56 protein-coding genes and 1 pseudogene (1 of these 57 running past the window's edge) are annotated in these 57,671 nt (G+C 35.4%); 24 read left to right on the forward strand and 33 right to left on the reverse strand.

Features of this window, described 5'->3' with window-relative positions; genetic code table 11:
• Nucleotides 1–2: 2 nt before the first annotated feature.
• Nucleotides 3–776 carry an SDR family NAD(P)-dependent oxidoreductase gene (locus AB4865_RS05440; RefSeq protein ID WP_372474705.1) on the forward strand — a complete coding sequence of 258 codons (774 nt, stop codon included), beginning with the start codon at nt 3–5 and terminating at the stop codon, nt 774–776.
• A gap of 303 nt (nt 777–1,079) precedes the next feature.
• Here AB4865_RS05440 and AB4865_RS05445 read toward each other — a convergent pair whose 3' ends face one another.
• The 7 genes from AB4865_RS05445 to AB4865_RS05475 form a co-directional block, all read right to left on the reverse strand.
• Nucleotides 1,080–1,490 (reverse strand): DoxX family protein, encoded by a 411-nt coding sequence (locus tag AB4865_RS05445; protein WP_372474706.1) that lies wholly within the window; start codon nt 1,488–1,490, stop codon nt 1,080–1,082.
• A 13-nt stretch (nt 1,491–1,503) separates the two neighbouring features.
• Entirely contained in the window at nt 1,504–2,220 is a 717-nt protein-coding gene (locus AB4865_RS05450) for a pirin family protein (protein WP_372474707.1), read from the reverse strand.
• Between the two features lie 419 nt (nt 2,221–2,639).
• A complete protein-coding gene (locus AB4865_RS05455; protein ID WP_372474708.1) occupies nt 2,640–3,122 on the reverse strand; it encodes a hypothetical protein in 483 nt (160 codons plus the stop codon).
• 6 nt (nt 3,123–3,128) lie between these two features.
• Complete coding sequence (locus AB4865_RS05460; protein ID WP_372474709.1) at nt 3,129–3,986, reverse strand: GyrI-like domain-containing protein; 858 nt, start codon at nt 3,984–3,986, stop codon at nt 3,129–3,131.
• Nucleotides 3,987–4,298: 312 nt separating this feature from the next.
• Complete coding sequence (locus tag AB4865_RS05465; protein WP_372474710.1) at nt 4,299–4,712, reverse strand: VOC family protein; 414 nt, start codon at nt 4,710–4,712, stop codon at nt 4,299–4,301.
• Between the two features lie 87 nt (nt 4,713–4,799).
• The gene (locus tag AB4865_RS05470; protein ID WP_372474711.1) at nt 4,800–5,282 is read right to left on the reverse strand and encodes a DinB family protein; all 483 of its coding nucleotides are present in this window, start codon (nt 5,280–5,282) and stop codon (nt 4,800–4,802) included.
• Between the two features lie 70 nt (nt 5,283–5,352).
• On the reverse strand, nt 5,353–6,069 hold the full coding sequence (locus AB4865_RS05475) for a helix-turn-helix domain-containing protein (RefSeq protein WP_372474712.1): 717 nt from the start codon (nt 6,067–6,069) through the stop codon (nt 5,353–5,355).
• 457 nt (nt 6,070–6,526) lie between these two features.
• On the opposite strand from AB4865_RS05475, the gene AB4865_RS05480 reads away from it, so the two are divergent.
• Nucleotides 6,527–6,949, forward strand: coding sequence for a hypothetical protein (locus AB4865_RS05480; RefSeq protein WP_372474713.1), 423 nt, complete (start codon nt 6,527–6,529; stop codon nt 6,947–6,949).
• 462 nt (nt 6,950–7,411) lie between these two features.
• On the opposite strand, the gene AB4865_RS05485 is transcribed toward AB4865_RS05480, so the two are convergent.
• Genes AB4865_RS05485 through AB4865_RS05495 form a run of 3 tightly spaced genes read right to left on the reverse strand, consistent with a single transcriptional unit; the run spans nt 7,412 to nt 10,177 of the window.
• Nucleotides 7,412–8,764, reverse strand: coding sequence for an aconitase family protein (locus AB4865_RS05485; RefSeq protein ID WP_372474715.1), 1,353 nt, complete (start codon nt 8,762–8,764; stop codon nt 7,412–7,414).
• A complete protein-coding gene (locus AB4865_RS05490) occupies nt 8,710–9,903 on the reverse strand; it encodes a hypothetical protein (RefSeq protein ID WP_372474716.1) in 1,194 nt (397 codons plus the stop codon). The genes AB4865_RS05485 and AB4865_RS05490 overlap by 55 nt, the downstream gene beginning before the upstream one ends.
• Nucleotides 9,904–9,940: 37 nt before the next feature.
• Nucleotides 9,941–10,177, reverse strand: coding sequence for a hypothetical protein (locus AB4865_RS05495; RefSeq protein ID WP_372474717.1), 237 nt, complete (start codon nt 10,175–10,177; stop codon nt 9,941–9,943).
• Between the two features lie 298 nt (nt 10,178–10,475).
• Here AB4865_RS05495 and AB4865_RS05500 point away from each other — a divergent pair, with 298 nt between their 5' ends.
• On the forward strand, nt 10,476–10,916 hold the full coding sequence (locus AB4865_RS05500) for a heme-binding domain-containing protein (RefSeq protein ID WP_372474718.1): 441 nt from the start codon (nt 10,476–10,478) through the stop codon (nt 10,914–10,916).
• Entirely contained in the window at nt 10,913–12,229 is a 1,317-nt protein-coding gene (locus AB4865_RS05505; protein WP_372474719.1) for a serine hydrolase domain-containing protein, read from the forward strand. The genes AB4865_RS05500 and AB4865_RS05505 overlap by 4 nt, the downstream gene beginning before the upstream one ends.
• A gap of 55 nt (nt 12,230–12,284) precedes the next feature.
• Here the strand turns inward: AB4865_RS05505 and accD are convergent, their stop codons facing one another.
• From accD to AB4865_RS05525, 4 genes are all read right to left on the reverse strand, one after another.
• Nucleotides 12,285–13,139: an acetyl-CoA carboxylase, carboxyltransferase subunit beta gene (accD, locus tag AB4865_RS05510; protein WP_372474720.1), complete on the reverse strand. Its 855-nt coding sequence runs from the start codon at nt 13,137–13,139 to the stop codon at nt 12,285–12,287.
• 244 nt (nt 13,140–13,383) lie between these two features.
• Nucleotides 13,384–14,451 carry a class II fructose-bisphosphate aldolase gene (fbaA, locus tag AB4865_RS05515; protein WP_372474721.1) on the reverse strand — a complete coding sequence of 356 codons (1,068 nt, stop codon included), beginning with the start codon at nt 14,449–14,451 and terminating at the stop codon, nt 13,384–13,386.
• A 73-nt stretch (nt 14,452–14,524) separates the two neighbouring features.
• Nucleotides 14,525–15,211: an NAD-dependent deacylase gene (locus AB4865_RS05520; RefSeq protein ID WP_372474722.1), complete on the reverse strand. Its 687-nt coding sequence runs from the start codon at nt 15,209–15,211 to the stop codon at nt 14,525–14,527.
• Nucleotides 15,212–15,221: 10 nt separating this feature from the next.
• The gene (locus AB4865_RS05525) at nt 15,222–17,777 is read right to left on the reverse strand and encodes a BamA/TamA family outer membrane protein (RefSeq protein ID WP_372474724.1); all 2,556 of its coding nucleotides are present in this window, start codon (nt 17,775–17,777) and stop codon (nt 15,222–15,224) included.
• A 151-nt stretch (nt 17,778–17,928) separates the two neighbouring features.
• On the opposite strand from AB4865_RS05525, the gene AB4865_RS05530 reads away from it, so the two are divergent.
• Together AB4865_RS05530 and AB4865_RS05535 are read left to right on the forward strand one after the other, a co-directional pair.
• Entirely contained in the window at nt 17,929–18,660 is a 732-nt protein-coding gene (locus AB4865_RS05530) for an RNA methyltransferase (RefSeq protein WP_372474725.1), read from the forward strand.
• A gap of 71 nt (nt 18,661–18,731) precedes the next feature.
• Entirely contained in the window at nt 18,732–20,777 is a 2,046-nt protein-coding gene (locus tag AB4865_RS05535) for a M13 family metallopeptidase (protein ID WP_372474726.1), read from the forward strand.
• 46 nt (nt 20,778–20,823) lie between these two features.
• On the opposite strand, the gene AB4865_RS05540 is transcribed toward AB4865_RS05535, so the two are convergent.
• From AB4865_RS05540 to AB4865_RS05550, 3 genes are all read right to left on the reverse strand, one after another.
• Nucleotides 20,824–21,528: a hypothetical protein gene (locus AB4865_RS05540; protein WP_372474727.1), complete on the reverse strand. Its 705-nt coding sequence runs from the start codon at nt 21,526–21,528 to the stop codon at nt 20,824–20,826.
• A gap of 23 nt (nt 21,529–21,551) precedes the next feature.
• The gene (locus tag AB4865_RS05545; RefSeq protein WP_372474728.1) at nt 21,552–21,755 is read right to left on the reverse strand and encodes a hypothetical protein; all 204 of its coding nucleotides are present in this window, start codon (nt 21,753–21,755) and stop codon (nt 21,552–21,554) included.
• Nucleotides 21,756–22,141: 386 nt separating this feature from the next.
• Complete coding sequence (locus AB4865_RS05550) at nt 22,142–22,630, reverse strand: hypothetical protein (protein ID WP_372474729.1); 489 nt, start codon at nt 22,628–22,630, stop codon at nt 22,142–22,144.
• A gap of 336 nt (nt 22,631–22,966) precedes the next feature.
• Here AB4865_RS05550 and clpB point away from each other — a divergent pair, with 336 nt between their 5' ends.
• Nucleotides 22,967–25,552, forward strand: coding sequence for an ATP-dependent chaperone ClpB (gene clpB / locus AB4865_RS05555; RefSeq protein WP_372474730.1), 2,586 nt, complete (start codon nt 22,967–22,969; stop codon nt 25,550–25,552).
• Between the two features lie 35 nt (nt 25,553–25,587).
• On the opposite strand, the gene AB4865_RS05560 is transcribed toward clpB, so the two are convergent.
• The gene (locus AB4865_RS05560) at nt 25,588–26,292 is read right to left on the reverse strand and encodes a class I SAM-dependent methyltransferase (protein WP_372474731.1); all 705 of its coding nucleotides are present in this window, start codon (nt 26,290–26,292) and stop codon (nt 25,588–25,590) included.
• 64 nt (nt 26,293–26,356) lie between these two features.
• Here AB4865_RS05560 and AB4865_RS05565 point away from each other — a divergent pair, with 64 nt between their 5' ends.
• A complete protein-coding gene (locus AB4865_RS05565; protein WP_372474735.1) occupies nt 26,357–26,851 on the forward strand; it encodes a YkgJ family cysteine cluster protein in 495 nt (164 codons plus the stop codon).
• Nucleotides 26,852–26,907: 56 nt separating this feature from the next.
• Here AB4865_RS05565 and AB4865_RS05570 read toward each other — a convergent pair whose 3' ends face one another.
• From AB4865_RS05570 to AB4865_RS05610, 9 genes are all read right to left on the reverse strand, one after another.
• Nucleotides 26,908–27,120, reverse strand: coding sequence for a putative signal transducing protein (locus AB4865_RS05570; RefSeq protein ID WP_372474737.1), 213 nt, complete (start codon nt 27,118–27,120; stop codon nt 26,908–26,910).
• Nucleotides 27,121–27,152: 32 nt separating this feature from the next.
• Nucleotides 27,153–27,878: a GIN domain-containing protein gene (locus tag AB4865_RS05575; protein ID WP_372474738.1), complete on the reverse strand. Its 726-nt coding sequence runs from the start codon at nt 27,876–27,878 to the stop codon at nt 27,153–27,155.
• A gap of 1 nt (nt 27,879) precedes the next feature.
• Nucleotides 27,880–28,950, reverse strand: coding sequence for an acyloxyacyl hydrolase (locus tag AB4865_RS05580; protein WP_372474739.1), 1,071 nt, complete (start codon nt 28,948–28,950; stop codon nt 27,880–27,882).
• Nucleotides 28,951–28,984: 34 nt separating this feature from the next.
• Nucleotides 28,985–29,599 (reverse strand): deoxynucleoside kinase, encoded by a 615-nt coding sequence (locus tag AB4865_RS05585; protein ID WP_372474740.1) that lies wholly within the window; start codon nt 29,597–29,599, stop codon nt 28,985–28,987.
• 103 nt (nt 29,600–29,702) lie between these two features.
• Nucleotides 29,703–30,470 (reverse strand): hypothetical protein, encoded by a 768-nt coding sequence (locus tag AB4865_RS05590; RefSeq protein WP_372474741.1) that lies wholly within the window; start codon nt 30,468–30,470, stop codon nt 29,703–29,705.
• Nucleotides 30,467–30,961 carry a dihydrofolate reductase gene (locus AB4865_RS05595; RefSeq protein ID WP_372474742.1) on the reverse strand — a complete coding sequence of 165 codons (495 nt, stop codon included), beginning with the start codon at nt 30,959–30,961 and terminating at the stop codon, nt 30,467–30,469. The genes AB4865_RS05590 and AB4865_RS05595 overlap by 4 nt, the downstream gene beginning before the upstream one ends.
• A 91-nt stretch (nt 30,962–31,052) precedes the next feature.
• Entirely contained in the window at nt 31,053–31,862 is an 810-nt protein-coding gene (locus AB4865_RS05600; RefSeq protein ID WP_372474743.1) for an ABC transporter substrate-binding protein, read from the reverse strand.
• A gap of 35 nt (nt 31,863–31,897) precedes the next feature.
• The gene (gene yaaA, locus AB4865_RS05605; RefSeq protein ID WP_372474744.1) at nt 31,898–32,656 is read right to left on the reverse strand and encodes a peroxide stress protein YaaA; all 759 of its coding nucleotides are present in this window, start codon (nt 32,654–32,656) and stop codon (nt 31,898–31,900) included.
• Between the two features lie 138 nt (nt 32,657–32,794).
• Complete coding sequence (locus tag AB4865_RS05610) at nt 32,795–33,484, reverse strand: Crp/Fnr family transcriptional regulator (RefSeq protein ID WP_372474745.1); 690 nt, start codon at nt 33,482–33,484, stop codon at nt 32,795–32,797.
• Between the two features lie 101 nt (nt 33,485–33,585).
• On the opposite strand from AB4865_RS05610, the gene AB4865_RS05615 reads away from it, so the two are divergent.
• The 11 genes and pseudogenes from AB4865_RS05615 to AB4865_RS05665 all read left to right on the forward strand — a co-directional run bounded on the left by AB4865_RS05615 (nt 33,586) and on the right by AB4865_RS05665 (nt 45,281).
• Nucleotides 33,586–35,958 carry a heavy metal translocating P-type ATPase gene (locus tag AB4865_RS05615; protein ID WP_372474747.1) on the forward strand — a complete coding sequence of 791 codons (2,373 nt, stop codon included), beginning with the start codon at nt 33,586–33,588 and terminating at the stop codon, nt 35,956–35,958.
• 142 nt (nt 35,959–36,100) lie between these two features.
• Nucleotides 36,101–36,736, forward strand: a complete 636-nt coding sequence (locus tag AB4865_RS05620; protein WP_372474748.1) for a bacteriocin fulvocin C-related protein — start codon at nt 36,101–36,103, stop codon at nt 36,734–36,736.
• Between the two features lie 75 nt (nt 36,737–36,811).
• Nucleotides 36,812–37,633 (forward strand): TlpA family protein disulfide reductase, encoded by an 822-nt coding sequence (locus AB4865_RS05625; protein WP_372474749.1) that lies wholly within the window; start codon nt 36,812–36,814, stop codon nt 37,631–37,633.
• Between the two features lie 130 nt (nt 37,634–37,763).
• A complete protein-coding gene (gene ccoS / locus AB4865_RS05630; RefSeq protein ID WP_372474750.1) occupies nt 37,764–37,946 on the forward strand; it encodes a cbb3-type cytochrome oxidase assembly protein CcoS in 183 nt (60 codons plus the stop codon).
• A 2-nt stretch (nt 37,947–37,948) separates the two neighbouring features.
• A pseudogene (gene ccoN / locus AB4865_RS05635) lies at nt 37,949–40,136 on the forward strand (cytochrome-c oxidase, cbb3-type subunit I).
• Between the two features lies 1 nt (nt 40,137).
• Complete coding sequence (locus tag AB4865_RS05640) at nt 40,138–40,329, forward strand: CcoQ/FixQ family Cbb3-type cytochrome c oxidase assembly chaperone (RefSeq protein WP_372474751.1); 192 nt, start codon at nt 40,138–40,140, stop codon at nt 40,327–40,329.
• Between the two features lie 5 nt (nt 40,330–40,334).
• Complete coding sequence (locus tag AB4865_RS05645; RefSeq protein ID WP_372474752.1) at nt 40,335–41,279, forward strand: cbb3-type cytochrome c oxidase N-terminal domain-containing protein; 945 nt, start codon at nt 40,335–40,337, stop codon at nt 41,277–41,279.
• Nucleotides 41,280–42,164: 885 nt separating this feature from the next.
• Nucleotides 42,165–42,590 (forward strand): hypothetical protein, encoded by a 426-nt coding sequence (locus tag AB4865_RS05650; RefSeq protein ID WP_372474753.1) that lies wholly within the window; start codon nt 42,165–42,167, stop codon nt 42,588–42,590.
• Nucleotides 42,591–42,705: 115 nt separating this feature from the next.
• The gene (gene ccoG / locus AB4865_RS05655) at nt 42,706–44,127 is read left to right on the forward strand and encodes a cytochrome c oxidase accessory protein CcoG (RefSeq protein ID WP_372474754.1); all 1,422 of its coding nucleotides are present in this window, start codon (nt 42,706–42,708) and stop codon (nt 44,125–44,127) included.
• A 12-nt stretch (nt 44,128–44,139) separates the two neighbouring features.
• Nucleotides 44,140–44,589, forward strand: a complete 450-nt coding sequence (locus tag AB4865_RS05660) for a FixH family protein (protein WP_372474755.1) — start codon at nt 44,140–44,142, stop codon at nt 44,587–44,589.
• Nucleotides 44,586–45,281, forward strand: a complete 696-nt coding sequence (locus AB4865_RS05665; RefSeq protein WP_372474756.1) for a sulfite exporter TauE/SafE family protein — start codon at nt 44,586–44,588, stop codon at nt 45,279–45,281. The genes AB4865_RS05660 and AB4865_RS05665 overlap by 4 nt, the downstream gene beginning before the upstream one ends.
• Nucleotides 45,282–45,345: 64 nt before the next feature.
• On the opposite strand, the gene asnS is transcribed toward AB4865_RS05665, so the two are convergent.
• Both asnS and AB4865_RS05675 read right to left on the reverse strand, forming a co-directional pair.
• Nucleotides 45,346–46,782, reverse strand: coding sequence for an asparagine--tRNA ligase (gene asnS / locus AB4865_RS05670; RefSeq protein ID WP_372474757.1), 1,437 nt, complete (start codon nt 46,780–46,782; stop codon nt 45,346–45,348).
• A 70-nt stretch (nt 46,783–46,852) separates the two neighbouring features.
• Nucleotides 46,853–48,052, reverse strand: coding sequence for an MFS transporter (locus AB4865_RS05675; protein ID WP_372474759.1), 1,200 nt, complete (start codon nt 48,050–48,052; stop codon nt 46,853–46,855).
• Nucleotides 48,053–48,395: 343 nt separating this feature from the next.
• Here AB4865_RS05675 and AB4865_RS05680 point away from each other — a divergent pair, with 343 nt between their 5' ends.
• The 4 genes from AB4865_RS05680 to AB4865_RS05695 all read left to right on the forward strand — a co-directional run bounded on the left by AB4865_RS05680 (nt 48,396) and on the right by AB4865_RS05695 (nt 55,790).
• Nucleotides 48,396–48,818 (forward strand): hypothetical protein, encoded by a 423-nt coding sequence (locus tag AB4865_RS05680; protein ID WP_372474760.1) that lies wholly within the window; start codon nt 48,396–48,398, stop codon nt 48,816–48,818.
• Nucleotides 48,819–48,825: 7 nt separating this feature from the next.
• Nucleotides 48,826–54,600 (forward strand): T9SS type B sorting domain-containing protein, encoded by a 5,775-nt coding sequence (locus AB4865_RS05685; protein ID WP_372474761.1) that lies wholly within the window; start codon nt 48,826–48,828, stop codon nt 54,598–54,600.
• 131 nt (nt 54,601–54,731) lie between these two features.
• The gene (locus AB4865_RS05690; RefSeq protein WP_372474887.1) at nt 54,732–55,295 is read left to right on the forward strand and encodes a YeeE/YedE family protein; all 564 of its coding nucleotides are present in this window, start codon (nt 54,732–54,734) and stop codon (nt 55,293–55,295) included.
• Between the two features lie 12 nt (nt 55,296–55,307).
• A complete protein-coding gene (locus AB4865_RS05695) occupies nt 55,308–55,790 on the forward strand; it encodes a DUF6691 family protein (RefSeq protein WP_372474762.1) in 483 nt (160 codons plus the stop codon).
• Between the two features lie 68 nt (nt 55,791–55,858).
• On the opposite strand, the gene AB4865_RS05700 is transcribed toward AB4865_RS05695, so the two are convergent.
• From AB4865_RS05700 to AB4865_RS05715, 4 genes are all read right to left on the reverse strand, one after another.
• Nucleotides 55,859–56,062, reverse strand: a complete 204-nt coding sequence (locus tag AB4865_RS05700) for a hypothetical protein (protein WP_372474763.1) — start codon at nt 56,060–56,062, stop codon at nt 55,859–55,861.
• Between the two features lie 18 nt (nt 56,063–56,080).
• A complete protein-coding gene (locus AB4865_RS05705; RefSeq protein WP_372474764.1) occupies nt 56,081–56,257 on the reverse strand; it encodes a hypothetical protein in 177 nt (58 codons plus the stop codon).
• Between the two features lie 92 nt (nt 56,258–56,349).
• On the reverse strand, nt 56,350–56,718 hold the full coding sequence (locus AB4865_RS05710; RefSeq protein ID WP_372474765.1) for a two-component regulator propeller domain-containing protein: 369 nt from the start codon (nt 56,716–56,718) through the stop codon (nt 56,350–56,352).
• Between the two features lie 159 nt (nt 56,719–56,877).
• On the reverse strand, nt 56,878–57,276 hold the full coding sequence (locus AB4865_RS05715; protein WP_372474766.1) for a hypothetical protein: 399 nt from the start codon (nt 57,274–57,276) through the stop codon (nt 56,878–56,880).
• 390 nt (nt 57,277–57,666) lie between these two features.
• On the opposite strand from AB4865_RS05715, the gene dnaX reads away from it, so the two are divergent.
• Nucleotides 57,667–57,671: the 5' end (the start) of a DNA polymerase III subunit gamma/tau gene (dnaX, locus tag AB4865_RS05720; protein ID WP_372474888.1), read on the forward strand. The gene runs 1,084 nt beyond the window's last position; the window shows 5 of its 1,089 coding nt (coding positions 1–5); its start codon is at nt 57,667–57,669; its stop codon lies beyond the right edge, outside the window.

The raw sequence follows: 57,671 nt of genomic DNA on the forward strand, positions 1-57,671 counted from the left end.
CAATGAACTTATTGCAAAATAAAAACGCCGTCATCACAGGCGGAAGTGATGGCATTGGCTTGGGTATTTCGGAGGCTTTTGCTCAAAATGGAGCAAACTTAATTTTAATAGGTAGAAACACAGATAAACTGGAAAAAGCGAAACTACAATTAGCAAAATATCCTGTTGTAATTCATTTAATATCAGTTGATTTGAGTGATACGAATCAAATTGATTGGATTTCAGAAGAAATTACAAAATATTGCCCCAAAATAGATATTTTGGTCAATAACGCAGGAATCGGGAAGTTTGTCCCTTTTTCTGAAACCGATGAAACGATTTTAGATTTACATCTGAACCTCAATGTAAAAACACCTTATCTGCTGACACAAAAACTCTTGCCTCAACTTGTTGAAAGCAAAGGAAATGTAATTAATATTTCGTCTTATTTCGCTCACAGAATGTTGGTGGGGAGAACTACTACGGCATATTCTATAACCAAAGGAGCAATAAATGCTTTCACGAAATCATTAGCTTTTGAAGTTGGAAATCTAGGCGTTCGGGTCAATGCCATTGCTCCAGGAAGCATTTCTACACCACAGTTTGACCGCAATTTGGCAAGTTTACCCACCGAAAAGCAAGTCGCTTTTCACGAAATGGTAAAAAACATTTATCCTCTTGGGAAAATCGGAAATGTGGAAGACATTGGTAAAATGGCGGTTTTCCTTGCCTCAGATAATGCCAATTGGATTACAGGAGCAATATTTGCCGTAGATGGCGGACTTACAACAAATTAAAAAAACAATTCACAATGAAAGAATTTAAAAAGACACTTGTATTTGTGTTTTTCATAGCTACACCACTTTGCTTGGTGAATAGTCTGATTTTCAACGGAAACAGTTGGTGGTCAGCTTTTTGTTTGAGTTATATAGTATCTGTCCCTCAGGCGATTGTATATGTTACTATTATTAAGTGGATTACAAAAAGAAATAGTAAAAATAATACAATTTTGAAATGAATAAATGAAATAATTAAAAAACATTATTAAACAACGAAAAACGCCCCAATTAAGGGGCGTTGTAATTCTGATTTTATTTGTTTTAATCCCACTGATTATTCGTAGATACAGCGTATTTCCCACCGCCTGTAAAGGCTAATGCCAAAGCTCCGAAGAGGAACAATCCTACAAGTTCTGCCACCCAACCGCCGTGCTGTGTGAGGGCAAAAAGGTTGTCGTATCCTAAGAACAGAATCATTAAACCTGTGGCTGCCAATACCAATGCCGAGATACGTGTACGGAAACCAATTACGATGAGGAGCGGTGCAATAATTTCTCCCACAAAAACACCATAGCTGATAAACGTTGGTAATCCTTTGGCTTCCAAGAGCGACTGAATGTACCCCAACGCTCCTGAATTTAGTAATTTATGGATTCCGTGTGGAATCATTAATAATCCTACGGAAAGACGAAGAATTAAAAGTCCTAAATCTTTGTTTTGAAATATACTCATCGTAATTTAATTTTTATGGTAACTGCATTGGTACTTCCATCAATAGAATTTGTGAATCCTCAAGTGCTTCTAAATCAAATTCTGAAGTATCGTAAATTCCGTAACCATCTCTTTGATCTAATACTTGGTCGCCTATTTTTGCTTTTCCTTTGATAACGAATACATACACCCCATTACCTTCTTTATTTAGCTTGTATGTTTTTGAGTTTCCTGCGGTAAAGTTTGCCATATTGAACCACGCATCTTGGTGAATCCATACGCCTGCATCATCAGGGTTAGGGGATAGGATTTGTTGGAAATCGTTGATTTTCTTATCTTTTTCGATGTCAATTTGGTCATAGCGAGGGGTAACTCCCATTTTACGAGGTAAAATCCAAATTTGCAAGAATTTCACGGTTTCACCTTGGTTGCCATTCATTTCGCTGTGCATAATTCCTGTTCCGGCACTCATCACTTGGATTTCTCCTTTGCGGATAATCCCTTCGTTGCCCATACTATCACCGTGTTTCAGGTCGCCCTCCAAAGGAATACTGATGATTTCCATATCGCGGTGGGGGTGTGTTCCGAAGCCCATTCCACCTTTTACGGTATCGTCATTCAATACACGAAGAACACCGAAGTTCATTCTCTGTGGGTTGTAATATTCTGCAAAGCTAAAAGTGTGGTAACTATTTAACCATCCGTGATTTGCGTGTCCTCTGCTGTCTGCTTTATGATAAACTGCTTTCATTTGATTGTTATTTTTATTGTTTGAATTTGTTTTTTGTCCGAAACTGCAACTGCTCAAAAGTGCTGCACTTAAAAATAGTAAAATTTTTCGCATCGATTTAATTTTTTAATACTTCGTTATTGATCATGCAAAGATACTACGGACATCCACGGTCAAACATTGATGTAAATCAAGAAAGGATACTCTTTGAAACAACTTATCTTTTTTGTGTTCTAATTTATTGAAATATAAAGAATTAATTATTCGTTTTAAAAGAACAGAATTTATATAAACAAGGCAAATGTAGAGGTTTTATTGATTATATACAAGGGGAGATGCTTTATTATCACATGGCAGATTCCACTAGTAAGTCAATTTTATTTTACAAAAATATTTACAGAACATTAGCAATAGACGATTTTTTAAAAGCAAATCCCTAATTACCCATTGATCTGTAATAGCTTAGAAACATCTTCGGCGTGGATTCGGCAATAGTACATCACATAAGCGATATAAGGAACAAAAAGCAAAATACTCCATAGTAATCCTTTGGCAAACGCCTGATAATTTGCGTTTTTCACAAAAAGATAAATCACCCATACAATGTTCAAAGTCATCACGATATGCGACATTTGAGCAAAAATATTGGCTCCGCTCCAACCAAAAGTAAACATTCCCATCGTTCCGAAATAATACATCGGCAAGAGGGCAAGAGGCAACAAAACTGCTTTTTTCTTCCATATAAACAGCAAAAAACAAAGCAAATAGACCAAACTTGAAGGCGAACAAGCGTTGAAGATTGCCCATTGTAACAGACTTACTTTCAGTTCTGTAAAGAAATACCACGAGCCACTGAGTGTCAGCAATAACAGCAAAAAAGCCAACACCATTCCGATTGTTTTTTCTTTTTTTGTAAGTGTCATAGCTAATTATTTTATAGGTAAATAAATTTCTGTTTTAAGTTTTTCAGGCGGTGTTTTTCGGGCATCGTTCAAATATTTTTCAAACGGAACAATACTGCGAAGTTCGTAACCGCTTTCGGGCAACCATTTTCCAAAAATTGTGTCGTACACTTTCCCTAAATTGTCGTACGCACCCTGATAGTGAAAAACGGCGTATTTGCCTCCCTCAATTTCTTTCACCCCAACCTCGCCCTGAGGCTTGGCAGGTTTGTGAATCGCCAAACAGATGTCTGACCGCTGTTTGTCTCCCTCCGTAATTTTGGGGTCATCGTGCGAGATGCAAATATGTTCAATACCTGCCGTAAAGAGCTTATTTTCCTTAACGAAAGCCCAAAGTTTGACGTAAGTATCGCCGTAATTGAGTGTTCCGTAAGTTCCTGTAAGGGCAATATAAATGACTTTTTTCGGCTCTAAATCAATGATTTTTGGAGCTTTTAGTTTGATTTCAGTGATAAATTCTTCTTTTCTCATAATATATAATGTTTTATTGTTTCTGTATTCGGTAGGACTTACATCATAAAACTTTTTAAAGGATTTGGACAAGGACGAAACCATCTCATAACCAACTCTTTCCGAAATCTGCTCAACCGATAGATTAGAATATCGGAGCAAAATCGCCGAAGCCTCTACCCGCAGACGCGTAATATAAGCACCAACAGATTCATTTACAAAGGCTTTGAAAATACGATGGAAATGAAACTCCGAAAAATTGGCAATTTCGGCAAGGGTTTTCAGTTCTATTTTTTCATCTAAATGATTGCCGATATATTCGAGTACTTTGTTTATTCGTTCGTGATAGTCCGCTTGTGTGGATTTTGTATTCATCAGTATTGTATCTTTTAAATTTCTGAAACAAAGGTAATAAGGTTTAAAAGAATTTTGTTTTTCCTATCTTGCTAAATTGTTTTTTTGAAAAGATTTTTTATCTCTGTTACAAAAGAAATTTTGCAAAGTTTATAAATGTGTCAGAAAATTATAAAAAAAATAAGGACGAAAAATACTTCGCCCTTACTATTTTCTATTTATTGATTTCTATTGCCTATTTGGAAAGGTACATTTTCCTTCTTGCATAGAGTTCATAGAATTGGTCGTCTTTGAGGTTGTCTATGGAAAACAGACTTATATTTGGTAAAAGTTTTACCCCTCAAAAATAATCATCCAAGAGATACCGAATTTATCTTTAAAATCTCCGAAATAGCCAAAAAACTGCTCTTCCATAGGCATTTCTATTTCGCCCCCTTCGGAAAGTGCGTGGAAAAGGCGGTCAGCTTCGGCTTTGCTATCTACGGCAATACTCACATAGTTGTGATTGCCCGTAACAAGTTTTTGCCCAAGCGATTCGAAAATGTCCGACCCCATTAGTTTGTCGTTTTCGCCTATCGGAAGTTCGATATACATTATGCGGTTTTTCTCGTTTTCAGGGACTTCCATCGGAGTTTCATCAGAACGAACCACCATTGTAAAATCGCCCCCGAAAGCCTTTTTGTAGAAATTAAACGCTTCTTCGCAATTCCCATTAAAATTCAAATACGGATTGATTCTTGTTGCCATTTTTCTATCGTTTTAATTATTAAGGGCAAAAATAAGCAATTGGAACGAAAAAAAATCTTGCCATAGGACAAGATTTGTGTGCATTTATTAATAAACATCATAAAAACCAGGTGGCTCGATGCCCAACACTCGAAGGTACACATAGCCTTGACCTCGGTGATGGATTTCATTTTGAAGTTGATAAGTCAAAATTCCGATTACCGACATTTCAAACTCCCCTTGCAAATTGATTTGCTCACGATACTGCTCCTGCGGAAATTCATTCATCAAATCATCAATTTTGGCAGTAGCCTTGTCCCAATTGGCTAAAATTTCGGCTTTGGTATTTCCTGCATAGCCAATATAAGCGGTATAATCTTGGTATTCGACAACTTGTTTCCCAACGATTTGATTCAGATTTGTGTCAATTGCGTGAAGCAATTCATCGGCGATATGGGCAAACGGACGCATTCCGACCACCGAAAATTCAAACAATTCTTTCTCTGGAAACGCTTCTATAACACGGCGTGTCAATCGGCGGTTGGCTTGCCAATTTTCTATCCATTCTTGTGGTGTGATGATACATTTCATATTAATTCTATTTTATTTTTTGGCAAAATTGCACATTACTTGCAAAATCGGATTGTACCGAACCGACATTTTATTTTTTTTGGAACAATTGCAAGGGCGAAAGGTTTGTAAATTCCTTAAAATCACGATTGAAATGGGCTTGGTCGTAATAATCATATTGTATGGCAAACTGCGTCAGATTGTCGATATTTTGGGCAGAACGCAACGCATTGTAAACTTGCTCAAAGCGTTTGATTTTGGTGTACTTTCTCAATGAAAATCCGGTGTAATCTTTGAAATTTCGTTCAAACTGACGCTCCGAAAGAGCCAAGTTTTTTGCCGAAAAATCGCGGAAAATCGCATCAGAATGGACAATCTTTTCTATGAGTTGATATTTCGCTGGTAGCTCTTTTATTTTTTGAATGATAAACGAAGAAAATAAAGCAATCGACTCTTCTATGGTCGGGGCATTGATGATATTATCCGTAAGGCGGTCGCCCTCGTTTCCAAAAAGTTGCCCCAAAGAAATGCTTTGTTCATTGAGTTGAAAAGCGGGTATTTTTAGGGTTAAAAGAAAAATAGACGGACGCACTCGAATGCCAAAAAGTTTTGCTTTTGAATGGAGCGTTTGATAATTGGAAAAGGAAGTTTTCTGACCAAAAACAACGCCGTTTTGAGATAAATTTTGATGATTTTGAGTGTTTTGCATCGTTCCCTGACAAAAGAAAACCAAATCCGTAAATGTGGAAGCAGGCGAAAAATATTGGAAATAATCGTCCGTTTCGCTTATCCAAAAAAAAAGCGACATATTTTTGTAAAATAGGGTGAGGCTGAATTTGGCGATACATCTTCCTTTTTTTAGCGATGCGGTGCAAGTTTTTGGCAAAAATAGAAAAGAAAAGCCTATTTACAAAAAAATCTTGCCATAGGACAAGAAATAAATTCATTTACATTATTCTGTAGATAATCTTTTCTATTTTTGTAAAAATAAATTCAATAATATCAGAAATTTACCCAATATACCACAATCGTCTAAACGAATGGACTTACAGCCTATCGGTTGGCTGATGAGGCTCTGTCGTGTGTTTATTATTTTTACGGGGTTTCTATTATTAGTAGCATATTCTGTAATATTCTATGTCCTCTGTTTAAGTTATCAATCAGACTCAGAAGACTTGTTCATAGTTTTGTTTTTATTCGGGGCTACTACCTTATTTTTTATATTTGGAATACGCAAGATAGTACGATTAAAAACGCAAGCCATTATGCAAATTTATGTAGATGAAATTGGGCTACATTATGTGCATCGGGATGGCAAGAAGACTTCTTTTTTGTACGATAAATTTCAGAAATCCGACAACCGAATGATTTCCGATGTGTTTCACAAAACCATTCGCAGAGGAAGATATATCGTTTTTAAAATTGTTTTTTTCTATCCCAATGAAAAGGGTAATGTACGGCAACAATTTTTTCAAACAAAAGCAGATGCACTTTTCGCGTATATTTTTGCCCGAAACGAGGCGGAACTTGAAGCCTTTTTCATTAAAAACATTGTACAACATCGTCCTGATTTACAGATTGATAAAGATATTTTCAAATATCATTATATCGATGAAAAAACATTGGTCTTTGACAGAGCAAAAAGAAATCAAAGAAACCTTATCAAGAATAGTTTTCATAGAAGCTAAAAACGAAGAGGAAGTCGTGGAAAAATTAAAGGAAATGTAACGAAATGAAGAAATCGTTTTGGATGCTGATGATTTTGTTATGGTTGAAATAGAAATTTAAGATGAAGATAAATAGATTTGATTTCTAAAAGTTATAAACACCAAACCCCTCAATTTCGAGGGGTTATATTTTTCCAATATTTTGGATTTATAAACTTCGTCAAATCCACCGCTAACCCCTCTTTTTAAACTACCCCATCTTTCAGGTACCCATTATCTCATAATTTATATTTTTTATAGTAGTTTCGATGAACCCTTTGGGTTTCTTAAAAAGAAGGGGAATAAGGGGAATGCTAAGGGGCGCGCCCAAAATAAGACAATGGGATTTTGAGACATAGAGACAATTGAACTTTACCATTTAAAACACAAAAAAAAGACCGTCCTTTCGGATAGTCTTTTTCTATTATCTTCAAAACCAATCAACTATATCTTCGTAGAAATCGGCTGAAACTTCGTCAAGTTAATACCTTTTACAGCTACTTTGTATTCCTCCAAAGTTGGGATGCGACCTAAGATAGCTGACAAGACAACCACTGGCGTTGATGCCAATAATGATTCTCCTTTTTTGTCGGCACGGTCTTCTACCACACGACCTTGGAACAAACGAGTAGAGGTCGATAACACCGTGTCACCTTTTGCTGCTTTCTCCTGGTTACCCATACAAAGGTTACAACCTGGTCTTTCTAAATACATGATGTTTTCGTACTCTGTTCTTGCCGTTTGTTTTGGCAAGGCATCAGAGAACTCAAATCCTGAATATTTTTGTAGGTATTCCCAATCTCCTTCTGCTTTTAGCTCGTCGATAATGTTGTATGTCGGAGCGGCAACCACAAGCGGTGCGTTGAATTTCACTTCACCGTATTCTTTCTCTAAGTTTTTGAGCATTTGCGAAACGATTTTCAAGTCGTCTTTATGTACCATACACGAACCTACGAACCCTAAATCTACCTTTCTGTTATCGCCATAGAACGACAACGGACGAATCGTGTCGTGGGTATAACGCTTAGAGATATCCGCATTATTCACATCTGGATCGGCAATCATTGGTTCATCAATCAAATCCAAATCGATAACCACCTCAGCATAATATTTCGCATTCGCATCAGGTTGCAAGGCTGGTTTTTCGCCCGAACGGATTTCCGCGATACGCTTGTCGGCTTTCGCTATCAGTCCTTTTAGTACTTGATTTTCGTTGTCCATGCCTTTCTCTATCATTATCTGAATACGAGATTTCGCAATTTCTAAAGATTCAATCAATGTCTCATCTTGAGAAATACAAATTGACGCTTTGGCTTTCATTTCCGCTGTCCAATCGGTGAAAGTAAAAGCTTGGTCTGCCAATAAAGTTCCGATATGCACCTCGATAATTCTACCTTGGAACACATTTTCGCCGTCAAATTGCTGCAACATTTGCAACTGCGTAGCGTGAACCACATCACGGAAATCCATATGCTCTTTCATCGAACCTTTGAAGGTAACTTTCACAGATTCAGGGATTGGCATCGAAGCCTCACCCGTCGCCAATGCCAAGGCAACTGTACCCGAATCAGCACCAAAAGCTACTCCTTTTGACATACGCGTGTGCGAGTCACCACCGATGATAATCGCCCATTCGTCCACCGTAATATCGTTCAATACTTTATGGATAACATCCGTCATTGCGTGGTATTCACCCTTAGGATCACGAGCTGTAATGACACCAAAATCGTTCATGAACTTCATCAATTTTGGGATATTCGCCTGAGCTTTTTGTCCCAAACTGATGCTGTATGACATCCCGATTGGTACGCTCCGTCCACGATTGGTGAAATCACCGTAGCCGCCATTGCTTCCAACTCTTGAGCGGTCATAAGTCCTGTAGTATCTTGAGAACCAACGATATTCACTTTCACACGAACATCAGAACCTGCATAAAGTGTTTTCCCTGGTGCTACACCTACAGCGTTTTTGTTGAATATTTTTTCTACTGCTGTTAATCCTACGCCTTCTTTCACCACTTCTTTCGCAGGGGCGAACACTTGCGGTGCTTCGATTCCCAAAGTTTGAGCAGCAAAAGTTTGGATTTTCTTACCAAAAACAATCGCATACGAACCACCAGCTCTGATGAATTCTAATTTTTGCGGTGTGAAAGACTTAGAAATATCTTTCAATTCTTGGTCGCCGTTGTATAATTTTTTCGTTTTTGTGTTGATAGTCAAAACAGTACCTGTTTCTACAGAATACGCTTGTTCCAGCACGATGTCGCCTTTTTCATCACGCACCACATTGCCGTCTGCATCGGTTTTCTTCACCCAGTTTTGAAGGTCGATACCGATACCACCCGTTACATCCACCGTAGTCAAGAAGATAGGCGAAATTCCGTTCGTACCTGCCACAATCGGAGCGATATTCACGAACGGAACATACGGAGAAGCCTGTTTTCCAGTCCAAAGAGCCACATTATTCACCCCAGACATACGAGAAGAACCGACTCCCATCGTACCTTTTTCGGCGATGAGCATCACTTGTTTGTCAGGGTGAGCGGCTTTCATCGCTTCGATTTCCGCTTGAGCTTCAGGCGAAATCATTGATTTTCCGTGCAATTCACGGTCAGAACGCGAGTGAGCTTGGTTCCCGGGTGACAATAAGTCGGTAGAAATATCTCCCTCTGCAGCGATGTAAGTAACCACTTTGATTTCCTCTGGAACTTCCGGCAATTTAGTAAAGAATTCTGCTTTGGCATAGCTTTCTAATATATCTTTTGCAATTGCATTTCCTGCTTTATACGCTTCCGCCAAACGAGCCGTATCAGCATCGTATAAGAATACTTGCGTTTTCAATACTTCCGCTGCTTTTTTGGCAATTGTCTCGTCGTTTCCAAGAGCCAAATCTAACAATACTTTGATGGAAGGGCCACCTTTCATGTGTGAAAGCAATTCAAAAGCAAAATCAGTAGAAATTTCCGCAACGGTTTCATTTCCAAGGATGATATCTTTTAAAAACTGAGCTTTTCACTCCCGCCGCAGGAGTTGTCCCTGGAAGCGTGTTGTAGATGAAATGTTGGATAGAATCCGCTCTGTGCGGGCTATTTACATCTTTGATTTGAGCGATAATTTCGCTAAGCAATTCAGCCCCATCTATAGGCTTAGGGTGTAACCTTTGTTGTTTTCTTTCTTCAATTTCTTGAATGTAATCGTTGTAAAGATTCATAATTGAAAGTGTTTTATATTATTATCCTTCAAAATGTGGATAATCAAACTGTTGTTAATTAATTTTTTTAAACCAAGAATACATGGTTTTCCATCTATTCTATGCAAAAATAATAAAACGATTTCATTTTTAAAATAGGAAGTAATAGATAGATGTTATCGAGTGATTATTTATATTTATTCTATGAAATGAATAAAGATTAAATTTGTATCTTTACAAGTGATAAAAGAATGTTTTTTCAATCAAAAAAGATGTTACATTTGAATAAATAAAATTAAAAATTATTGGAATAACAGTTTTGGTAATTGCAGGATTGCAATTGTTTCAAATCGATAAAACGAATTTATCGTATGACGAAACTAAGGATTTTTTAGTGGTAAATCAAACGCCTAATGAAGTAGCAACATTGATAAGAAATGCTTGTTACGATTGTCATTCTTATGAAACAAAATATCCTTGGTATACTTATGTTCAGCCAGTGGGGTGGTTTGTGAAAGACCACATAATGGAGGGCAGACAAGAACTAAATTTTTCTATATTTGATATGTATTCACCACAAAGAAAAATTAAAAAAATAGAGGAAAGTGCTGAATGTATTGAAATTGGAGAAATGCCATTGACAAGTTATGTTATCACTCATCCAGAGGCTAATTTGTCCAACGAGGCTAAATCTTTGTTAATCAATTATTTTAGAAGTTTACAGTCAAATTATTATACTCAAACGAATGATCTGCGATGAATAAATTTTCTATAATAGCAAGCTGTTTTTTGATTAGTCAACTGTTTTATGCTCAGGTTTTTAATAAACAAAAACTCGATGCCTATCTCACTACATTGGAAAATCATAATAAGGTCATGGGAAGTTTCGCTTTGTCAAAAGATAATCAATTAATGTATCAAAAGACCATAGGATTTTCGGATGTACAAAACCAGCAAAAAGCAACAGTTGAAACGCCTTATCGAGTGGGTTCGGTAACTAAAATGCTTACAGCAACTTTAGTGATGAAAGCTGTTGAAGAAGGTAAATTGAAATTAGATAAAAAATTAGCAGAATTTTACCCACAGATTCCCAATGCTGATAAAATTTCTATAAAAAATTTACTCAGACATCGCAGTGGAATTTTTAATGTAACTCAAGAATATTCCTATTATGAATGGAATACAAAACCGCAGACTAAACAGTCTATGATATACCGAATTGCATCCTACGAAAGTCAGTTTGAGCCTGCGAGTAAAACCAAATATAGCAACTCTAACTACATATTGTTGAGTTATATTTTGGAAGATGTATATCAAAGTACGTTTGCAGATTTATTGGATAAAAAAATCTTTCAACCCTTGGGAATGAACAATTCTCGATTGGGAACGGATGTAAATTTTAGACAAAAGGAAGCTCGTTCGTATTTTTTTGATAAAAAATGGATAGAAGAAGCTACAACAGATTTGTCTTTTGTGTCAGGGGCGGGGGCTTTGATTTCTACTACATCAGACATGCTCAAATTTGTCAATGCTTTGTTTGAGGGTAAAATCATTTCTAAGCAAAGTTTAGAAACTATGCAAACGATAGAAGGAGGAATGGGATTGGGAATGTTTCATTTGCCTTTTTATGACCATAAAGCTTTTGCACATACTGGAGGAATAGATAAATTTACTGCTATATTGTGTTATTTTCCAGAGGAAAAAATTGGGTATGCTCGTGCAGTAAATGGTGTAGCTTATACCATCAATAACGTTGATATTGCACTTTTGAGTGCTGCTTTTGGAAAAGAATATGAAATTCCAGTGTTTGAGGAGCAAAATAATAATCTAAGCTTAGAAAAAGGTTTAGAGGGAACTTATGTATCATCAGAGTTGCCAATAAAAATAAAAGTGTATTATAGTGGAGAACAATTATTGGCACAAGCAACAGGTCAAATGCCTTTTCCTTTGACTAAAAAAGAAGAAGCTATTTATGTCTATTCATTGGCAAATATTGAAATTCAATTTGAAATTGATGAATACAAATTGATTTTGAAACAAGGCGGAGGTAGATTTGTGTTTTTGAAGGAATAATTTAATACAACCCTATAAAAAAACACCTTGAGAACGCTCTCAAGATGTTTTAATTTTATCTCAACGGTTGGTTCATTACCAAGTCGATGTATTGATTTACTTTGTCTTTTAATTCTTTTCTGTGAACAACGAAATCCAAGAAACCGTGTTCTAATAAGAATTCAGATGTTTGGAAACCTTCTGGTAAATCTTTTCCTGTGGTATCTTTTACGATACGAGGACCTGCGAATCCAATCAAAGCTCCGGGCTCTGCAATGTTGATATCTCCCAACATCGCATACGAAGCGGTTGTCCCTCCTGTGGTTGGGTCTGTACACAATGAAATGTACGGCAACTGAGCATCGGAAAGTAAGGTCAATTTTGCAGAGGTTTTTGCCATTTGCATCAAGGAAAAAGCAGCTTCCATCATACGAGCACCTCCTGACTTTGAAATCATCATGAAAGGCAATTTTTTCTGGATAGCATAGTCGATACCTCTTGAGATTTTTTCACCTACAACCGATCCCATAGAACCTCCGATGAATGCGAAATCCATACAGGCAACTACCATATCTTTTCCTTTCGATTTTCCAACAGCAACACGTACTGCGTCTTTCAAGCGTGTTTTTTCTTTTGCTTCTTTTAGACGGTCAGAGTATTTTTTGGTGTCTTCAAAATTTAATGAATCTTTTGAAACGATTTTGTCAAATAATTCTTTGTATTTGTTGTCATCAAAAAGGATTTGGAAATATTCGTTACTTCCAATTCTCACATGATAATCATCTTCTGGGCTTACCCAAAGATTTGCTTCCAATTCGTCTTGTTCTACCACTTTTCCCGTGGGAGATTTGTACCAAAGACCTTTGGGCGTGTCTTTTTTATCTTCTGTAGGGGTTGTGATTCCCTTTTCTTTTCTTTTAAACCAAGCCATAGTTTAGTGTTTTTTTAGTGTAAATTACAGAAATAATCTTGACTTTAATTTTATTTCACGCTGATGTAAATAGATTTCATAATGATTGATCTTTATTTTTTGATGTTCGCTGATGCTTTTTTGATTTATTAAAAAAAACAAAATTTGCGTGAATCTTTTTTAAACCATAGGTTTAATTATTCTCTAAGATGCTACATTAGTTAATTACAGAAAAAATCTGCGTGAGAAAAAAAACAAGATGAGCTTACAAAGTATTTACATTGTTTAAATCTGCAAATGCTTGTTCCAATCGTTTGTTGAAAGTTTTTTCAGATTCTCTCAACCATTTTCTTGGGTCGTAATATTTTTTGTTTGGCACATCGTCTCCTTCTGGATTTCCGATTTGCGTCATTAAGTAATCTTTTTTCTCAATAATGTAATCTCTCGCTCCTTCTGTAAAGGCAAATTGCAAATCTGTATCGATGTTCATTTTGATTACTCCGTAAGAAATAGCTTCTCTGATTTCTTCTAATGTAGAACCAGAACCTCCGTGGAATACAAAATCGATTGGATTTTTTTCTGTTCCGTATTTTTGTTCAACAAATTTTTGAGAGTTGTCTAAAATTTTTGGAGTCAATTTTACATTTCCTGGTTTGTAAACTCCGTGTACATTTCCAAAGGCAGCTGCAATGGTAAAACGAGGAGAAATTTTCATCAATTCCTCATACGCATAGGCAACTTCTTCTGGTTGAGTATATAATTTAGAAGAATCAACACCTGTGTTGTCCACTCCGTCTTCTTCACCACCTGTGATTCCCAATTCGATTTCCAAAGTCATACCCATTTTGCTCATTCTTTCAAGGTATTTTTTGGAAATTTCAAGGTTTTCTTCGATGGTTTCTTCCGATAAATCAATCATGTGAGAAGAGAACAATGGTTTTCCTGTTTGAGCAAAGTGTTTTTCACTTGCGTCTAAAAGTCCGTCAATCCAAGGTAATAATTTTTTTGCACAGTGGTCTGTGTGTAAGATTACTGTAGCACCGTACAATTCTGCCAATTCGTGAATGTGTTTTGCACCTGCCACACAACCTGCGATAGCGGCTTTTTCGTCTTCGTTTGAAAGACCTTTACCTGCCATGTACAAACCACCTCCGTTTGAAAATTGGATGATAACAGGCGCGTTTAATTTTGCTGCTGTTTCCATCACACCGTTGATGTTGCTTGAAGTTGTAACATTTACAGCCGGCAATGCGAATCCTTTTTCTTTCGCATATCTAAATATTTCTTGAACTTGATCACCTGTTGCTACACCAGGTTTGATAGTATGACTCATAGTTGTAATATTGTTTTCAAAAAATTAATTATCGTACAAAAATACTAAAATAATTGAGAGAATTGTTGAATTTTTATTTTTTATTTTCAATCATTTCACAAAATGTCTTCATTCCCTTACTTGCCACATTTTGAATAAAAATATGCTTACTGTTGACCAAGGGTGTTTCGTCTGGATTGATGTGATAGATTTTGCAATTTTTGGGTGCGTAATGCAACAATCCTGCGGCAGGATATACTTGCAATGAAGTGCCTATCACCAACAAAATGTCGGCATTTTCTACCCAAAAGGTTGCCAGTTCTATATTAGGAACTGCCTCGCCAAACCACACGATATAAGGTCGCAATTGCACACCTCGTTCGTCTGTGTCACCTATATGCAAATCGCCTTCCCAAGTTGTGCCAAAAACCGTGTTGTCAATTGGGCAAACTTTGTTTAATTCGCCGTGTAAATGCAATACATTAGACGAACCCGCTCTTTCGTGTAAATCATCTACATTTTGGGTAATGATTTGTACATCGTATTTTTCCTCCAATTGTACCAATAATTTATGGGCTTCGTTTGGAACTACTTCTTTTAACTGTGCTCTTCGCAGGTTGTAAAATCGCATGACCAACTCAGGATTGGCTTCAAAACCTTCGGGTGAGGCTACTTCCTCGATTCTATGGTTTTCCCACAGTCCGTTGGCGTCTCTAAAAGTAGAAATGCCACTTTCAGCAGAGATTCCTGCACCTGAGAGGACTACTAATTTTTGTTTCATGTATAGATTTTTAGAAAGGGTAATTTACCCCAACATTTATCTGCATTTCTTTAAAATTCCATTGATGGAACCATTTGTTTTCGAGTTCTTTGTCTGGGTTATAGGTTTTGAAACCAGTATCAAAACGAATGACAAAGAAACTTAAATCATAGCGAAGTCCCAATCCTGTTCCTAAGGCTATGTCTTTGAGTGAATTCCATCCTGTAAATTTCATGTCTTCATTGGATGTATCATCGAGGGTATTCCAAATGTTTCCTGCATCGGCAAATAAAGCCAAATTGATTGGTTCACTGACGTTGAAACGGTATTCAAGATTGAAAGCCATTTTCATATTTGCTTCGTTGAAATCATTGACACCACCGCTACTTCCTGGTCCCAAACGGTATGATTGCCACGCACGGTTGTCGTTGGAACCACCAGCAAAATAACTTCGTGAAAACGGAATATTGGTACTGTTTCCGTACGGAATGGCAATACCTCCAAAGGCTCTTATGGCAATAACATTTTTATTTCCTAAATCAAAATATTTTACATATTCCAATTCGGTTTTTACATATTGCGAATAAGCCACATCGAGAAATGTGCGTCTTCCGTCAGCTCTTTGATTGAGATTCATCAAGCTAAAAAGGTTTCCCGCGGTTTCTACTTTTGCCTTTAAGTTGTAAAAGTCATTGTCTTGGATACCTGTTCTTGTTGAGGTAGTAAAGGTCAAATTGGTAGCCAAAATCAAGTTGTTTTCGGTCAATCTTTTTCTACGTTCAGCAATACTGGCAACTTGTCTATATTTCGGATCTCTTATTGGAATTAAGGAATTGTTTTGTAAAACATCTTCTATAAAGGCATCGACCCCATCATTGATGATTAGGTTTCCTAATTCGTCAAAATATTCGTCAGGAACATTTTTGGTGTTTGTTGCAATATTGTTTAGCGTATTGTACGAGGTACGATATACGTTGAAATAATTTCCTGGATTTGTGTTTTTTACAAATTGAATATTGAATACATCCAATGATAAATTGTTTCGATTTCTCGGGCTCCAGTTGTAGTTGAAAATCGAGGTGAAGTTTTGTTTGTCCAAACCAATGTTTTGCTGATTTGAAAGCCCCACACTTACATTGGTTGTTGGAAACATTTGTCTCGATATCAGTACATCGGTATCTGTGAAAAACCAAAATTTTGGTATTCCCAATTTTACATCCACCCCGTATTCTATAATGTTGAAAAATCGATCGGTTGTACGGAAATTTGGTGATGTTGATGAACCAATATTACCTCTAAAACTTACATCTAATGTTTCTGAACCTTTAAAAATATTTCGGAAAGAGGTACTAACAGCCCCTTCAATACCAATTTGTTGAATATTTGAATGCGTGACATCGACCGACGGATTGAACGAAGCTCTTTTACGTGGGCTTACATAAATATTGGCAATTAATGAATTTTGAACAGTATCATTTTTATTTGCCAAAAATTCGATGGTTGGATAGTTAAAGACGTTCAAATAAGATGAAAACGATTTGATAGTCAAGGCTCTTTTTTGGTCTGAATACACATCGCCATGGTTGATGAAATTGGCATCGTATAGAGTTTTAGCCTTGTAGTTTAGTTTTCCCTTGCTAAAAATATTTACCCCACGATACGTTGTTTTTTTCAACTCGTCTTTTCTATTTTGAAAATTAGTCGTATAGATATTTACTTCGTCTATTTTATAGATTTTAAAAGGTTCTTTAATCAAAGTGTCACTATTTGACATTTTGATACTTTTGTCCTCAACACGTACCAAAATATCTGCAGTGTTGTTTTGTTTTAAAGTATCAATCTCAAAATTGATATATGATTTTTGAAAATCAAACACCCCATTGTTTCGGAAAAATGTAGTCATACGGTCACGTTCTCTGTCCAAAACGGCTGCATTGTATTTGTCGTCTTTGTGTAAAAAAGTAATTTTGTTTTTTTCTTCGTAAAGAGCTTCCAATTCAGGTGAATTGATTTTTGTTGAAATACTATCTAATAAAAAGGGGCTACCTGTTTGAATTTTATAGGTTACTAAAGCTTTTTTCTCTTTTGAAACGGTGTCAATTTCTTTAGAAACGGTTGTGTTGAAATAGCCTTGGTTGAAGAAATAGTTTTTCAAGCGAATTTCCGAACGATCGGCTCTTTCGCTATCAAAAATTACAGGAGCTTCACCAAAATCTTTCATTGTATTGCTAATACCCGATACAAAAAACGAATCGCCTAAACGATCGACTTGTTTTTCAGATAATAGGCTCACTAAAAACTGTTTGGTATTAGGGTTGCGTTCCAACCATTGGTCATAATCTGCACGAGGCTGTGCATTTGCAGCATTGTAAACCATCAATCGCAACGGCAAACCACCTATCGAAGAGTTGGGTTGTTGATATAATTGTGCAGTGACTTTAGAATCAGAAGATTTCTTATCATTGACCTCTATCTTGTTTTCTGTAAGCAAATAGCTACCATCTGGAACTCTCTTTGTAAGGTTGCAGGCAGAAACGAGAATACTCGATAAAACGATATATAAACTGGGTGATAATTTTTTTTTCAAAACTTTTCGAAATATATTTGCTACCGCAAAAGTACGATTTTTTTACGAAATAGACGTTTAGATTATGAAATATACGTAAATGTAAGAAAATTAACTTTTTATATGTTGTTTATACTCCAATGTAAAAGCAACTAAAATAGCTCGTGAAGATATGAATATTACGAAAAATCAAGTTAAAAATATTGCTTCATTGAAGCAAAAAAAATACAGATTGCAAAATAAACAATTTGTAGTTGAAGGAAAAAAAGGAATAGAAGAATTGATAGATTCTACTTTTGAATTGCAACATTTGGTTGTTTCAAATTCAAATGATTTTCCAAAAGTGAAAAATAAGTGGATTGCAAAATCGGAAGATTTTTCCAAGATGAGCAATTTGACTACAGCTCCCGATTGTTTGGCTGTATTTAAGATACCATCAGAGCCAAATATTGATACCAATGGATTGATTGTAGCATTGGACAGTGTACGCGACCCAGGAAATTTGGGTACTATAATTCGTTTGTGTGATTGGTTTGGAATCAGACAAATCGTTTGTAGTAAAGAAACTGCCGAATTGTATAACCCGAAAGTCGTTCAGGCAACGATGGGGTCAATCACTCGTGTGCAAGTGAATTACCTTGATTTAGAAATGTTTTTAAATGATTATTCTCATCCGATTTATGGAACATTTATGAACGGTGAAACAATATATACCGAATCTTTGCCAGAAAATGCTTGTATCATTATGGGAAATGAAGCTAATGGAATTTCGCCTGAAATAGAAAAACTATCCACTCATCGATTGACGATTCCTCGTTTTGGTATAAATCAAAAAACCGAAAGTTTGAATGTTGCTACAGCAACTGCAATTGTTTTGAGTGAGTTTAGGAGAAGATTAGTGTAGATTTATCATTTTATACATGGAAAATTTGTTTAGACTCTTTATCTTTGTAAAATAATTATATAGAAATATCAATGAAAAAATTAGTACTAAGTGCAGCTGTTGCGTTGCTTTTGGCATCGTGCAACAAAATTGCGATAAAAGACAGTGAAAACCACGGTATTGCATTGCAATATATGGATACAACTGTACATGCGGGAGATGATTTCTTTCGTTTCGTAAACGGAAAATGGTTGGATGAAACTGAAATTCCTGCCGACAAACCTACTTGGGGAAGTTTTCAAGAATTGGACAAAAATACTAATCTTGATGTGTTGAATATGTTGAAAGAGGCTGCTTCACAGTCGAAATATTCTTCATCAACTGACGAAGGAAAAGCCATTAACTTGTACAAAACATTTTTGGATACAGTATCGAGAAATGCTCAAGGGATCGAACCTATCAAAGAAGATTTGGCAAAAATCGCCGCTTTGCAAAATTTAGAAGATGTAAATGCGCTGGTTCAAAATTCTGTATTTGACGGTGGTATCGGATTGTTTGGCGTGTATGTGTATGCAGATGCCAAGGATTCAAACAAAAATACGATTTATGTAGGTGGAGCCTCTACAGGTTTGCCTGATAGAGATTATTATTTGTCAGATGCAGCCGAAATCAAAGAAATCCAAGCGGAATATTTGAAATATATGACCAAAATGTTGCAAAACATTGGATATTCGGTGGAGGATGCGGCTACAAAAGCTAAAGGAATTTTTGAATTTGAAAAGCAAATTGCTACATCAGAATTGACAAGAGTGGAATCGAGAGATGACCACAAAACCTATAATCCTCATACAATTGCCGAATTGCAACAATTGGCAAATAACATCAATTGGACTGCATATTTTGATAAAACAGGAATGAAAAACATCGACAAAGTAGTGGTTTCTCAGCCAAAAGCCTTGGCTAAAATGAACGCTTTGTTGAAATCTACGCCAATCGAAGTGTTAAAAGATTACTTAAATTGGAATTTAATCAACGGTTCGGCGAGTGCATTGACCACAGATTTGGCTACAACTCGTTGGGAGTTCTACGGAAAAACATTGTCGGGAGCTCAAGCTCAAAAACCAATGGAAGAAAGAGCGGTAGATGTAGTAAACAACAATTTGGGTGAAGCTCTTGGAAAATTGTATGTAGAAAAACGATTCCCAGCAGAAGCCAAAGCCAAAGCCAAAGAAATGATTGACAATGTAGTATTGGCTTACGAAAGAAGAATCAAAAATCTTCCGTGGATGGCACCTGCTACCAAAGAAGGAGCTTTGGAAAAATTGAGAAAATTGACCATTAAAATTGGTTATCCTGACACTTGGGAAGATTTCTCAAAATTGACAGTAAAAAGTCCTGAGGAAAAAGGAACTTATTATGATAATTTACAAGCGATTGGTCGTTGGGAAATTGAGAAAAACTTTGCAGAATTTGGAAAACCTGTAGATAAAACCAAATGGGGAATGCCACCACAAATGGTAAATGCGTATTACAATCCATTGTACAACGAAATTGTTTTCCCTGCGGCGATTTTGCAACCACCATTCTATGATTATAAAGCAGACGAAGCTGTAAATTACGGAGGAATTGGAGCGGTAATTGGACACGAAATTTCTCACGGATTTGACGATTCTGGAGCGAGATACAACGCCGAAGGAAACCTTATCGACTGGTGGACACCAACAGATTTACAACAATTTACAACACTTGGAAAATCGTTGGCAACACAATACAGTGCATTACAACCTTTCAACGGAATCTATGTGGACGGTGATTTTACATTGGGTGAAAACATCGGAGATTTAGGGGGAATTACAGCCGCTTACGACGGATTGAAAATCTATTTAGAGAAAAATCCTCAAGGAAAAATTGACGGATACACACCAGAGCAAAGATTCTTTATTTCTTGGGCAACCGTTTGGCGTACAAAATCGAGAGATGAGTACATCAAAAATCAAGTGAAAACTGACCCACATGCACCAGGAATGTATAGAGCGTATGTGCCGTTGCAAAACTTAGACGCTTGGTACGATGCGTTTGATGTGCAACCTACCAACAAATTGTACATTGCACCTGAAAAGCGTGTAAGAATATGGTAATAAAAAAAGAGGCAAACGCCTCTTTTTTTATAATTTCAAAATGGGATTATTTTCCCACTGGAATATTAAAGATAAAACTTGTTGTAAACAAGTGTTGTGGAGCAAATGATTCTTTAAAGATAGGGTTGAAGTTGTAGTTGAATTTCAATATAAAAATATCATAACCCACATACGCTCCTGCTCCATAAATAAAAGGCGATTTGTTGTAGTTCCCCATCGTAGTGTTTTTATAGGTATGACCATTGTGTTCGTATTTTTGGAAAGTACCCAAATAGTTGATACCTACATGCCCACCGATACCTGCATACCATCTATCTTTAATCGAATATTTACGTTCTGGCGATTCTCCAAATCTCTTTTCGATATATGCAGATAAAGAAATTTCATACGAAAGCAATCTAGATTTTTTAATGTCCGTATAACCACTATTTACCAATTCTGTTTTACCATTGATATCTGTAATGGTCTTCTCATTATTGAAACGAACTTGGTGGAAATTGAAATTCAATCCAGTATTTACCAACCATTTGTCAGAACTTTTATCCAACGTATAATATTTACCAAAAGAAAAGTTGGATGTGAGTCCTTTTAGAAATCCACCTGCATAAGTGTCTTTGTAGTTTGTATCCTTTACATCTACAAATGCTTGTCCAATTCCAAACTGAATGTACGACGGAGCAGGTTTAATGTCTTCTTGTGCATGGGCTGTTATTCCTGCTAAAATGCAAAGAGGAAGTACTAATTTTTTCATTTATATTTTTGTTTGCGTTTAAATTATTTTTTAGTTCCAACCCAAGTTCCACTTAGTTGATAGGTAGGATTTTCCCATATACCATTTCCTTCTTTTTCATTCATAGGACCTCTCATTTTTCCTACTTCTTGACCTTGGTATGTGTAATTTGCATAGACTTCGCTATCCCTTGTCAACGTGCCAGATATCGTTAGCGTTTGTGAGTTAAAATTTAATTCACTATCCAAAAAACCATTTTTGTCAACGGTTGCTTTCCATCTACTTTGTTGATTTGTTTGAGTGATGGTTTAAGTTCCTTCCCATTCTCCTTGAAATTTGCCAAAAATATTCTCAACAAGTGGGGTATTATCTTTTGTACAGTTGCTGAAAGTCATACAACCAATGATAACACCTATTAATAATGTTGGACTTTTCATTTTAAATGTTTCTGATTTAATTGTTTGTTAAACAACAAATACGTAAAATTAATAAAAAATTATGGGAAGGGGTAAAATCTTTTTATACTTTTTTCTCTTTGATTATTTTTTTTATGATTTTTATTTGAGTCAAACAATAAAGTATCGAAGTGGTAAAAAGTACACAAAAAAGAATAGTTCCTACTGTACTCAGTTGATCATTTTCTCTTGTCAATCTGGCTGATAAATTGAGGAATGATAGGTAATAATAAGATCCAAGTAGCTTGAAACAATTGAGTAGCTGTCGTTTCGTATGAAAATGTCTTTTGTGAAAGTTTTTGCTGTTTTTTTATTTTTCTATTGATAATGAAAGAGTAGATAATCATTGCAATGTAAAAAAGTATGATATACACCAATAAGGCAATTTTGAAAACATCGTGTTGCTCAATCAAAAAATAAGGGATGCTAAATGTAGCGATAGGAACGAGGGTTTTCGTCGTTGTAAAATAGCTCAATACTTCTTTCCAAATAGCTTTATTTACCTTCTGATAATTTTCTTCTAAAATTCGCTCATGTACTTTGGTAAATCCCAATGCATCATAGCTTTTGTATGCATTTTGCAATGCGTCATCAAACGGAAGAGTAGGGTTTTCTTTCCATTGATTTTCGATATGATTACTCACTTCTTTAAGCAATAGTTCTTGCACATCGTATAGTTCGATGTGTTTTTGTTGAATAAACGCTTTAATTTGTTTTTTTGTATATCTGTGATGTATTGAGTCATAAGAGAAGTGTTTTTTACAAAAATAAGTTTATTTAGGAAAAATTCAAATATATACTAAAAGGATTCATTATATTATGTGGGTATGTTCAATGGTTATTATTATGATTGAAAAAGAGATAGAATAAAAAAAACGACAAAATGTCTTAAAATTTCACCTTTTTTAGTTAAAAACGAATAAAAATCAGTCAATTTGTCTTGGTTTTTGGTTAGGAATGTAATTTGAAATAGGATAGGCAAAACCAATAAGAAAAAATAGAAAATGAATATCAATCAATTTACAATCAAATCACAAGAAGCCTTACAACAGGCTCAAATTATTACCCAATCGTTGGGACAACAACAAGTAGAAAATGAACACATCCTAAAAGCTCTTTTAGAAGTGGACGAAAATGTTACACCGTTTATTTTGAAAAAGGTAAATGTATCGGTAGACAATTTCAAACAAGCTTTAGACGGTATGATTCAATCGTTTGCAAAAGTAAGTGGGGGAGAGGTGAGTTTCTCTCGTACGGCTTATACTATGCTAAACGAAGCTCAAATTTTGGCTAAAAACCTAAAAGATGAATTTGTATCGGTAGAGCATTTGCTATTGGCGATTTTCAAATCTTCGGGCAAAGCTGTTCAATGGCTAAAAGACCAAGGCGTAACCGAACAAGCCATCAATCAGGCGATAAGCGAACTCAGAAAAGGTTCACGCGTTACTTCGGCTTCGGCAGAGGATACTTACAATTCGTTGAACAAGTTTGCGAAAAACCTAAACCAATTGGCAAACGACGGCAAACTCGACCCAGTGATTGGTCGTGATGAAGAAATTCGTCGTGTGCTGCAAATCCTTACGCGTCGTAGCAAAAACAATCCGATGTTGATTGGAGAGCCTGGAGTAGGAAAAACCGCTATTGCCGAGGGATTGGCTCATCGAATTGTACAAGGCGATGTGCCAGAAAACTTGAAAGACAAACTCTTGTTTTCGTTGGATATGGGTGCGTTGATTGCTGGTGCAAAATACAAAGGTGAATTTGAAGAACGCTTGAAATCTGTGATAAAAGAAGTTACAGAATCAGACGGACAAATCATCTTGTTTATCGACGAAATCCACACTTTGGTAGGTGCTGGAGGTGGCGAAGGTGCTATGGATGCAGCCAATATTCTAAAACCTGCCTTGGCTCGTGGAGAGTTGAGAGCGATTGGTGCTACTACTTTGGACGAATACCAAAAATACTTTGAAAAAGACAAAGCATTGGAGCGTCGTTTTCAGAAAGTTACCATAGACGAACCTGATACAGAAAGTGCGATTTCGATTTTGCGTGGTATCAAAGAAAAGTATGAAACACACCACAAAGTTCGCATAAAAGATGAGGCAATTATCGGAGCGGTAGAATTGTCGCAACGCTATATAACCAATCGATTTTTACCAGATAAAGCTATCGATTTGATGGACGAGGCTGCCTCTAAATTGCGTATGGAAATCAATTCAAAACCCGAAGAACTGGATGTGTTGGATAGAAAAATTATGCAATTGGAAATCGAAATTGAGGCAATAAAAAGAGAGAATGACGAAACAAAACTCAAAGCTTTGAGTGCCGATTTGGCAAACTTGAAAGAAGATCGCAACCAGATATTTACGCAATGGAAATCGGAAAAAGACATTGTAGATACTATACAAAATATCAAGGTAGACATTGAAAACTACAAACTCGAAGCCGACCGTGCCGAACGAAACGGCGATTACGGAAAAGTAGCCGAATTACGCTATGGAAAAATTCAAGAAGCCACAGCCCAACTCAACCGTTTGCAGGATGAATTGGAGCAAAACCAAAAGGGAACTTCACTCATCAAGGAGGAAGTTACTTACGAAGATATAGCCGATGTAGTAGCCAAATGGACAGGTGTGCCTGTTACCAAAATGGTACAATCGGAAAGAGAGAAGTTGCTCAAATTGGAAGCCGAATTGCACCGCAGAGTGGTAGGACAAGAAGAGGCTATCGTAGCGATTTCCGATGCCGTGCGTAGAAGCCGTTCGGGCTTACAAGATCCTAATAAACCAATAGGTTCGTTCCTGTTTTTGGGTACAACGGGTGTTGGAAAAACCGAGTTGGCAAAAGCCTTGGCAGAATACCTGTTTGACGACGAAAACGCCATGACGCGTATCGATATGAGTGAATATTCAGAACGCCATTCGGTGAGTAGATTGGTGGGAGCTCCTCCTGGATATGTAGGGTATGACGAAGGTGGACAGTTGACCGAGGCAGTGCGTCGTCGTCCGTATTCGGTGATTTTGTTAGACGAAATCGAAAAAGCCCACCCAGATACTTTCAATATTTTGTTGCAGGTATTGGACGAAGGACGATTGACCGACAACAAAGGTCGATTGGCAGATTTCAAAAACACCATTATTATCATGACCTCGAATATGGGAAGTCATATCATTCAAGAAGAATTTGATAGTCAGTCAGTGGAAATGGCTATAGAAACAGCCAAAGCCAAAGTGTTGGAACAATTGAAAACCATGGTGCGTCCAGAGTTTTTGAACCGTATCGATGAGGTGGTAATGTTTACCCCATTGACGAAAGAAAATATCGAACAAATCGTAAAAATACAGTTGAAATCTGTGTATAAAATGTTGGCAAATCAGCATATTACGATGGATGCCACACCAGCGGCAATTTCGCTATTGGCAGAAAGAGGATTTGACCCACACTTTGGGGCAAGACCTGTAAAACGAGTAGTGCAAAAAATGGTGCTGAACGAATTGTCGAAACAAATCTTGTCGGGAGCTGTACAAACCGACGCCATCATATTGCTCGACGCTATCGACGGAAACATTGTCTTTAGCAATCAAGGGTAAAGAGTTAAAAAAAGGAGTTTCAAGACTCCTTTTTTTTATTTATAAATACGAGCAAGGTAATCAAAATGTTCGCCTTCGTGTAGCAATTCGCATTGCAATCCATTGAAATGGCATGCGTTTTGCAAAGTGTTGTAATCCAGATACAACCAGTCAAAAGGTGCTTCGTTTTCTCCTTTATAACTGATGAAAAATGTAGTTTCTCCGTAATAATCACGGTCATTAGGAATCCATTTTCCACCATCTTCGTCTTCGTCAAAAAGATAAATCAAATCGCTACTGTCTATGAGGATTTGCCCATTGTCATTCAAAAGAGATTTTAAATGATTTAAATAGAAGGCAACTGATTTTATATTTTTAAAGATTCCTGTACCATTCATTAAGAGTAAAATGGTATCAAATTTTTGGTTGTTTAGCTGTAAAATATCGATGGTTTGTGTATTTTTTATACCGCGTAATTGACAGGTTTCTATAGCTTTGGGAGAAACATCAATAGCGGTAACATTCATGCCTTTTTCTTGTAAATACAGACTATGACTCCCTGCACCACAGCCTATATCCAATATTTTTCCTTTGCATAGAGTCAATGCTAATTGCTCGATTTTGGGCATATCTTTATAAGAGCGAAACAGATAGGAAACATCCATTTCGTCAGCTTCGGTAAAATTGGTTTCAGTAATAATCGGAGTAAGGTCGTTTTGAGTATAAAAATTGAAAATTGCTTTTCCGAATAGGTCTTTCATTTGTAAAAATTTCTTCAAAGTTAGTCAGAAATCTTTGTAATTTTGCAGTGTAGAACAGTTTTTTATGGAACAACAACTCAAACAATTGCCTAAACAAGCAAAAGAAAAGCAATCAGAAAACAAAAAATACTTTGAAAAATTGAAGAAAAAACCACCGAAAAATTTAGATTATCAGGTGGAAATGATTCATGAACAAGTGTTTAAGAAAATCGATTGTTTGTCATGTGCCAATTGTTGTAAAACTACAGGTCCATTGTTTACTACGGCAGATATTGAGCGTATTTCTAAATATCTGCGAATGAAACCACAAAAGTTTACCGAGCAATATTTGCGAATAGACGAGGACAAGGACTATGTGTTGCAATCGGTGCCTTGTACATTTTTAGATGAGGAAAACTATTGTATAATTTATGATGTACGCCCCAAAGCATGTAGAGAATATCCACACACCGACCGACAAAAAATCTATCAAATAGCACAATTAACGATAAAAAATACTGAAATTTGTCCCGCAGCTTTTCAAGTGGTAGAGGAAATGAAGAGAAAAATACCTTTCTAAATTGAAAGGTATTTTAAAAACAATTAAAAACAAAAAATCGATAAAATGCGATTTTTTTATTCCATTTCCTTCAAATTTTCAATCAGTTGCAATGCACGTTCTTCGTTTTCTGGTTCTACAAAAATGTGTACCGCTTTACCAAGCGTTCCAAAACCAGCTACAATTCCCGAGTTGATGTCATCACGTACTGCATAACCAATCTGATGTTGGTCTAAAATTTCTTTTACTGCTATCGCCAATACTTGGCTTCCTGAAAATATTTTTTCCATAATCTTTGATTTTTTCTCAAAGCTACAAATTATTATTCAAAAATCAAAGAACCTTTATATAATTCTTGCACATCAATTTGAGCAGGTCGATATGAAGCATACACATTTCCTGTAGAAGCAATAGTACCCACAATTTTATGCAGTGGATGTACGTACAAATGTTGATTGCTCCTTTGGTACATTTGCACGGTATCTGCTTTCAACTGTTGAGCATGTACACTGCAATTTCCTCCGTATAAAGCAATGCTTAATTTTTTTGTTTTTCCTTTAAGTTCAAACTTTGCTACTTGATTGTCTTCTAAATAGATATAATCACTGTTTACAAGCAAATCGAAATGGGTACTTCCTACTTTTGAATAGGAATTATTGATAATTTTTATAGTGGGAAAATGTAAGGTGTCGAGTGAAAAAACTTTATGTTGTGTTTTAGAATAAATTTTTTCAATAGTAGGTGTATGCAATTGAATTAAAGCATTTTCCGAAGATTGAAAACTTTGACAAATTGCCGAGTTTGAAATAATCAACCGTTGATAGTTTTGTTGATGTTTTATATGAGGTAAAATATCTTCTTTCGCATAAATTTTCACCTTATAAATTGTATCTGGTACAATTTGAACGGTAACATTTTTTGGAATTTCCACTTCATTAAAAGCGGAAAGTTGGTATTCAACAATGGAGTTTTTACCCGAAAATATACAATTTGCATGATCGGCACAATTGAGAAAAATCACGCTAATTAGTAACCATATTTTTTTCATATCAAAAGAGTTTGTATCCCACGCCAAATTCCAAGGCTTCAGCATTGGCTGTGTGAGTTTTTAGCGAAAACAATCCTTGTAATCGTTGCGTAAAATAATATTTCAATCCCAATCGTTGGTAGGCTTTGGCACCTTCGCGATAGGGATTATAGACATAGTAGCCTATTTGTCCTTCGACAGAAAGGCGGTTGAGGTACCATTCATAGCCGATGAAAACGCCCATTCGCTTCCAATCGTCATTGGGTTGTACTTTGGATTTGGGAAAACTTACAGCTAAAAATTTTGTCAATTCTTTTAAAGAATATGACCAAAAAAACTCGGTTCCCAATTGCCAACTTCCATAATCGTCCCATTTTTTTGCACCCAATAAACTCAGATGAAAAAACGGTTTTTGTCCCATGCCCACTATATGGCTTTCGTTGATTCCGGTTCTGAAATTCCCGATAAATTGAATCGATGGATGACGATGAGAAAAATCGCTGTCTGATATAGTATGTTGGCTATTAAATGTATAATTGATTCCAGTGGAAAACGAAAAAGTATTCGTTCCTGTGTTAGGAGCCTTGATAGAACCATTGGAATGATGGATAAAAAGCAATCCCGCTTGCAGACCCCAATTGTAGATGAGTTTGCGTTTTTGGTAGTTGAGCATAAAAAAAGTAGAAGGCATCCAATGACTACCGTAGGCAGTATTTCGGTAATTTGTAAACGCATCAAAAGGGTGTGTTGCATACGAAATGCCTTGAGCTACTTTTAGTTGAAGGTCTCTTTTGTAAAGATAAAACGAATAGTGAGCATACAAGCCTAAGGTGTTGCCCAAAATTTCGTTTTTATTGAATTGACCATGGATAGAAAGTCCCAATTCAGGTTGATTGTATCGCTGATTCCAAGAGTTTTTTTGGAGTTGATGTTGGTCAATCGAAAGTAAAAAACCATTGGAAGGATTGGCAATCAGATGTTGGATGTTTTCGCTGTGAGGTAAGACGGTTCCGTGTAGAAAATGGGTACTTGCAGACCACTGATTTTGCGACCAACACAAGGTAGATACCAACAAAAAAAGCCATGAGTACATTATGGATTTTTTGTGGTATATATAAGTTATAATTTTAAAACAAACCATTGATTTCGGCATCAATACGGTTGATAATTTCACCTAAATCTTCGGGATTTTCAACAAAATCTATTTTGTCTACATTGATAATGAGTAGTTTACCTTTGTCATACGTACGAATCCATTCATCATAGCGTTCGTTGAGTTTGTTAAGGTAGTCTATCGAAATATTGTTTTCGTATTCTCTGCCTCTTTTTTGGATTTGACCTACGAGATTGGGAACGGAACTTTTTAGATAAATCAACAAGTCGGGAGCACCTACAAAACCTTCCATTAGGTCGAAAAGTTGTCTATAATTTTGATAATCTCTATTGGTCATTAATCCCATACTGTGAAGGTTGGCTGCAAAAATATAGGCGTCTTCATAAATCGTACGGTCTTGAATCGTCGTTTTTCCGCTGTTTTTCATATCGAGGATTTGGCGAAAGCGACTGTTTAGGAAATAAATTTGTAGATTGAAAGACCAACGATCCATCGAATGATAAAAATCATCGAGGTAGGGGTTGTCCACCACATCTTCGTAGTGAGCTTCCCATTTATAATGTTTTGCTAGTAAGCCTGTTAGAGTAGTTTTACCAGCACCAATATTTCCAGCGATTGCAATTTGCATTATCCAATAGTTTTTTTGTCAAATAAAAAGATATTTTTCAGTTGGTAAAGTTAGGTATTTTTTAGGAGAAATAGAAATGGAGTAGAGGAAATGTAGATTGAATTTAGATGCCATAACTCAACTTAAAAATCAAAACTTCTTTACCTTTTACAATGCTCAATTGATTATTGAAAATAGAAAAACGATTCATCGTACTATCAAAATCGGTAATAATCAATTTTTTATCTTGTTCGATATTCCAAGCGATGATTTTACCCTTTACTTTTCCTATTACCCAATTATGGTCAAAACACAAAATTTCTTCAAAATCTTGTGTTATTTCTATTGTTACAATTCTTCCATAAAGGTCTATTTCGGTGATATCGTTGCTATTTTGAATGTAAAAGTTTGAAGCGTCGTTGTAAAATTTACTGTTTAGCACATCTATACCGCTGTACAATTTTTTCATCTCTTGATTGGTGGTTGTGTATAAAAACAATTGCCCTGAAATTTCATCAACTATCCAAAAGTCTTTCAAGCGATTGACACCGACAAATATAGGTTTTATCTCTGGAAATAGTCGCTCGAAATCTATAGAATATTTTTCTGTCATACGATTGTCTAAAATCACTACAGTTGAAAACTCTTTGTAAAACAACAAGATATCCAAATTGTTTTTCAAATCTATCGTTTCCAATTTTCCTAAAAAAGGATTGGCGTATTGATAATAAAAATGTTCGGATTTTACGGCTTCTACTTTGTTGTAATAAATGATGTATTGCGTATCGAAATAATCGTGTTTTAGATCGAGTGCATCATTGGGCAACGACAAGATTTTTTCTTGAGCAAATAGCGAAAAATTGATCAATAAAAAGGCTAACAATCCTCTCATTTTTTTGTGTATTCTATAATTTCAAACGAATACTTGTGTTTATCGTCTGTTTCTTTTTTTGTTAAATGGGTTTTGTGATAGTCATTTTCGTCAAATTGTGGAAAAAAGGCATCGCCATCCAACGAGGTGTTTACCCAAGTAATATACAATGTATCGGCAAAAGGAAATACCAAGCGATAAATTTCTGCTCCGCCTATGACGAATACTTTTTCTAAATTTTGTTCTTTGCAATACTCCAAGGCTTCATCTATCGAATGCACCAAAACGACACCCTCTGAAACTTGATAATTTTTATCACGACTGATCACCACATGCGTACGATTGGGCAATAGTTTAGGAAAACTCTCAAAAGTTTTTCGTCCCATAATGATATGATGCCCTGTTGTAGTTTGTTTGAAAAATTTAAAATCTTCGGGTAAATGCCAAAGCAAATCGTTGTCTTTTCCAATTACATGGTTTTTTGCTACCGCTGCTATTAATGCTACTTGCATTTGTTGTTTTTTTATATTTCCTTGTAAATGTACTAAAAAAAATACACAAAAAGATTGTCATATTGCTGACAATCTCATTTTTTATTGAATGTTATTTATCTTCTTTCAATCGGTTGTGTAGAGCTTTGAAATATTGAAAAGCCTTGAACAATCGAGTTCCGTACCATGAAAAGAATTCGTTTTCTACAAAAACGGTTTTGGCGTGGTGGGTGACTCTACCGATTTCAAAGGCGTGTTCTTCTTGAAAATCACAAGGTTCTTTGGCTAAAAATACAATCTCTGGATCGCCTTGAATACGCATTTTTCGGATTTCTACTTCGGGATAAGCCTCGCTATGATTGTCGTAGATGTTTTGAAATTTGTTGAGTTGCAACATATCGTTGATAAAACTGTTTTTTCCAGCTGCTATATAGGGTTCTCGCCACAATAAATAAGCAACTTTTTGCACAGGAATATCAGCTACAAAATGTTTGAAATCGTCTAAAGCAAATTGGATTTTGTCTTTCCATTTTTTTGCATCGGTTTTCTTCTTGAAGATTTCACCAAAAGCATCCAATGTTGATAAAACATTTTCTACTGTAAGAATATTTGTGATAAATACAGGGCAAATTCCCACCAATTGCTTGAGTTCTTCTACATTGTTTTCTAACGCATTTGCCAAAATCAAATCGGGTTTGAGTGCTTTTATTTTTTCGCTGTTAAATCCTTTGGTACTTCCCACTACCACTTTGGTTGAAAGTAGATGATAAGGGTGTTTGCAATGCTCGGTTATCCCAATAATATGTTCTTCTAATCCCAAGTCGTACAAGGTTTCTGTAAGTGAAGGTACTAACGATACGATACGTTTGGGTACTTCTGAAAAATTATGAAAAGTACCGTTGCTGTCGAGTATTAGGTTCATGATTTTATTACTTTTTAAGTAAAGAATGTTGTTTTCTACCTCACAAACACCAATTTCTTGTCTGTAGAGCGATCTTCGTCTATGAAATATCCTTCGTAATGAAAGGCTTTTACATCATCGAGGGTTTGAGCATTGGTTTCGGCACAATAGCGTACCATCAATCCTCTGGCGTGTTTGGTATAGACTACAATGGTTTTGGGTTTGCCTGATTTGATTTCTTGAAAATCAAAATCTATCACATGTGCGTGTAATTTCTTTTTATATGTGGCTTTGAAATATTCTGTACTTGCCAAATTGAGCAACAATTCGCCTTTTTTGGTTTCTTTGTTGATTTGAGTAGAAAGTTTTTCTTGCCAAAATTCATAAAGATTTTTGTAGGTTTCAAATGCAAAATTTCTTCCCATTTCTAAACGATAAGGCATAATGATATCAGATGGTTTTAGTAATCCATACAAACCTGATAACATACGATAATTTTCTTGCAAATAATCCAAGGCGTCGGTAGAAAGTGTATGTGCGTCCAATCCGCGATATACTTCTCCTGTAAACGAAAATAACGCTTGGTTTGATTCGTCTTCTTTTGGTTTGGCTTTCCACTGTTGGTTTCGTTGCCAATTTTCGTTTGCCAATTTATCCGAAATCTCCATCAATTCGCTGAGAAATGCTGGTGATTTTTCTTTTAGATAGGATTGTATTAATGTAGCTTCTTTGATGAACTTTGGTTGCGTCGGCTTATAATGGTCCGATTTTTTGTCTATAGACATCAATTTTGCTGGTGATGTGATGATTTTCATTAGTTTTAGAGATTTAGGAATTAGAGATTAGAAATTATAAGTGAGTAGTGATAAATTAGAAAAATGTTTAATCATCAAATTATCATATTTTCAAGTTTTTAAATTTAGAAATCTTCAAATTTAAAATTAACACATTGGTTACTCCTCCGCTATTTGAATCAATTTTTTCTCGTCGATAATTTTGATTTTTTTTCCAGAGAGTTCGATTACACCTTCTTTTTTTAGTTCAGATAGCAATCGGATACAACTTTCGGTAGCGGTGCCTACATAACTGGCAATATCGTCGCGTGACAATTGTAATGAAATAAAACCTTCTCGGTCGTAACCTTTGATGTTTTTCATTTCGAGTAGTGTGTTTGCCAAGCGTTCTTTTACTGTTTTATGGGTATGACTAATGGCAAAATCTTCGGCACTTTTCAATTGATTACACAATTCTTTGGTCATTTCCATCGAAAATCGAGGATTGCTTTCAAAAAATTTCAACAAATCGGTTTTCGGAATAAAACAAACGCTCATATCCTCAATGGCAATAGCACTCAAATGCGAGTTTTCGTTGGAGAAAATTGCATTTTGTCCTAACAAATCTCCTCCTTTGGTCAGTTTTAAAATCACATTTTTCCCCTGTGCATTCATTTTCACCAATTTACAAACGCCGTTTTTGATGCAATAAATTCCTTTTAGTGCATGACCTTCCTCGAAAATGGTTTCTCCTTTTCTGACTAAATAAGATTCTTTGCATTTCGATAATTGTAGTAAATCTTCTCTGGTAAGAGCTCTCAAACTACTCAATTCTCGAATTAAGCAATGTTCACATTTGTTTGTATTCATGAAAAATTCTATGTTTGTGCAAAGATAGTAAATATATGATAAATGTCATTTTTTTAGCTGTCTAACATTTGGAATTTTGCATAATTTGATTTTTAAAGCGTATGGAAACTTGCTATCATTGTGGAAATGAGGTTGTAGAGAAAGAAAGAATCGTAAAAGATGATAAAGTATTTTGCTGTTTTGGTTGCGAAATCGTGTACGATATTCTCTCTGAAAACGATATGACGGATTATTATTCGTTTGAAAAAAATCCAGGTCTAAAACCTCAAACACAATTGGAAAAGTTTCAATATTTAGATAATGAAGATATTGTAAATCAGATTATTGACTTTAAGGAAGGAGAGGTTTGTATTGTGCATTTGTACATTCCTCAAATTCATTGTAGTTCATGTATTTGGGTGTTGGAACACTTACACAAATTGAATGCAAATATTGGTTTTTCACAAGTAGAATTTTCCAAAAAAACGGTAACAATCCACTTCAATCCTGATAAAATTTCACTAAAAGAAATTGTTTTACTTCTTTGTAAATTGGGATACGAACCATACATCAGTTTAGATAAATCAGAGAAAAAAGTTCAATGGATCGACCGTAGTTTGATTTACAAAATCGGAGTTGCTTTTTTTGGTTTTGGGAATATTATGTTACTTTCCTTTCCTGAATATTTTGGCGTGGAAGATTTTTGGATGGACAAATACCGAAATTTTTTCCGCTATTTGAATGTAATTTTAGCAACCCCTGTATTTTTTTATTCCGCTTCTCCTTATTTTATTTCGGCATATCACAGCATCAAACGCAAAGAGTTGAATATTGATATTCCTATGGCATTGGGAATTTTGGTAATGTTTGTTCGCAGTTTGGTAGATATTTTTATCCTCGATGGTGCAGGATTTCTCGACAGTATGTGTGGATTGGTGTTTTTTATGCTTTCGGGGAAATTGATTCAACAAACCACATACAATTTCTTGTCGTTTGAGCGAGACTATAAATCGTATTTTCCTTTGGCAGTGGTGAAATTGGAAAACGAAAAGGAAATTCCTGTACAAGTGTATGATGTAAAGGAAGGGGATCGATTACTCATCAGAAACGAAGAGTTGATTCCGGTAGATGCGGTTTTGATTTCGGAAAAAGCCTATATCGATTACAGTTTTGTAACAGGTGAAGCCGTACCCGTAGAAAAAAAGGCAGGTGAAAAAATATTTGCAGGAGGAAAACAAGTGGGAACTGCTATTGAAATTGTTGCCAAAAAGAGCGTTTCTCAGAGTTATTTGACCGAATTGTGGTCGAATGATATTTTTCAGAAGAAAACCCAGCAACAATATTTACACATTACCGATCGAGCAAGTAAAATTTTCACTCCTATATTGTTGGTAATTGCCCTATTAGGATTGATTTGTTGGACAGTAATGGGAACATGGGTAGATGCGTTTAATGTATTTACGGCAGTGTTGATTGTGGCTTGTCCGTGTGCCATTGCTTTGACAGCTCCTTATACTTGGGGAAATGTGATTCGCATCATGGGTCGAAAAAAAATGTATTTAAAAAATACTGTGGTTATTGAGCAATTGTCTAAAGTAAATACGCTTGTTTTCGACAAAACAGGTACACTGACTACCACTCAAAAAGAACAAATCCACTACAAAGGAAAGGCATTGACTACTGCACAACAAGCTGATTTGAAAAGTGTAGTGAGAGCCTCGAATCATCCTCTGAGTCGTAGGTTGTACAATCATTTGCCTGAATCGGTCATTCAAGAATTGACTATTTTTGAAGAATTGCCAGGAAAGGGGATTCGTGCCAAAGTTGGAGAAAAATTATATGAAATTGGCTCTGTAAAATGGTTGAAAAAAGACAATCAACAGCAATTGAATACTTCGACGGTTTGTATAGTGATTGACGGACAATTTATAGGCGAATTTACCTTTGAAAGTCAATACCGTACAGGATTGAAATCTATGCTAAACGAATTGAAAGTAAAAGGATATGAATTGCATTTATTGTCGGGCGACAATGCAGGAGAATTGGCGTATTTGCAAAGAGAATATCCAGAAATCAGTCATTGCAATTTTGACCAAAAACCAATGGACAAATTGGAATATGTAAAAAATCTACAAGTACAAGGGAAAAATGTGTGTATGATTGGCGACGGACTCAACGATGCAGGAGCATTGGCACAGAGCAATGTTGGGATTTCTATTTCTGAAAACATCAATGTATTTACCCCTGCAAGCGATGCAATTTTAGACGCAACGGTATTTGGAAAACTACCAAATTTCCTCGATTATTCTAAGAATGCGATGAAAATCATCGGTCGCAGTTATGTCTTAGCGATTATGTACAATATCGTTGGGATTAGCTTTGCCTTATCGGGTTATTTGTCGCCGTTGGTAGCTGCTATTATTATGCCGTTGAGCACAGCCACTGTAATTGGTTTTGTATCGTTTAGTTCGTGGATTTATGGGAGGAAGGTGTAAGTTTGGAATAAAAGTGTTTTTTTATTTGGAAGCAATAAAAATAAAATTTACTTTTGCCCTGTTTTGCAAAACAATCAGGGAAAATAAGTCGAACAGATACTTTAAAAACGATAGTAGGCATAAATTATAAAAAATACAAAACATGAAAATTAACATTTTACTTTTAATGTTAGTAGTATTATTTTCAGCTTGTAAAAATGATGATAATAAAAATTACAGTGAAGACCCAGTAATTAATAGTTGGGTAAAAGAAAATAAAAGCAAATTTAAAGGAATTTCACTTGATGAAATTGCGAGTTACAAGGGGGAAGAACAAAGAGCAATATTTCGCTCTCTTACTCCAGAAAACCAAAAACAACTTTGGTTAGAAAAATCAAACAAGTTGCTTGTAATGTATCCTGAACAAAAAGAAATTTTTCAAGATTTTGATAAGTTTTTAAAACAGAAAGATTTTAAAACAGGTTTAGAAAATAATGAAATAGTGTTCTTATTCCAATTAATAGAAAAAGGGAAAAAAGATTATAATTGGGATGAGGAGTTCATAGGCATTACTTTTTGTACTTTTGAATTTGTTAATGATACCCATGAGTATAATATTTTTAAATTTTTAGATGATTCTTTTCATCAAGGAGGAACTAGAAAACCAATTTGTAATTGTAAATGGGGAGGAATGTTTGCATGTGGTGCATTCGAATGTAGAGGTATTGAATGTAGAGATGATGGTAAGAAAGGCTGTGGTTTTCTATTATTAGAACATTGTACGGCTGTGTGTAGATAAATAGATGATTATACAAAGGTTGTAGGATGTTCTCATAACCTTGTATATTTTAATGAAAAATAATATCTTATATAGATGAAATACATTTTATACCTTTTAATATTAATTTGTTTACAATTGGGAGTTGGAATCATCGACACAACATTTTTATTTTATATTCCAGTATTTCAATTGGTTGTTCTTTTTTATTCTTTGATTTGGTTGAAAAAGGATTGGAAACTCAATAAGTATTTTAAATATTTTTCATATTCAATATTTTTGTTGATATTTAGTTTTTTTATAGATTTTGCCTTTGTAATTTATTGGTTAATCATTTTTACTCCAATTACTATTTATTTAGCTCATATATTTTATTATAAAAAGAATGGGTTGCTAAGGATATTGATTATTTTAGCTATTCCTATGACTAATTATTTTGGAATAAAATACATAGTAGAAAATGTTGAAGCATATTTTCATTATGAATCTGATTTTCAAAAAGACTTGATAATCCCTTTTTCGAATATAGATGGGCAACCTTATCAATTTGAGGAAGATAAAATTTATGTGTTGGATTTTTGGAATACGAGTTGTGGTATTTGTATTCAAAAATTTCCTTTCTTTAGTGATATGAGCAATAAATATGCAGATAATGATAAAATAGAATTTTATGCTGTAAATATCCAACAAAAAGGTGATACAAAGGAAAAGGTGTTGAAATATGTAACTAATAAAGGTTATCATTTCAATAACTTAATGGTTGAAAATAAAGAAGAGGCGAAGAAGATAGATGTTGTTGCTGTTCCTACGGTTCTCATTGTGAAAAACAATAAAATTGTTTATAATGGCTTTCCGAGTTATGAAGACCATCTCAAGTTTAATCGCTTAGATGATTTGATAGAGAAATTTTTAGAATAGTAAAAATACATACAAAAGACTCCACAATAAAGTGGAGTTTTTTTATTAGAACATTTCTAAATAACATTTAACTGACAATTGTCATATTTTAAGATAGCGTATAGAAGTACTTTTGGTCAAAATTTCAGAAATGAGTGTCATTTATATCCTAATAACAATAAGTATCGTGGTAGCAGTAGTATTTTTAATACTATTTATCAAAGCGGTAAAAAATGGTCAGTTTGATGACGATTATACGCCGTCGGTTCGCATATTGTTTGAAGATGAAATTAAAACTAACTCTAATAATAAACAATCCAATTCAATTAATTAGCTATGGAATTACAACAATTTCACTATGACAACAAAATAGTAAAGAAATTCCTCTATGCATCTATCCTCTTTGGGGTAGTGGGTATGGTAGTAGGTTTGCTACTGGCTTTGCTATTTATTTTTCCAAATATGACAGATGGAATCTCATGGTTGAGCTTCGGAAGATTACGTCCGTTGCACACCAATGCTGTGATTTTTGCGTTTGTGGGTAATGCAATTTTTGCGGGGGTATATTACTCTTTGCAACGCTTACTTAAAACGAGAATGTACAGCGACCTTTTGTCAAACATTAACTTCTGGGGATGGCAATTGATCATCGTTGCCGCAGCGGTTACGCTTCCTTTGGGTTATACAACTTCTAAAGAATATGCCGAACTCGAATGGCCAATCGATATTGCCATTGCCGTAGTGTGGGTGGTATTTGGTTTGAATATGATTATGACAATACTAAACCGTAGAGTACGCCACATTTATGTTGCAATTTGGTTCTACTTGGCTACTTTCGTTACAGTAGCGGTATTGCATATTTTCAACTCATTGGCATTACCAGTTACCTTCTTGAAATCATATTCTGCGTACGCAGGGGTACAAGATGCCTTGGTACAATGGTGGTACGGACACAATGCGGTGGCATTCTTCTTGACTACGCCGTTCTTGGGATTGATGTACTACTACTTGCCAAAAATCGCCAACAGACCGGTTTACTCATATAGATTGTCTATCATTCACTTTTGGTCGTTGATTTTCTTATATATTTGGGCTGGTCCATCACCACTTATTATATACATCATTGCCAGATTGGGCTCAAAACTTAGGGGTAGTATTCTCTGTAATGTTGGTAGCTCCGTCTTGGGGAGGTATGATCAACGGTTTGTTGACATTGAGAGGTGCTTGGGACAAAGTAAGAATTGACCCTATTTTGAAATTCTTCGTAGTAGCAATTACTTGTTATGGTATGGCTACATTCGAAGGTCCAATGTTATCATTGAAAAATGTAAATGCAATTGCTCACTATACTGACTGGATCGTAGCTCACGTACACGTTGGAGCACTTGGTTGGAACGGATTTATGACCTTTGCTTTGGTATATTGGTTAGTACCAAGATTGACTAAAACAGAATTGTTTTCTGTAAAATTGGCAAACTTCCATTTCTGGATTGGTACATTAGGTATTATTTTGTATGCTATTCCATTGTATGTAGCGGGAGTAAACCAACACTTGATGTGGAAAGAGTTCAACCCAGATGGAACATTGCGTTATGGTAACTTCTTGGATACAGTAACTGCGATTATGCCTATGTATTGGTTGCGTGCAATCGGAGGTACTTTGTATGTAATCGGAATGATTGTTTTAGTGTACAATGTAATCAAAACAGTAAAAGCAGGTCAATCAGTAGAGGACGAGTATGCAGAAGCCCCAGCATTAGCACCAATAGCTTCTCATCGTTTGAAAGGAGAAGGATTCCACCACTGGTTAGAAAGAAGACCAATCCAAATGACAGTATTGGCTACCATTACGATTTTGATTGGTGGGGTTATTCAGATTGTGCCTACATTGGTAGTAGAATCAAATATACCAACAATCGAAAGTGTAAAACCATATACACCACTTGAATTGGCAGGTAGAGATATCTACATCAGAGAGGGATGTGTGGGATGTCACTCACAAATGATTCGTCCATTCCGTTCAGAGGTAGAAAGATATGGAGAATATTCAAAATCAGGAGAGTTTGTTTACGACCGTCCATTCTTATGGGGTTCTAAGCGTACAGGTCCAGATTTGCATAGATTGGGAGGAAAATATTCAGACAACTGGCATTACAACCACATGTTAGACCCTCAATCAACATCACCAGGATCTATTATGCCAGCATACCAATGGTTGTTTGACAATAAAGCGATGGATTTCTCAGATATTCAAGATAAAATGGCTGTGTTGGTAAAATTGGGGGTACCTTATACAGACGAAGATATTGCTAACGCAGGTGTAAGTATTGCTACTCAAGCAAAACAAATTGAGGAAAACTTGAAAAACGATCCTGACTTTGTAAGATCTTACGAAGGTTCTAAAAAAGCAGCAGCGGCTCAAGGAAAAGAATTTGTTCCGATGAGTGATAGAGAAATTACAGCTTTGATTGCTTATTTACAAAGATTAGGTACAGATATTAAAGTAAAAACAGAGGTAAAGTAATATGCTCAAGTTTATAAAACACAATATGGAAACAATTGCTGGGATAGAAATTTTCCCAGTAATTGCTCTCTTGATCTTTTTCTTGTTTTTCGTAGGACTTACCATTTGGGTAATGACTTATAAAAAACAAACGATAGATGAATTGAGCAACATTCCATTAGAAAAAGAAAACGAAACTGAATTAAACGCATAATATATATGAAAAAGTATTTTCCAGTATATGTAAGAGTACCCTTGTTGATAGCTTTGTTCTATGGACTAGTGGAATACTTTGTAGATTCGGGAGATCAACCTGCGATAGTAAAATTTCCTGAGTTATTGATTCTTATTGCCTTGTTTGTATTCGTGTTGATTGCAATCGAGATTACAGCATCGGCAAGTAAAAGCATTATGAACCAATTGATGTCTCCAGAGGAAAGAGCTGAAAGAGAGCGTTTGGAAAACTTGCCATTGTCTGAGCAAGTATGGTTCAAAAAAATGATGGCAAAATTGACGAAATCAAAATCTATTGAGGATGAAAAATCAATTGAGCTTGACCACGATTATGATGGAATCAAAGAATTAGACAACGACTTACCGCCTTGGTGGGTATATTTGTTCTATGTAACGATTATCTTTGGTGTGATTTACTTAGGTAAGTACCACTTGTTTGGAGGAGATAACCAATTGGTAGAGCTTGAAAAAGACATCGCAAAAGCTGAATTAGAAATCGAAGAATACAAGAAGACAGCACCAGATTTGTTGACAGTAGAAAATGTGGTGTATTTGACAGAGGCAGCAGACTTAGCAGCTGGTAAAGCGATTTACGACCAAAACTGTGTAGCGTGTCACGCGGTAGATGGTGGAGGAGGTATCGGTCCAAACTTGACAGATAACCATTGGATTTTGGGTGGAGATATCAAAGATATTTTTACGACTATTTCAGAAGGAGGTAGAGACGGAAAAGGTATGGTGCCTTGGAAAGCTCAAATCAAACCTTCGGATATTCAAAAAGTTGCAAGTTATGTTAAAAGTTTAGTGGGAACTACTCCAGCCAATCCAAAAGCTGCAGAAGGAGATCTTCATGTAGAAGACACTTCGGTAACTGAGACAACTGAAGAAGCTCCAGCAACTGAACAACCAACAGAAGAAATAGCAAGCTAAAGATAAAAATTCCATATCCTATAAAGGGTTTTAGTTTTATTTCAAGCCGCAACCCATAAAGTTGTGGCTTTTTTTAGTATAATAGATTAATTATTTTTTTTATAATTATTTTATTTTCTAACGCAGATGAAAAATGATTTTTTTCTTTGTACTGACTTAGTTATCGCATAAAATGTGTCCTAGAAATCAATTCTAAAGATTGTTTGTCATTTCGATAAACTGAAAATATTTTATGATAATGATTGGAAATTTTTATATTGTCAGTGGAACAAGAAAATTTTAAAGCTATCTTCTTTTTTTAAGTTAAAGTTGAATATTTTTTTGATAATGTTTTGTTATAAATATAGAAATTTGTATATTTGCTAATAATAACTAATGAAATTATAAATCTATGAAAGTATTAAAATTTATTTTAGGAATGGTAATTTCATTTGCATTAATCAATTCATGTAATGAAAATGAAGAAAAGTATGATTCATTGAATATTGAATAAACAGAGTCGACACTTTATTAGGTACAATCTTCAAGATTATGTTATGCTGATTGTATTTTTAATGATTGTGAGGTTTATTATTGTGATCCAGGTGACTCCCCTTATTGTCGATGTTCTTGGGGATTTGCAGAGTGTGGATGTACAAATAATAAAGGTGGTATTAAATCTCCGTCAATTATACAGCAATATAGATTGTCTAGTTATAAAACATTTTTAAGGGAGAATAATTTAAATACAATTAACGCTTCCGTAAATGAATTGCATGAGGCTATGACTAACAATGGTGTTGATAAATATCATAGAGAACTAGAAGTCTATAAAAATAAAATAGAAAATTTATCTTACAGTGATAAGATGTTGATTATTAATTGGTTCTATAACTAAAAAAATAAATGAAAAAAACATATTTTTTTCTTGTAGGGTTATTTATTTTACTATTTCTTTTTTTATGCACAGTTTCTATTTCTAATGTGACTGCAAATTCTATGTTTGGAACATTTTGCCAAGAATGTAAAATTTTTCAAACAGTATCAGGTGGTTCTTATTATGGTTTTGGATTTGGAAAGTGTAATGACCAGGTAGGTAAAATGAACAATCAAATTGATTTTAAAATGATTGAAAATTACATAGATTTTTTAGATAAAAATAGTTTTTCTTCATTGAGTAAAATTACGAATGATTTAATGATTCAACTTTTGTCTGAAAATTACGAATCTTATCATTTGTTGTTAAATGATTACAAACAACAAATTGATTTACTTACTATTGACGAACAAAAAGTTATAGAAAGTTATTTTGTGAAATTTAAAAAAAAATAGAGGCTGTATGATTTTACAGTCTCTATTTTATTAATTAATAGTTCTATAAAAGTTAACAAACTTCTAATGAACTCCTAATAAACTAACAAACAAAAACAACAAACAACAACAATTTATGAGCAGTTTCGAAAACGAAAGCTTTAGAGATTCCATAGGAACGATTGACAAAGACGGTAAACGCGTATGGATGTTTCCCAAAAAGCCAGTAGGGAAATATTACGACAAAAGAAAATTGGTGAGTTATATACTTCTAGTAGTATTGGTAGCTTCGCCGTTTATCAAAATCAATGGAAATCAATTATTTCTATTCAATCTAATCGACCGAAAATTCAATATTTTTTCATTGCCTTTTTGGCCTCAAGATTTTTACTTGATGGTGATTTCGATGGTGATAGGTGTATTGTTTGTCGCCTTGTTTACAGTGGCATTTGGTCGTATATTTTGTGGATGGATCTGTCCGCAAACGATTTTTATGGAAATGGTTTTCCGTCGTATCGAATACTGGATTGATGGAGATCGTGGAGCTCAAATCAAATTGGCAAAACAACCATGGAACGCCGAAAAAATCAGAAAAAGATTTTTGAAATGGGTTATTTTTTACTTGATTTCTTTTGGGATTGCTAATGTGTTTTTGGCTTATTTATTGGGAAGTGATCGCATTTATCAATTGGTAACGCATAGTCCACTCGACAATCTTTCTACTTTTATTGCCTTGGTAATATTTTCATTCATTTTTTATTTTATCTTTACCTGGTTTAGAGAGCAGGTGTGTATTATAGCTTGTCCTTACGGAAGATTGCAAGGGGTATTGCTCGACAACAAATCGGTAATCGTGGCTTATGACTACAAGCGAGGTGAAAAAGAAAAGGGTAGAGCCAAGTTCAACAAAAAAGTGGATAGAGCCACTACAGGACAAGGAGATTGTATCGACTGTGCTCAATGTGTGCATGTCTGTCCTACGGGAATCGACATCCGAAACGGTACGCAGCTCGAGTGTGTAAACTGTACAGCTTGTATGGATGCCTGTGATGCGATGATGCGTGCAGTAAATTTACCAGAGGGATTGATTCGCTATGCCTCTGAATCTGAAATCGCCGAAAACAAACCGTTTGAATTTACTGCTCGTATGAAAGGTTATGCAGCCGTTTTGTTTATTTTGATAGGTGTTTTGATTGGAATGTTGTTTTTACGAAGCGAATTGGAAACAAAAATTCGTAAAATTCCAGGTCAAACATACGAAAGGGTAGAAGACAAGATTTCAAATGTATTTACCTATTCTATTACCAACAAAACCAATGGAGATTATCAAAATGTAACTTTCAAATTGGTTGAACCAGTAGGAGAATTGGAAGTAGTAGGAAATCCTAAAATTGCTGTAAAACCTGGAGATCAAGCAACAGGTACATTTTTCATCCGTATCAAAGAACAAGAATTGAAAGGAGAATATAAGGTGGAAGTGAAAATCGAAGTATATGATGGAGATAAATTGATCGACAAAACCTCGACTTCGTTTTTAGGGCCAAAATCATTAATTTAATAAGTTGAAAATATGAAATGGAATTGGGGAACGGGATTGGTAGTAGGAATGCTTGCCTTTATGATTTTTATTTTGCAATATGTCATCAGAGTACAAGTAAATCCCGATTATGATAACGAATTGCAATTGAAAGATTATTATCAAGAAGAGGTAAATATTGATAAAAATCACCGAGCACAACAAAATGCCAACGAATTGGGAAGTGCTTTTTCGATAGCTAAGAATCAAGACGGAATTGTGATTTCTTTTCCAGAAACGATGGAAAAGTCTCAGGTTGTAGGTCAAGTGAAATTGTATCGTCCGTCCAATCAAAAGTTGGATACACAAGTAACGATTTCTCTCAAAGATTCGTATGAAATGTTGTTGCCAAAAGAGCAATTACAAAGTGGAAAATGGGAAATTTCGGTTTCGTTTTCATACCAAGGAAAAGAGTATTTAAAGAAAATTGAAATTGTACTATGATAGCACCCTTATTGTTGGGATTATTGAGTAGTTTACACTGTTTAGGTATGTGTGGGCCTATCGCTTTGGCGTTGCCCATACATACCTTTTCGTTTACTCGCAAGACCTCGTCGATTGTTTTGTATCACTTAGGACGAATCTCGGTTTATAGTCTGATAGGGTTGCTTTTTGGAACCCTTGGTCGAACACTTTTTATTGCGGGATTTCAGCAGAAATTATCCATAATTTTAGGTGTGGTGTTGATATTTTCCGTAGTGTTTTTCAACAAAAAAATGTTTCAGTTGAGTTTGTTTACCAAAACTTTGCTGTTTACCAAAATCCGAGGAAATTTTACAAAATATTTTCAACAAAAAACACCCATTTCTTTTTTGGTAATCGGTATGCTCAACGGATTATTGCCTTGTGCGATGGTTTATATGGCATTGTTTGGAGCCTTGTCCACCCAAGGTGTGTGGGAAGGAGCGTTTTTTATGTTTTGCTTTGGCTTAGGAACCATTCCATTGATGACAACAATCGTTTGGGTAGGTCAGTGGGTGAGTCAATCCATGCGTCAAAAACTATTGAAATTTGTTCCCATATTGTTAGTTTTGATGGGGATTTTACTCATTTTACGCGGTATGGATTTAGACATTCCCTACATTTCACCAAGTACCTTACAATTGTTTATCACTGCCAATCCGCAGTGTTATTAGACCGAAGAAAAATAAAGCAGGCTGCCCGAAAGGACAGCCTGTATTTGTATAAGTTGTATAGATGTTAAAACTCAGCGTTTTGTGGGTATCTTGGGAAAGGAATCACATCACGGATATTGGTCATACCAGTTACGAATAATACCAAGCGTTCAAATCCTAATCCAAAGCCTGAGTGTACACACGACCCAAATCTACGAGTGTCTAAATACCACCACATTTCTTCTTCAGGAATGTTTAGAGCTTTCATTTTTTCGACCAACACATCGTAGCGTTCTTCTCTTTGTGAACCTCCAACGATTTCTCCAATTCCTGGGAATAAAATATCCATAGCACGAACCGTTTTTTCGTCTTTGTTTAAACGCATATAAAACGCTTTGATTTTTGCTGGATAATCAAACAAAATTACAGGACATTTAAAGTGTTTTTCTACCAAATAACGCTCGTGTTCTGATTGCAAATCAGCTCCCCACTCATCGATAAGGTATTGGAATTTTTTGTTTTTGTTTGGTTTTGAATTTTTCAAAATATCAATCGCTTCTGTATAAGAAACGCGTTTGAAATTGTTGTCTAAAACAAAACGCAATTTATCTATCAACGACATTTCCGAACGCTCGGCTTGAGGTTTCGATTTTTCTTCATCCAACAAGCGTTGTTCGAGTAATTTCAAATCGTCTTCACATTTTTCCAATGTGTATTTGATGACAAATTTGATGAAGTCTTCTGCCAAATCCATGTTTCCGTCCAAATCCAAAAACGCAATCTCTGGCTCTATCATCCAAAACTCTGCTAAGTGACGAGAAGTATTAGAATTTTCCGCACGGAATGTAGGACCAAAAGTGTAAATAGAACCCAATCCCATAGCATAAGTTTCGCCTTCCAATTGTCCAGAAACCGTCAAGTTGGTTGGTTTACCAAAGAAATCCTCTTTGTAATTGATGCTTCCGTCTTCGTTTCTTGGAGCCGAACCGTCGATTGGCAACGAAGTTACTTGAAACATTTCACCCGCACCTTCGGCATCCGAACCTGTGATAATTGGCGTGTTTACATAAAAGAAACCATTGTCTTGGAAATATTTATGTACGGCATACGCCAATGTACTTCTTATACGCATAATCGCTCCAAACATATTGGTACGAATACGCAAATGAGCATTTTCTCTCAAAAACTCTAATGAATGTTTTTTCGGTTGAATAGGATATTTCTCAGGGTCAGAATCTCCTAAGATTTCTAAGTTAAAAACTTGAATTTCGTATTTTTGACCTTTACCTTGACTTTCAACTAAAACACCTTGCACCATAATGGCAGCTCCCGTGGTTACTCTTTTGATTGTTTCTTCAGGAAAAGCGTCCAACTCCAATACACATTGAATATTCTGCAAAGTAGAACCGTCGTTTAATGCGATAAATTGGTTGTTTCTAAAAGTGCGAACCCAACCTTTGGCAGTTACTTCTTGCAAAAGTAAATTGCCAGAAAGTAAATCAATTATTTTTGTATGTTTCATATACTAACTATTCATAAAAATAAAGAATTGCAAAAGTACAATTTTATTTAATAAAGAAAAAAAATATTCATTAATTCAACTTCCATTTTTTTAATATTTTCCAAAATCCAATAATGGTAATTAGACATACCATACTATTGACAATCCACAAGGTAGAATAATTAAATTTTTCGATAATCCAAGTACCAACAATAGGAGAAAAAATCAATGCACTTGCGTATGATATTCCATTGATTCCCATGTATCTACCCCTGTTTTTAGGCGTAGAACGATGTACTGCTACAGTTGATGTCAAAGGCATCACGAGAATTTCGGAAATAGATAATAAAAAGAGTGAAAAATATAAGATGTATATATCGCTTGAAATGAGTAAAGTAGCATAAGCTAAAGCACAAAACACCATTCCGATAATAAGGTTGCTCAAAATACTAAATTTTTTCTCGGCAATATGTATGATAAACATTTCTAATGAAAATACAATCAACCCGTTAAATCCCATTAATACACCAATTTGGTTTTCTTTCAGTAATGCAACATTTTTATAAAACATAGGTAGGGTGTTGAGAATTTGAAAGAAACAAAATCCAAACAGTCCAACAAAAAGACTAAACACTAAAAACTCGTAATCTTTAAATTTCACAGGTTCTTTAGCAGTTTCCATTTCGTTTTTATGCAAAGCATTTGTCGTACGATTATTGAAATACCACCAAAACAAAACTCCTGCAATCAATGACATAAAAGCATTGGTAAAAAACAATAATTGATACGAAATCATCGCTAAAAATCCACCTAAGGCAGGACCAACGGAATAACCTAAATTGAGGGCCATTCTGTTGAGAGAAAAGGCTTTGGTAAGGTTTTCAGGTTTTGCATATTTTGCAACCGATACACTGTTAGCGGGTCGAAATAGTTCTTTGGTTGTACTTGTTACTAAAACTCCCAAACACAATAATTCAAAATTTTTGATAAAAGCCAAAGAAACATAAAATGGTATTACACAGAAAAGACTGAAAACTTGAACTTTATATGACCCCAATTTGTCAGTGAGTTTTCCTCCATATAATCCACCGATGATACCACCTAATCCAAATAAACCTAAAACGATTCCTTTTCTCACATCGTTAAAAGCCAATTCTTCTTCCATGTAAATAGCCATAAAAGGTAAAATCATCGCACCACTTTGATTTATAAACATGACCAATGCGAGCATCCAAGTATTAGTTGAAAGACCTTTGTACGAAGCGATGTAATTTTGCCAAAATTGTCTCATTTCAGTTCGATTTACAAAAATTGAAACGCAAAATTAGTAAGAATGATTAGCAAACGTAGCATTTTGTTGATGTTTTAACGATACATTTGATAAATAATAAAATGAATGTAAGATTTAGATGAAAGTTGAAAAGAATATAATTTTAACATTTTAAGAAAAAATAAAAGATAAAAAGGGAATTGAAGTTGTAACTGATATAAAATCAATTTGATAAGAGTTTTAGCAAAGAGTTTAAACGAAAAAAAAATAATTTTCAACATTTATTTGGGTAAAAAAAATGACAAAAAAAAACTTAATACTCGCAAAAAAGATGTAAATTTCGCACTTAAAAATATTTTTAAAGATGAATAGATTACTAAGTATTGCAGCGACAGTGTTTTTTACTGTTCAAGTTTATTCTCAGCAATCATCAAGTGAAGTAACGCCAAATGTAGATCCAAGGATTGTAGAAGTTTTTGGAGATCAGTTGGAAAATTTGGTATTAAACAACAAAGATCGATTAGAATCTTTGACATTTTTGCTTAATGAACGAGTGAAAATTGTTGAGATTCCGTACTGGGAAGGAGAAGGATATACAAAATTGTCAGAAGTGCCTTTGTTTAATCCTTACAATAAAGATTTAAAACGAGATGAGGATTTCAATCCTTATACTTTTAATGTATTGAAGTATAATATGAATTTTCATTCTCGAGGGACACAATATTATAGAGTAGATAATTCTATCTATGTAATAAAAATATTGAACAGAAATTTAAAAGATAAATAGTAAACAAATGAAACAAAGATTATTTATTTCATTGCTCGCATTATTTACTTGTGTATTTGGTGCAGTAGCACAGACAATTTATCCGATGCCTATCAATGGTACTATTAACGCCTGTTCGGGTGTTTTTACCGATTTTGGTGGTGTTGACGGTAATTATGGAAATCACGAGGTACGTGAGGTAACCATTTGTCCAGATACAAATATTGTTGGAGATGTAATTCAATTAGATTTTACATCTTTTAGTACGCAACAAAATCAAGATATTTTGTATATCTATGATGGGATGAATGTTGGAGCTCCATTAATTGGAGAGTATTCAGGTACTGAATCTCCAGGGATAGTTATGCCTTCTGGAGAAAATCCAACAGGATGTCTTACTGTTCGCTTTATTTCTGATGGAACGGGGACAAATTCTGGATGGGCTGCAAATATAGCTTGTGTGCCTCCTTGTCAATCAATTAATGCATTTTTGCAAAGTTCATCTCCTACTGCAAATGCAAATGGAATTATTCGTGCTTGTGTCGGACAACCAATCACTCTAAATGGTAGAGGAGAATTTGGGTTGTCTGGAGTAAATGCTTCGTATAAATGGGTGATGGATGATGGAACTGTTTTACATGGTCAGAATGTTGAACATTCGTATTCTCAGCCTGGAATATATCGTGTAAATTTATTTATTACAGATCCTAATGGTTGTAGAAATGCTAATTATATCAACCAAACGATTCACATTGCACCAGAACCTACAATTACAGCTACTCTGCCAGAGGAGGTGTGTTTTGGTTCTACTACTACCTTTGATGTAAATGTTACATACCCAACTATTACAAAAGATTGTGTGGTTCCTCAAACAGGAACTACATTCTTGCCGGATGGAGATGACAACTATTATAGTTCATATTTAGTGGTAGATTGTTATGAACCAACTCAATTGATTGAGAATGTAAATCAAATTAGTAGAATTTGTGTAAATATGGAGCATTCTTATTCAGGGGATTTTACAATTAGAGTTTTTGCTCCAAATGGTCAACCAGTAATTTTGCATAATCAAGGAGGAGGAGGTACATTTTGGGGGCATCCTGTCGATGTAGACGATGATTTAACACCAGGGATTGGTGAAACATATTGTTTTACTATGAATGCTCAAACGACAGTTATTAATGGACAGACTATGCCAGGAGGTGTTATTCCAACTAATGGACAAATGTTTGTACCAGGAGATTATTTACCTGTTGGAAATTTTGCTCCCTTTGTAGGCTCAAATGTAAACGGAGAATGGCGTTTAGAAATTCATGATCAATTACATTCGGATAATGGATATGTATTTGCATGGTGGATAGAATATGACGATTCGATTTTACCAGCTCAGTTTTCATTTACTCCTACAGTAGCAAATATTTCAACTCCTTTGATCAATGGAGTAACTGCTGTAAATGGTAATCAAATTACGATTGAACCAACAACTGAGGGAGAATTGTGTATTCCAGTTACAATATTAAATGATTTTGGATGTGAAGTTCAAACCACATTCTGTACGGATATTTTTGCAAGAATTATTGCGGGTAATCCAAATAATTTAAGTGACTGTGTTAATATTTCTGGAATAGGAGAGTTTGATTTAAGTGAAGTATTGCCAGAAATTACGGTTGATCCTTTGTATGTAGTTACTTTCCATGATTCTCAAGAAGATGCAGTTGAAGGAACTGGTGTTTTACCTTATGCTCAAACACAAAATATTGACGATGGTGCTCGTACAATTTATGTTCGTATTAAAAATATAAATACTGGGTGTTTGGCATATAGAACATTCCAAATCATTCCAGTACAATGTATACTTGCATTGAACCACTTACCTGATTTGTCTGTTTGTGGTGTGGCTCCTCAGACGTTTGATTTGTCTGTTTATACTCCAATAGTATATAACAATGATGCGTCTTTTAATGTGACTTATCATTTAACTGAAGAGGCAGCACTTGCAGGTACCAATGCTATTCCTGATGCTCAATTGGATAACTTTAACGGTACAAACGGTCAAGAGATTTTTGTGAGAGTAGCTCATATATCAGATCCAGATGTATTTGATACCACATCTTTCCAATTGTGGATTCACCCACTTCCAAACATCCCAGCAACATTGCCAGTAGCGATTGCATGTGATAATGGAAATGGAGCAGGAACATTTGATTTGAATTTGTCAACCAATCAAATCACTTTGTCTCCAATGTTGACAGTTTCTTACTATGCAAATGAAGCGGATGCTGAATTGGGATATGTAGAATTGCAATTGCCTTTGAGTTATACATCTACACCTGGAACAATTTACGTTCGAGTACAAAATGCAACAACAGGATGTTATGTAGTACGTCCGTTGCAATTGAGCTTGCGTGCATTGCCTACGGCTATCGAAATTCCAGGATTGACATTGTGTGATCAAGGAAACGACGGTAGATCGGTGTTTAATTTGCAAGCGACAGCAATTCAAATTGCAGGTAATCCAATTCCAGAGGGAGTTCAAGTTACGTATCACGAAACATTGACAGATGCGAATTTGAACCAAAATGCGATTGCTACACCAACAGCATACGAAAACATCGTGTTGAACAATCAAACGGTTTACGTAAGAGTTGGATATCAAAACTCAAACTGTGCGAGTGTAGTTCCATTGGAATTGAATGTAACACCAACACCAGAATTAGGAGCTTTATCACATTCATTATATGCATGTGATACAGATAATGATTTGATTGAGGTGTTTGATTTGACAGAAGCGACTTCTGTATTCTTAGGATCATTAGATGCAGGTCAATATACAGTAACCTATCACACAACACAAGAGTTGGCATTGACAGGATCAAATTCTATTGTAAATCCAACTGCTTTTTCAAATGCTACAGCAAGTACCATATATGTACGAGTGGCAAATAATGCTACAGGATGTACTTCAGTAGGAATCTTGAATTTGCGTATCAACAGAACGCCAGTAGTTCCAGCCGTAGTACCATCTTACACATTGTGTGATGAAAACGGAAACGGATTTGAAACCTTTGATTTATTGTCGAGAATTCCGTTGATTATCGGAGAGCAACAAGGATTAGGAGTTACTTTCCACTATACAGCAAACGATGCGTTGACAGGAGTTAATCCATTGCCAACGACGTATCAAAACGTAGTAGCAAATGTACAAACGTTGTACATTAGAGTAGTAAACCAATCTACAGGATGTTTCTCTACAACTACTATGGATATCAGAGTAGAGCCCAATCCACAGATTACATTGCCAACAGAGCCATTCTCAATCTGTAACATCGGAGGAACCGGCGGATTTGGAACGATTGATTTGGTAGAACATATTTTGCCATTGGTTCAAGGGACAGGATTTGCAGTTTCATATTTCGAAACACAAAACAATGCCATCAACAACATCCAACCAATTGCAGTACCGCAAGCATACAACAACTTGCAAACGACCACCCCAGTGGTTTGGATTAGAGTAACGAATGCATATGGATGTTTTACAGTGTATCCAATCACATTCCATTTAGAAACAGCACCGGCAATGCCAGTAACCTTGCCAGAAGTAAATGTATGTGATACCTTTGGAGAAACAAATGATGGAATTTCGATTTTTGATTTGACAGTTCAAAACGCATTGATTTATGCAACGAACGCATCAGTAGATCCATCAGAATTAGAGATTAAATATTATACTTCATTGGCAAATGCTGAGCAGGGAATCAACTGGATTGGAAATCCAACACAGTATGAAAATACAGAAAATCCACAAACGATTTGGGTGACAGTAAATAGAGTAGGGTCAAAATGTTTGCGTTTGCGTAGTTTTACCATCCAAACAAGAATGCCACTTGCATTGACTACACCAACGACTATCAGTAAGTGTGAAACTACCTTGCCAAACGTAGGTCAAGAACAAGTGGATTTGACCATCAGAGAAGTTCAAATACAAGGAGGTGTACAAGTATTCGGAGTAACATTTGCTTACTATACATCGGCAGTAGACAGAGCAAACGAAGTAAATGCAATCGCAGACCCCACAACGTTTGTAACAAGTACAGCGAATCAAACGATTTACATAGCAGTAACCAACCAATACGGATGTGTGAGCTATACAGAATTGGAAGTACGCATCTTGCCATTGCCAGAGATAAATGAATCACCAACACCTTTGAAAGCGTGTGTATCGCCAGACAATGCACCGTTAGGTATCTTTGATTTGACATCAAAACAGTTTGAGATTTCAAATGATATAGCCAACTTGACGTTTAGATACTATACAAATTCAGACGGAGCTTATACGGCAGATCCAAACTCGTTGATTATGAACCCAACGCAGTATCTTGCACAAACAGGAATTGTTTACGTACGAGTTTCAAACAACCCAACGATAGAAAGTAACTCTTGTTTTGTAGTAGTGCCGTTGCAATTGGTAGTACTACCTACGGTAAACGTACCACAGTTGTCGCCAATGTATGTATGTATCGAAAACACGAACGGATACCATACTTTCAATTTAGAAGATAAAAAATCTGAGATATTGGGCAACTTGCCAGCAGGAGATTACATGGTGAAATATTATACGAGCGAAGAAAACGCAATCAATGATAATGCCCCAGTACCTTATATCTACACCAATATCGTACAGACAGTACAAGAGATTTGGGTGCGAGTATATCACAACGAGGTAGGATGTTTCGGAATAGGTTCGTTTGAATTGAGAGTAGAAGAAGAGGTGAAAGCCTTTATGCCGGTAAGCACTGCATTCTGTGAAGACGATGCACAAAACGATGGAAATACCGTTATGGATTTGACACGTTTGAATGCTGAAATTATCGGAACACAGATATCAACACCATTGTCAGTACGTTATTTCGATGCACAAGGCAACTTGATTGCAGACCCAACCTCGTACAATGGTACAGATGGAGATGAAATCACAGCAGTAGTATTCAACACAATTCCAGGAATGCAATGTAGAGCAACAGTGACATTTACAGTAACAACGATTCCAGGTCCAGAGGTGCCAAATATACCAAATGGCGTAGTGTGTTTTGATTTCCACAACCCATCAGAGTTGATCAAGGGATACACAATGGATACACGATTGCCAGAAGGAGGAGATTATACTTTCCAATGGATGGACGGGAATGGAGTAGTTGTAGGAACAGGAAGTAGCTATACAGCGGTAGCTCCAGGAGATTACACATTGATAGTAACATACTTGCCAACAGGCTGTACATCTACACGAACGATAGTTGTAACAGAAGGTCCAAGAATTACTTTAGAAGAAATCCGATTTACGGAAGACTTTAGCGAATTGATGAGCATGGAAGTAATTGCCAATGCAGGAAATGGAGTTACATTAGAGTATCAATTAGATGAAGGCGAATGGCAAGAGAGCAATGTGTTTATGAATGTAATACCAGGAGAACACATGCTGCGAATAAGAGTGAAAAACGGCGTTTACTGTCCGTTAGAGAAAGAGGTATTAGTGATGGGTCATCCGTTGTTCTTTACGCCAAACAATGATGGGCAAAATGATACATGGAACATCAGGGCGTTGAAAGATCAGCCAGATTCAAAAATCTATATCTTTGACAGATACGGAAAATTATTGAAACAAATCAGTGGATCAGGACCAGGTTGGGACGGAACATACAATGGGCAACCAATGCCAGCAACTGATTACTGGTTCAAAGTAATCTACGTAGATAAACGAACAGGATTAGAAAAAGAAGCAACAGGACACTTTAGTTTAATAAGATAGTTCGTTATTCTATATTAATTTAAAAAAAACTCGCAAACTTTAGTTTGCGAGTTTTTTTTTTGCTATGTAACATTAGTTACACAACTATAGAAATGTACTAGTTACTTTTGTAAAAAATAATTACAATGAGTATAATAGAGATTATAAAACAACCTTGGCCTTGGTATATTGCAGGTCCTTTGATAGGTCTGACAGTACCTACATTATTGATTTTAGGAAATAAAAGTTTTGGAATTAGCTCATCTTTGCGACATATTTGTGCGATGTGTATGCCAGCAAAAATTCCCTTTTTCAACTATAATTGGCGAAAAGAATTGTGGAATATATTGTTTGTAGTTGGTGTTTTTATAGGAGGAATTATTGCTTCTCAATTTCTTTCAAATCCCGATGAAATTATCGTAAATGAGCATTTAAAATCCGAATTAGCGACTTATGGTATCCACGATTATAGTCAAATCGTGCCTATGGATTTGTTTACATGGGACAATTTGTTTACCCTCAAAGGATTTGTATTAATGGTAGTCGGTGGTTTTTTGGTAGGATTTGGAACGCGATATGCAGGTGGATGCACGAGTGGGCATGCCATTATGGGATTGTCAAATTTGCAACTAACATCGTTGATAGCTACTATTTGTTTTATGATGGGAGGGTTTTTTATGGCAAATGTACTCTTGCCTTATATTTTATCACTTTAAAAAAATAAAAAGATGAATCAAGAAAAAAATATACGTACTCAAGATGCAATGTGTATCAATGAAAGCAAATTAAAACACAATAGTTTTCACTTGATAAAATATTTAATCGTAGGAATTATTTTCGGAATATTGTTTGTCAAAGCGGAAGTGGTAAGTTGGTTTCGAATTCAAGAAATGTTTCGAATGCAATCCTTTCACATGTATGGAATCATAGGGAGTGCAGTGCTTACAGCTATGATTTCTGTGTTTATAATCAAGAAATTCAACATAAAGACCATTTATGGTGAAAAAATAACCATTGCAACTAAAACATTTAACAAAGGACAAATCTATGGTGGTTTGCTCTTTGGTTTTGGTTGGGCACTTACAGGAGCATGTCCAGGTCCATTGTTTGCTCAAATAGGATTGGGAGCAACTGTAATTTCAATCACATTATTAAGTGCAATCTTTGGTACTTGGGTATATGGATATTTTAGAGAAAAACTGCCACATTAATTCCTTCACTATATAGTATATATGTAAGTAGAGGTTGTCTGTAAATTAACGGACAGCCTCTTTTTGCCTTAAAAATCAATTTTATCTTTTAGCTCTTTCCATTTTTGAGGGGAAAGTTTTATGACGATGTCGTTGGGTAAGAAGATGTATAGATTTTGTGTTTTTTCAATATGTGCGGTATTTACCAAACTCTTTCTCTGGAATGTAACCCAATAGTCTATCGAATAGGTTTTGCAAAACTCATAACATTCTTCCCAGTTTTTCTTTATCAAAACAGCTTCTCCATTTTTTTAAAGCATGCGTTTGCAACGAGCGTGCATATCGTCTAGAACGATTGCTATGTAATCTTTTGAGAAAATTCGTTTCTGAATTTTTAAATAATCCTCTATCCATATTGCTTCGGATAAATGATGTTTTTTATAGTTTTGTTCGCCTTCTGCTATGTATTCATGAAGATGATTGGTCAATTTTTCATAAATAGGTTTGGTTATATCTCTCCGTACAAAACGGTAATCATTATGTTATATAGATTCAAACTTTGTTCTTTTCTCGCAAATTTTTATTCTACCGCTGAGTTTTCAAGGTCTTTTACCGCTTTGTACATCAGTCTTTTATATGTATTTGTCCCTACATACAAAATATTATCACTACTGATAAAATTGTAAAATCCTGCTACATCCGTTGCAAGTGTTTTTTGTTTAAAATCAGAGTTGAATAATGATATACAAAGACCGTTTTCGTTGTTGACAATCAGTTGATTGCCATAGTTGCGACATCCTAGTAGAAATCTGATGTCATTTGCCTTGCTTTGTGTGATTTTTTCGCCATCAATGATACTCAAATAGCCATTGTACGAACCCACCCATACTTTGCCATCATCCGTTTGACCTATACAAAAAATAGTATCAGAATTGAAATCGTTGAACAATCGAGGGTATTTTTTTTAGATGAAATTTTTCCGTTTTTATTGCGTAAAATTCCTTTGTCTATATCTATGCGATTTGTAAAATAGAAATCGTCTAATGAAAAAAAATGAAATTGTCCAATGTAAAATCTAAGGTTTTTACAAGAGTGAAATGCTCGTTTTTTAGGGAATAAATTTCTGTTTTGTTTTCCGAAGGATAAACTCTACCCACATACGATTGATTTTTGTCTGAAAATATATAAAACCAATATCCTTTTTATTGAAAATAGGTACAATTTGGTCGTTTTCTATGCGATAAACGATGGTTTGATTATTGACACCGTCGTTTGCTATACAATAAATGGTCTTGTTATTTACAAAGATATTTGAAAAGAAATACCCATCGGGCGTATTGTCCAATTCTTTGTATTTACTGATATTGTTAAACAAAAATGATTCGATACGCGTAAGGGATTTGCTTCGTAATATATAAATTTTACCGTCAACAACGATAGAATGTTCCAGATTGACGTTTTTAGGTTGGTTAGGAAAGAAAAAATCATGAGAATAATTACTTCCCAATTTGCTTATTGTACGAGAAGCGTATTCATTTACAAAAACACTACCGTCGGGTAGGATTTGTAGATAGCTCCATGAGTTGTGAAGAGTTTTTATAATAGAATGTTTGTTGTATTTATAGACATTACTTTCTCAGACGAGGAGTTGATAATGTGCTCATCCAGTGCTAAATAAAACCAAAAGGAATGTTAAAAATATTTTTTTTTTATAGGGCAAAAGTACTGTTTACTTCTGAAATGAACCAATCGTACATGTACGATTTTCGACAGTTCAAGCACGATTTTACACCATTGATGCATGAAATTGAGGGGTTGTATAAAAATGATACAACCTCAAATTTATTTTGCCAATCCTAAACAAAAACCGTATTTTTGCCATTCGAATACAGAATTTATGGA

The organism is Capnocytophaga sp. ARDL2, assembly GCF_041530365.1.
In the GTDB taxonomy this organism is placed as follows: Bacteria; Bacteroidota; Bacteroidia; order Flavobacteriales; family Flavobacteriaceae; genus Flavobacterium.

Coding starts and splice junctions, on each gene's coding strand:
- AB4865_RS05440 (WP_372474705.1), top strand. CDS start 3: ATGAACTTATTGCAAAATAAAAACGCCGTCATCACAGGCGGAAGTGAT.
- AB4865_RS05445 (WP_372474706.1), bottom strand. CDS start 1,490: ATGAGTATATTTCAAAACAAAGATTTAGGACTTTTAATTCTTCGTCTT.
- AB4865_RS05450 (WP_372474707.1), bottom strand. CDS start 2,220: ATGAAAGCAGTTTATCATAAAGCAGACAGCAGAGGACACGCAAATCAC.
- AB4865_RS05455 (WP_372474708.1), bottom strand. CDS start 3,122: ATGACACTTACAAAAAAAGAAAAAACAATCGGAATGGTGTTGGCTTTT.
- AB4865_RS05460 (WP_372474709.1), bottom strand. CDS start 3,986: ATGAATACAAAATCCACACAAGCGGACTATCACGAACGAATAAACAAA.
- AB4865_RS05465 (WP_372474710.1), bottom strand. CDS start 4,712: ATGGCAACAAGAATCAATCCGTATTTGAATTTTAATGGGAATTGCGAA.
- AB4865_RS05470 (WP_372474711.1), bottom strand. CDS start 5,282: ATGAAATGTATCATCACACCACAAGAATGGATAGAAAATTGGCAAGCC.
- AB4865_RS05475 (WP_372474712.1), bottom strand. CDS start 6,069: ATGTCGCTTTTTTTTTGGATAAGCGAAACGGACGATTATTTCCAATAT.
- AB4865_RS05480 (WP_372474713.1), top strand. CDS start 6,527: ATGCAAATTTATGTAGATGAAATTGGGCTACATTATGTGCATCGGGAT.
- AB4865_RS05485 (WP_372474715.1), bottom strand. CDS start 8,764: ATGTCATACAGCATCAGTTTGGGACAAAAAGCTCAGGCGAATATCCCA.
- AB4865_RS05495 (WP_372474717.1), bottom strand. CDS start 10,177: ATGAATCTTTACAACGATTACATTCAAGAAATTGAAGAAAGAAAACAA.
- AB4865_RS05505 (WP_372474719.1), top strand. CDS start 10,913: ATGAATAAATTTTCTATAATAGCAAGCTGTTTTTTGATTAGTCAACTG.
- accD (WP_372474720.1), bottom strand. CDS start 13,139: ATGGCTTGGTTTAAAAGAAAAGAAAAGGGAATCACAACCCCTACAGAA.
- fbaA (WP_372474721.1), bottom strand. CDS start 14,451: ATGAGTCATACTATCAAACCTGGTGTAGCAACAGGTGATCAAGTTCAA.
- AB4865_RS05520 (WP_372474722.1), bottom strand. CDS start 15,211: ATGAAACAAAAATTAGTAGTCCTCTCAGGTGCAGGAATCTCTGCTGAA.
- AB4865_RS05530 (WP_372474725.1), top strand. CDS start 17,929: ATGAATATTACGAAAAATCAAGTTAAAAATATTGCTTCATTGAAGCAA.
- AB4865_RS05535 (WP_372474726.1), top strand. CDS start 18,732: ATGAAAAAATTAGTACTAAGTGCAGCTGTTGCGTTGCTTTTGGCATCG.
- AB4865_RS05540 (WP_372474727.1), bottom strand. CDS start 21,528: ATGAAAAAATTAGTACTTCCTCTTTGCATTTTAGCAGGAATAACAGCC.
- clpB (WP_372474730.1), top strand. CDS start 22,967: ATGAATATCAATCAATTTACAATCAAATCACAAGAAGCCTTACAACAG.
- AB4865_RS05560 (WP_372474731.1), bottom strand. CDS start 26,292: ATGAAAGACCTATTCGGAAAAGCAATTTTCAATTTTTATACTCAAAAC.
- AB4865_RS05565 (WP_372474735.1), top strand. CDS start 26,357: ATGGAACAACAACTCAAACAATTGCCTAAACAAGCAAAAGAAAAGCAA.
- AB4865_RS05570 (WP_372474737.1), bottom strand. CDS start 27,120: ATGGAAAAAATATTTTCAGGAAGCCAAGTATTGGCGATAGCAGTAAAA.
- AB4865_RS05575 (WP_372474738.1), bottom strand. CDS start 27,878: ATGAAAAAAATATGGTTACTAATTAGCGTGATTTTTCTCAATTGTGCC.
- AB4865_RS05580 (WP_372474739.1), bottom strand. CDS start 28,950: ATGTACTCATGGCTTTTTTTGTTGGTATCTACCTTGTGTTGGTCGCAA.
- AB4865_RS05585 (WP_372474740.1), bottom strand. CDS start 29,599: ATGCAAATTGCAATCGCTGGAAATATTGGTGCTGGTAAAACTACTCTA.
- AB4865_RS05590 (WP_372474741.1), bottom strand. CDS start 30,470: ATGAGAGGATTGTTAGCCTTTTTATTGATCAATTTTTCGCTATTTGCT.
- AB4865_RS05595 (WP_372474742.1), bottom strand. CDS start 30,961: ATGCAAGTAGCATTAATAGCAGCGGTAGCAAAAAACCATGTAATTGGA.
- AB4865_RS05600 (WP_372474743.1), bottom strand. CDS start 31,862: ATGAACCTAATACTCGACAGCAACGGTACTTTTCATAATTTTTCAGAA.
- yaaA (WP_372474744.1), bottom strand. CDS start 32,656: ATGAAAATCATCACATCACCAGCAAAATTGATGTCTATAGACAAAAAA.
- AB4865_RS05610 (WP_372474745.1), bottom strand. CDS start 33,484: ATGAATACAAACAAATGTGAACATTGCTTAATTCGAGAATTGAGTAGT.
- AB4865_RS05615 (WP_372474747.1), top strand. CDS start 33,586: ATGGAAACTTGCTATCATTGTGGAAATGAGGTTGTAGAGAAAGAAAGA.
- AB4865_RS05620 (WP_372474748.1), top strand. CDS start 36,101: ATGAAAATTAACATTTTACTTTTAATGTTAGTAGTATTATTTTCAGCT.
- AB4865_RS05625 (WP_372474749.1), top strand. CDS start 36,812: ATGAAATACATTTTATACCTTTTAATATTAATTTGTTTACAATTGGGA.
- ccoS (WP_372474750.1), top strand. CDS start 37,764: ATGAGTGTCATTTATATCCTAATAACAATAAGTATCGTGGTAGCAGTA.
- AB4865_RS05640 (WP_372474751.1), top strand. CDS start 40,138: ATGCTCAAGTTTATAAAACACAATATGGAAACAATTGCTGGGATAGAA.
- AB4865_RS05645 (WP_372474752.1), top strand. CDS start 40,335: ATGAAAAAGTATTTTCCAGTATATGTAAGAGTACCCTTGTTGATAGCT.
- AB4865_RS05650 (WP_372474753.1), top strand. CDS start 42,165: ATGAAAAAAACATATTTTTTTCTTGTAGGGTTATTTATTTTACTATTT.
- ccoG (WP_372474754.1), top strand. CDS start 42,706: ATGAGCAGTTTCGAAAACGAAAGCTTTAGAGATTCCATAGGAACGATT.
- AB4865_RS05660 (WP_372474755.1), top strand. CDS start 44,140: ATGAAATGGAATTGGGGAACGGGATTGGTAGTAGGAATGCTTGCCTTT.
- AB4865_RS05665 (WP_372474756.1), top strand. CDS start 44,586: ATGATAGCACCCTTATTGTTGGGATTATTGAGTAGTTTACACTGTTTA.
- asnS (WP_372474757.1), bottom strand. CDS start 46,782: ATGAAACATACAAAAATAATTGATTTACTTTCTGGCAATTTACTTTTG.
- AB4865_RS05675 (WP_372474759.1), bottom strand. CDS start 48,052: ATGAGACAATTTTGGCAAAATTACATCGCTTCGTACAAAGGTCTTTCA.
- AB4865_RS05680 (WP_372474760.1), top strand. CDS start 48,396: ATGAATAGATTACTAAGTATTGCAGCGACAGTGTTTTTTACTGTTCAA.
- AB4865_RS05685 (WP_372474761.1), top strand. CDS start 48,826: ATGAAACAAAGATTATTTATTTCATTGCTCGCATTATTTACTTGTGTA.
- AB4865_RS05695 (WP_372474762.1), top strand. CDS start 55,308: ATGAATCAAGAAAAAAATATACGTACTCAAGATGCAATGTGTATCAAT.